Source organism: Streptomyces sp. CA-251247 (assembly GCF_050952975.1).
Taxonomy (GTDB): domain Bacteria; phylum Actinomycetota; class Actinomycetes; order Streptomycetales; family Streptomycetaceae; genus Streptomyces; species Streptomyces achmelvichensis.
The window spans coordinates 113372-171042 of record NZ_CP191861.1 but is presented as its reverse complement, the minus strand read 5'-3'; the positions used below and the strand labels follow the sequence as shown (position 1 = coordinate 171042).

The window sequence follows — 57671 nt, the reverse complement described above, 5'->3', positions numbered from 1 at the left end:
CGCGGTATGCGGGGGAGTCGTACCAGGAACGGGCTTCGGCGAGGCTGGGGAACTCGATCAGCACCATGCTGCCGGGCCACGTACCCTCGACGACGTCGACCGGCGGACCGTGGATGACGAAGCGGCCGGCGAAGGGGTCGAGGGTTGTCTGGATGCGCTCCAGGTACTCGATGATGTCGGGGTGATTCCGGCGGCTGCGAAGATGAGCGAAGCCGTAAGCAGGCATCACGGCGCTCCGTTCGTTCCGGGGACATGAGCGATGACCCGGAACGTAGCTGAGGGTGGTTGGCCAGGGCGATTACCTCTGGGGTAATCGCCGGGCGCCACATGGGGGACACGCACCAGTGGCGCCGCCCGCCCCGCCGTTCTGCCTCTCCCTGGATGTGTGCCGGAGTCCGGCTCTCGTGAACGAAGCCACTTCTCGGCTTCGCCGGCACAACGGCCGCCTCGTCTGTCAGGCGCCGGACGAGCCGGCTAGCGCGCCACGCGGTAGTGGAGGTAGACGAATTTCGAGCTGAAGGTGCGGGTCTCGACAAGTTCGAGATCCACCCGGCGTTCGCCTTGGGGGAAGAACGGAATGCCGCCGCCGACCAGTACGGGGTGGACCATGGCCTGGTACTCGTCGATCAGACCCGCCGCGGCAGCCTCGGCGGCGAGAGTCGCGCCGCCGATCGCGATGTCGCCCTCACCCGGCTCTGCTCGCAACCGCTCGATCTCCTCCGCCAGACTGCCGGAGGCCAGGCGGGCATGGCCCTGAACCGCCGACAGCGTGCGGGAGAACACCACCTTGGGGAGCGGATTCCAGAGCGCGGTCCACTCACGATCCGCGTCGTCGAGCGATGGATCCTGGTCGGCGGTCTCCCAGTACAGCATCGTCTCGTACAGCCGTCGTCCCAGCAGGTGGACGTCGATGTGTCGAATCTCGTCGATCCAGAAGCGAAATACTTCTTCGTTGGGAGCTGTCCAGTTGAAGCTGCCGTCCGGCCCGACGATGTAGCCGTCGAGTGAGACGTTCATCGAGTAGGTCACCTTGCGCATCGGAATTCCTCCTCGGGAACGGGTTCGACAGTATGACCGCCGGACGCCGCAGGAGTCATCGCGGCTCGCGGGCCCCCCTGAGCCGAGGCAGCCGGACCTTCGGTGAGCGTCGATGTGCGAGGGGATGCGCTGCGCGCTTCGGCGAGTAGGGGCAGAGGCTGGGTTGCCGGGGCTTCGTGGCCTGACCAGGTGGTGGGCTTCCTGAGTCGTTGCCGATCGACGTGCACGATGAAGGCGGGGGCGACGCCTACGCCGGCGTGTGCGCGGGTGCCGTCTCCTCCGAACGCGATCAGCGTGAGCAGGACCTGTCCCGGGCGTGGTTCGTGGATGCGCCGGGCAGCGCGGTGAGCGGCTCACGGAATTGCCGTATCCGCCCCGGTAGTTGGGCGCCGGCAACACGGAACCGGCCGGGCAGGCTCCACCTGACCCGGCCGGTTCCGTATGGTCAGCTGTGCGCGTGGCCGGCGGCGACGAGGCGGCGTTGCTCGAGGACGGCCGCTACCGCATAGCCGCCGCCACCGGCGACGGCCAGCACCCAGAAGAGGCCGGGAGTGCCGAGGAAGAGCGCGACGGTGGAGACCAGGGCGAGCCAGGTGCCGAGGCTGTAGTGCAGCACGTTCCGGCGCGCGGCGCCTTCCCCGAGGTAGAGCAGGCCCACGACGAGGCCGGCGCCTGTGGGCCAGAGCGTGGTCTGCAGTTCGGGCATGTCCAGGGAGGTGGTGAGGCCGGTGATGGCAAGGAAGAGGGCGGCGAAGCCACTCACCCAGGACAGGCCGAGGAGCCTGGAGGAGCGGAGGCCGGACGCATCGGCCCCGCGCTGGGCACGGACAGCGGCGATGGTGGCGTGGACGGTGCCGGCGGTGAGGCCGATGCCGAGGAGGACCGTCGGCAGCCATCCCGGCATGTCGACCAGTGGGTCGGCGCCCTGGGAAAGGGCCGAGGTGCCGTGCCCGAAGACGTACGCGAATCCGAAGCTGACGTAGGCGGCGCGGTTGTCGACCTCGCCGGTGTGGGCGCTGACGTCGGTCGTGGTGGTGGCGATCGGCGCGGTGGGAGCGGCGACGGTCATGGCTGGTACCTCCGGTGGGTGCGCTCAGCATCGACTTGGGCATCAAGACTGAGGAGAGTTCGGGGTGCCGCTCGCTCGCGCCTGCGGTAGCAGGACGCGAGGGTGGTGGGGGAGGGTGACGCGAACCGGGACTGCTCAGAGGCTGCGTGAAGGGCGGACCTCAAACGGCGCCGAGGCGGGCCAGGGTGACGACGACCCTCTGGGCGATGTCGGCGGGCCAACGGAAGGTGGCGGCGACGGCGCGTTGGTGGGCAAGCCCGTGCAGCCCCAGCCACAACGCGAGTGCGTCGGCGGCAGGGTCGCTGCTCGTGCACTGGCCCGCGGCGGCGCAGGCGGTCAGGGCGGCTGTGAGGATCCGCATCACCTCCCCTCCTGCATTGACCGGGTCATCAGGGGTGACCTCGCCGTCCACGGCAGCGATCGGCCTGCCGAGTCCGGCGAACATGAGGCGATACCGCCCGGGATGGCGGTGGGCGAAGTCCAGATAGGTCCGGCAGACGGTGTGCAGCCGCTGCCTGGCGTCGCCGCCGGCCTCGTCGGCGGTACGGAGCCGGTGGGACAGTCCGGCGACGGCCTGTCCCGCGACGGCGAGCACCAAGGCCTGCCGGTCGGGGAAGTGTGGGTAGATCGAGGTGGTGGCGATCCCTGCCCGCCGGGCCACGGCACGCAAGGTCACCGCCCTGCCGTCGCCGCCGGAGTCGAGCAACTCGGCCGCGGCGGTCAGGATCTCCCCGCGCAGTAGGTGACCCTCGCCGCGGCGGTTCCCGTGGGTGCGAGGATGATCCGCTGTTGCGGTCAATGCCCGGCCACGTCCGGGATGATGACGATCTTGCCGGCGACGGTGCGCGATTCGGCGAGCGCCAGCGCCGAACCGGCATCGGCCAGCGGGAACTCCGCCGCGATCTGCGGGGTGAGCACGCCCCTGGCGAGCAGCTGGAGCACCTGGGTGAGGTCCTCGCTCAGCCGGGCCCGGAAGGCGTCCAGGCGACGCTTTCCCGCCCAGAAGTTGTAGAAGTGCGCGTTCTTGCCGTTGGGCAGGTGGTTCCACATGGCCAGCCGCGCGAAGGACTTCAGCACGGGCAACCGAGAGTTGCCGCTCTCGTCCTTCGTGGCCGCGGTGCCGTAGGAGACCAGCGTCCCGCCGCGGCGCAGCAGCCGCCACGACTCCTCCAGGCCGGCGCCGCCGACGTGGTCGAACACCGCGTCGACACCGTCCGGCGCGATCTCGCGGATGCGCTGGTACATGTCCGGGTCGCGATAGTCGACCGGGATCGCGCCGAGCTCGTGCACGGTCTCGTGGTGACGCGCGGACGCCGTGCCGATCACCCGGATGCCGGCATGCCGGGCCAGTTGCACGAGCGTGGAACCGACGCCGCCGTTGGCGCCCAGCACCACGATCGTCGCGCCGGAGCGCACCTTGGCGGTGCGGTGCAGCATCTGCCAGGCCGTGATGCCGTTGACGAGCATGGTCTCCGCTGCGGCGGCGCCGACCTCGTCCGGCACGGGCACCAGATCCGCGGCGTCGACCAGCAGAGAACTGGCCCAGCCTCCCACCTTGGTCACCGCGGCGAAGCGGCGTCCGATCATCGCGGCATCCACCTCCGGGCCGACGGCGGTCACGGTGCCGACCACGTCGTAACCGGGCACGAAGGGGAAGGGCGGCTGGTCGTAGTACTTGCCGCGGCGCATCTGCTGCTCGGCGAAGGAGACGCCGGTCGCATCCATCCGCAGAACGGCTTTCCCCGCAGCCGGGGCCGGGAGCTCGCGGGTGCGGACCTCCAGCCCGCTCGGCTCGACCTTCCCGGGCAGGAGGACCTCGGTGACGGTGGTGGTGAGGGCGCTGTTGCTCATGGTGGACTCCACATCTCGCCGTGTTTGCTTACAGCCGTAAGACTACGCATGAGAGGTTACGCAGGGCAAGAGGCAACAGCTGTAAGGTTTGTTCTGTAAGATGACGGGATGGAAGAAGACAGCACGGCGACGACCGCTCCGACGCCCGCCCGCACGCGCAACCGGCGGGGGGAGGGTGCCCGTCTGCGGGAGGACATCGTGGCCGCAGCCGTCGAACTGCTCGAGGAGACCGGCGACGAAAGCGCCATCACGCTGCGCTCCGTCGCCCGTCGGGTCGGGATCGCCGCCCCGTCGATCTACCGCCACTTCCCGGACCAGCCGGCCATCATGCTGGCCGTTGCGCAGCAGGCTTTCGCCGAGTTGGAAGCCCAACTGCGCGCCGCGCTGGACGCCGCCGACGACGATCCGCGGCAGCGGCTGTTCGCCGTCTGCAACGCCTACCTGACCTTCGCGGAGGACCATCCGGGGCGCTACCGCACCATGTTCGGTGGACTGTGGATGCCCGATCTGAGCGAGGGCACCCTGACCGACACCGACATCTCCTCCCTCGGCGATGCCAACCTGGCGCTGCTCCGCGGTGCCCTCGGTGACTGCGTTGCCGCGGGCCGCGCCACGAGCACCGACCTGGTCGCCGACTCCGTGGCGTTGTGGCTGGGCCTGCACGGGCTCGCCCACCAGCGGTCGGTGACTGTCGCCTTCCCGTGGCCGCCCGACATCGCCGAACGCATCATCACGACGCTCGCGCACCTGCACGGCGAGTGAGGCGTACGACCGTCCCGCTCGCCGGCTCGCCGGAGGCGACGGGCTCACGATGCCGATACATCACGAGCCCACCGGGCGCTGCGAGTTCCCGATGGGCGGGCAGTGGATGTGGGCAGGGCCCTGGCGCTCACACCTGGTCACCGCGGGTGGGCACCGGGATCGTGGTGAAGCGGTGGCGGACGCCCAGAGGGCGCCGCGGACCTTTCGCGGTCCACGACGCTCACCGGGCACCCGTACGACGGCGGCCCACCAGGGCGCTTCCTGCGAGTACCAGGCCGATGGCGAGGACCTTGGCGGCCTGGTAGTAGCCGGTTGCCAGGTTCTCCGGGGTGCCGGGCAGCCGGAGGAAGACCCACGCTGCCGAGAGAATCCCGAAGGCGATCAATCCGACGGCCCCCCACGTTCCGAGGTCCGCCCACCAGGGCCCCGGGCCGTAACTCCGCTCGTCGGTCTGCTCGGCGTCCGTGTCGGTCAACGGTCTCTTCTCCCGTGCGTGTAGTGATGATCGAGAGAGAAGACGCAGGCTCGGTAGGGGAGGTTCACCGGCCGGATCGTTGATCAGGTCGATGTTCGGGTCCCGGGCCACTTTGCAGAGCGACGCCTGCCGAACGGGTCGGCGTGGAAGGGCATGGCCCCGAGCTGGGGTGTCAGTTCTGGCAGGTGCAGCCTGTCGCGGCCTGTGCCTCGGTGACGGTCAGGGCTGAATCGGCGGAGCTCTCGGCCGGGGTGCAGCAGGCGTTGACGCCGCAGCATGCGTCGGCCGACTCCGCGGTCTTCGAGGAGGCCTCGGTGGTCAGCGGCTTGGTGGCACGGACGATGGCGGAGTGCATGCCATCCGCGACGGAATGGGTCGCGGTGATCTCGACGTCGGCGAACCCGGCGGCTTCCAGGCCCGCGCGGTATTCGGCGAAGGTGAGCGCGCCGGCGATGCAGCCGACGTAGTCTCCGCGCTCGGCCCGCTGGTCCGGGGTGAGGTCGTCGTCGGCGACGACGTCGGTGACGCCGATCCGGCCGCCGGGCTTCAGGGCACGGAAGGTCTCGGCGAACACTGCCGGCTTGTCGGTGGACAGATTGATCACGCAGTTGGAGATCACCACGTCGATGGTGTTCGCGGGCAGCGGGATGGCCTCGATGGTGCCCTTGAGGAACTCCACGTTCGTCGCACCGGCCTTCTTCGCGTTGGCCAGGGCGAGTTCGAGCATCTCGTCGGTCATGTCCAGGCCGTAGGCCTTGCCGGTGGGGCCGACGCGGCGGGCGGAGAGCAGGACATCGATGCCTCCGCCGGAGCCGAGGTCGAGGACGCGCTCACCGGTTCGGAGTTCCGCGACGGCGAGGGGATTGCCGCAGCCGAGGGAGGCGGCGACGGCCTCGACGGGCAGGGCGTCGCGCTCGTCGGCGGCGTAGAGGGTGGAACCGAAGTTCTCGTCGACCTCGACCGGCTCGGGCCCGCAGCATGCGGTACCGCCTTCGGTGACCTGAACGGCCGCCGCGGCGTAGCGCTGCCGGACGGTCTCACGCAGGTCGGTGGACTGTTCACTCATGACGCACTCCTGGATGACGAGGCATGGCGGTGCCCTGGAACGGCTTGTATTGACGTTCGTTGATGCAAGCTTGCGCCTTGAATCGAAAGACGTCAACATAGAGGCATGTCGAATCAAGAGCTTGAGGTGATCGGCCAGGACGCTGGTTGCTGCGAGTCTCTGGCGGCCGCGCCGCTGGACGAGGAGCGCGCCGGTGAGCTGGCGAAGGTGTTCAAGGCGCTGGGCGACCCGGTGAGGCTGCGGCTGCTGTCGATGATCGCCTCACGCGGGGAGAACGGCGAGGTGTGTGTCTGTGAGCTGACGCCGGCCTTCGAGCTGTCCCAGCCGACGATCTCGCACCACCTCAAGCTGCTGAGGCAGGCCGGTCTCATCGACTGCGAGCGCCGCGGTACATGGGTGTACTACTGGGTGCTGCCCGGCGTCCTGGATCAGCTCGCCTCGTTCCTGGTGACGCCGCAGAGCGCCGGAGTCACCGCGTGAGCGTCGCACTCGGTCGCCGCGTGGCCGCGGAGGCCCTGGGGACCGGCCTGCTGGTAGCGGTCGTCGTCGGGTCGGGCATCCAGGCCGCGGAACTGTCGCACGACGTCGGCGTGCAGCTGCTCGCCAACTCGCTCGCCACCGTCTTCGGCCTGGCCGTGCTGATCATCCTGCTCGGGCCGGTCTCGGGCGCGCACTTCAACCCCGCTGTCACCCTCGCCGCCTGGCTCGCCGGCCGCCGCGACCGCACCGGCCCGCCTCTGCGGGAAGTCGCCGCGTACATTCCCGCTCAGGTGGCCGGGGCGATCGGCGGCGCGGTCCTGGCCAACGCCATGTTCGCCGAGCCGCTCGTGAAGATCTCCACCCACGACCGGTCGGCCGGGCACCTGTGGCTGGGTGAAGTCGTCGCCACCGCCTGGCTGATCCTGCTCATCTTCGGCCTGGAGCGCATCGGGCGCGCCGCCCTGGCCCCAGCCGCCGTGGCCACCTCCATCGGGGCCGCCTACTGGTTCACCTCGTCCACCTCCTTCGCGAACCCTGCGGTGACGGTCGGCCGCGCTTTCACCGACACCTTCGCCGGGATCGCCCCTGCCTCCCTCGCCCCGTTCATCGCGGCCCAGCTGCTCGGCGCCGCGCTCGGGCTGGGTGCCGTGGCGGTGGCGTACGGACGTCCTGCCCGCACGGCGAACGTCGCGGTCCCGCACGGCCAACCCGAACTCGCCTCCTCCTGACCACCCCTTCCGCCTGCAAGGACACCTGACATGAGCCCTGCCGCTCCGCGCCCCTCGGTGCTGTTCGTCTGCGTCCACAACGCAGGCCGCTCCCAAATGGCCGCCGCCTTCCTCACCCACCTCGCCGACGATCAGGTCGAGGTGCGCTCGGCCGGATCGGCGCCCGCCGACTCCGTGAACCCGGCCGCCGTGGCAGCCATGGCCGAGGCCGGCATCGACATCACCGCCGAGACCCCGAAGATCCTCACCACCGAGGCGGTCCAGGCATCGGACGTGGTGATCACCATGGGCTGCGGGGACACCTGCCCGGTCTTCCCCGGCAAGCGGTACCTCGACTGGCAGCTCGACGACCCGGCCGGCCAGGGCGTCGATGCGGTCCGCCCGATCCGGGACGAGATCGAACAGCGCGTGCGCGGCCTGCTCGCCGAACTCGGAATCCCGGCCACGGCGTAACCACCGCCCCGGCTACCTGAGGCCCTTCCGGTAGAGCAGCGAAGTACAGCCACCCTCGCGACCGAGGTCGGCTCCTCATGGCTGCCGGGCAACCACCCCACAAGCCGAAGTGACCTCAGCGACCGCTACGCCGGTAGTTCGCATCGAGAGTCCGTGCCCGATCTGTGCCCTGGCTTCGTGCATGTATGGGACCAGCGTTTGTCTGGACAGAACGTGGTGAGCGAACGGTAGTGCGCCTGCTCGACCAGGCGTACGCCCGGACAACCGAGCCCGGACAAGAAGCCCTGTACGAAGGGGATTCGGCCATTCCCAGACGTCGCCATGCACCCGTCGACACCCTTCGGGCGGGCGGAGTACGTCGTGGGGCCGGCCCTGCGTGTGTTCGTCGGCGCGCCGACGGCCGCTCTCCTGCCGGGAGATGAGTCGTGCAGGGCGTCCCGTCGTGGCGATGCGAGTAGTGATGACTCAAGACGCGGGCGCCGCCGCGGTGATGTTGTTGTCCACGGGCCCGCGGCCAGGTGCCGGGACTTTTCCCAGGCGGCCGGAGGCGGCCGATGCGGACCGGGAACAGCTCGGCCGACGGGGGACGACACCAAGCGCGAGCGCTGGTGGGGTGAGAGGAGCTGCGGTGCAGACAGGGAAGACGAATCTCGGGCCGGAAGGGTGCGCCGAGGTCGACCACGCTCTGTCCTTCGCGCAGGACCGCATGTGGTTCCTGGACCGGCTGGAGGGCGGGCGAAGCACCGCGTACGTGGCGACCCCCATGTGGCACGTGCACGGCCCGCTCGACCGGGAACGCCTGGAGTTCGCCCTGTCCCGCCTCGTGGCCCGTCACCAGTCGCTGCGGATGAGGTTCGTCGAGCGCGACGGCACCCCTCGCGTCCTCGTCGCCGACCGTCTCGACGCCCGGATCGACTGGCGTGACGCCGCCACCGCTGCCGAGGTGGAAACGGAAGCCGCGGCCGAGGCCGGCGAACCGTTCGACCTGACCACAGGTCCGCTGTTCCGCGTCGTGGTGTGGCGGCTGAGCGACACCGAGCACGTGCTGCTGGCGGCCATGCATCACATCGTCTCCGACGGCTGGTCGATTTCCCTCTTCGTCCGCGACCTCGGCGCGCTCTACGACGGAGACACCCTGCCCGAGCTGAGCCTCCCCTACACGGAGTTCGCCGATTGGCAGCGGCGTGAGCTCGGTGGGGATGGTGTTGCGGGGGAGTTGGGGTATTGGCGGGAGCGGTTGTCGGGGTTGCCGGTGTTGGAGTTGCCGGTTGATCGTGCGCGTCCGGTGCAGCCGTCGTGGGTGGGTGGGACGAAGGAGTTCTCTCTTGATCCGGAGTTGGTTGCAGGGTTGGAGCGGTTGGGGCGGGAGCACAATGCGACGTTGTACATGACGTTGCTGGCTGCGTTTCAGGTGTTGGTGGGTCAGTGGAGCGGGCAGTGTGATTTCGGGGTGGGGACGCCGGTTGCCGGTCGTGGTCGTCCTGAGGTCGAGGGTGTGATCGGGCTGTTCGTGAACACCCTGGTCATGCGTGCCGATCTGGCCGGAGACCCCACCTTCGTCGAACTGCTCGCCCGAGTCCGTGACCACACACTCGACGCACTCGACCACCAGGACGTGCCCTACGAGCAGGTCGTCCGGGAACTGCGACCGGAGCGCTCCGACACCGACTCGCTGATCGACACCTGGTTCGCGATGCAGAACGTCCCGGACGACCAGGGCATCGGAACGCTCCGATTCACCGACTACGAGACCGACCGCCCCCGGGCCCTGTTCGCGGTGTCGCTGTTCGCTCAGCCGCGCGACGACGAGATGGCGATGACTCTCGTCTATCGGACTGATGTGTTCGATGAGGTGTCGATCGGTCGGTTGGTGGAGCGGTGTCGGGTGTTGTTGGCGCGGGTGGTGGGTTCGCCGGGTGTTCGGGTGAGTGGTTTGGGTTTGCCGGCGGGTGAGTTGGGTGTGTTGCGTCGTTGGGGTGCGGGTGAGGTGTCGTCGGGTCTGTCGGGGGATCCGGTGGTGTTGTTCGAGGAGCGGGTGGGGTGTGTTCCTGAGGGGGTGGCGGTTGTTGCGGGTGATGTGGTGGTGTCGTATGCGGAGTTGAATGCGCGGGCGAACCGGGTGGCTTGGTGGTTGCTGGGTCGGGGTGTGCGGGCTGAGGTGCCGGTGGGGGTGCGGCTGCGGCGGGGTGTGGACATGCTCGTTGCGGTGTTGGGTGTGTTGAAGGCCGGTGGTGTGTATGTGCCGTTGGATCCGGCGTGGCCTGCGGAGCGGGTGGAGTTCGTCCGTTCGGATGTGGGTGCTGGTGTGGTGTTGGAGGGTCCGTTGCCGGACGGGGGTCGGGATGATGATCCTGGGGTTGCGGTGGTGGATGGTCAGTTGGCGTATGTGATTTATACGTCGGGTTCGACGGGGCGGCCGAAGGGTGTGGGGGTGTCTCGTGGGTCGATGGCGGGGCATGTGTCGCGGATGCGGCGTCGGTTCGGTCTGGGTGCGTCGGATCGGGTTCTGCAGTTTGCGGCGTTGGCGTTCGATGCGTCGGTGGAGCAGATTTTCCCGGCGTTGACGTGCGGGGCCGCGCTGGTGCTCCCGGAGCACGGTCTTGTCGCTCCCTCCCAGCTCCTCACCGACCTCGACCAGTACCGCGTCACCGTCGCCAATCTGCCTCCGGCGTACTTCGGAGAGCTGGTCGACCGGCTGGCCGAACGGGAGGGGAACGCACTGGGCGCGCTCCGGCTGATGATCCTCGGCGGTGACGTACTGCGCCCGGCCGAGGCGCGGACGTGGTCGGACCGCTACCCCGATGTTCCTCTGCTGAACGTCTACGGTCCGACGGAGGCGACGGTTTCGTCGACGGTGTTCGATGTTCCGGCGGGGGTGGGGTGCGGGAGCGGTGTGCCGATCGGGCGTGCGGTGGGGGATCGCTGTCTGTATGTGCTGGACGAGCGGTTGTCCGAGGTGCCGGTGGGTGCGGTCGGTGAGTTGTTCATCGGTGGCGGTCAGTTGGCGCGTGGGTATGTGGGTCGCGCGGGGTTGACGGCGGACCGGTTCGTGCCGGATCCGTTCGGTGGTGAGGCGGGGGGCCGGCTGTACCGGACGGGGGATCTGGTGCGGTGGCGTGAGGGGTTCCTGGACTTCTGCGGTCGTACGGACGGCCAGGTGAAGGTGCGTGGTTTCCGGGTCGAGGTGGGTGAGGTGGAGTCCCGGTTGCGGGAGCATCCGCTGGTCCGTGACGCGGTTGTGGTGGTGTGGCAGGACCGTCTGGTCGCTTATGTGGCCGGGCAGCAGGGCGTGGTGACGGATCAGGTGCGGGAGTGGCTGGGGGAGCGACTGCCGGAGTACATGGTGCCGGCGGTGCTGATCCTGCTGGACGAGCTGCCGCGCACGGTGGGCGGCAAGGTCGACCGTGACCGGCTTCCCGACCCCGACGGGCACCGTCCGACGCTGTCCGGGGAGTACGTCGGCCCGCGCAACCCGACCGAACAGGCCATTGCCGACGTCTGGAAGGAAGTCCTCCAGGTCGACCGGATCGGCATCCACGACAACTTCTTCGACCTCGGCGGCCACTCCCTCCTCGTGACGCTCGCCGTGGCACGCCTGGGCAAGGCGCTGGAACGGCCCGTCGACATGCGCGACTTCTTCGAGCACCCGACGATCGCCGAGTTCGTCGCCGCCCTGCCGCCGGCGCCGTCCAGGCCGGTGCCGCGGATCGGCAAGGTGGTCCGCAGCGGGGACTTCCCGCTCTCCTTCGCCCAGGAAGGTCTCTGGTTCCTCAACCGGCTCGACCCCGATGCCCCGGACTACATGGCCGCCCTGGCCTGGCGGGTCGACGGAGGCCTCGACCGGGAACGCCTCGACCGAGCGCTACGACAGCTCGTCGACCGGCACGAGTCACTGCGCACCACCTTCCCGTTGGTCGACGCGCAGCCCGTGCAGCGCGTGACCACCGGGATGGAGGCCGCAGCAGCCTGGTACGACCTGCGCGCTGTGTCCGATCCGCTCGATGCGGCGATCAGGCACGCCGGCGAGGAACTGCACCGGCCGTTCGACCTGGCCACCGGCTCGCTGTTCCGGGCCATGGTCTGGCAGCTCGACGCCACCGATCACCTACTGGTACTGGCGATGCATCACATCGTCTCCGACGGCTGGTCGATGGGCGTGCTCGTCCGCGAGCTGGGTGATCTGTACGCCGGCGAAAGCCTGCCCGATCTGCCGGTGCAGTACGCCGACTACGCCGATTGGCAGCGGCGTGAGCTCGGTGGGGATGGTGTTGCGGGGGAGTTGGGGTATTGGCGGGAGCGGTTGTCGGGGTTGCCGGTGTTGGAGTTGCCGGTTGATCGTGCGCGTCCGGTGCAGCCGTCGTGGGTGGGTGGGACGAAGGAGTTCTCTCTTGATCCGGAGTTGGTTGCAGGGTTGGAGCGGTTGGGGCGGGAGCACAATGCGACGTTGTACATGACGTTGCTGGCTGCGTTTCAGGTGTTGGTGGGTCAGTGGAGCGGGCAGTGTGATTTCGGGGTGGGGACGCCGGTTGCCGGTCGTGGTCGTCCTGAGGTCGAGGGTGTGATCGGGCTGTTCGTGAACACCCTGGTCATGCGTGCCGATCTGGCCGGAGACCCCACCTTCACCGAGCTGCTCGCCCGGGTCCGTGACCACATGCTCGACGCACTCGACCACCAGGACGTGCCCTTCGAAAGGGTGGTGGAGGAACTCCGGCCGGACCGCGACCCCAGCCGCTCGCCGCTGTTCCAGACCATGTTCGACCTCGAGGTCCGCTCCATCGCGGCGCCGCGACTGGGCGCCGCGACGTTGCACCCCGCAGACATTCCCTTCGACGTCACCAAGTACGACCTGATGTTCACCTTCACCACCGACCCGGGTGCCGCCGGCGGCTTCGTGCAGTACCGGACTGATGTGTTCGATGAGGTGTCGATCGGTCGGTTGGTGGAGCGGTGTCGGGTGTTGTTGGCGCGGGTGGTGGGTTCGCCGGGTGTTCGGGTGAGTGGTTTGGGTTTGCCGGCGGGTGAGTTGGGTGTGTTGCGTCGTTGGGGTGCGGGTGAGGTGTCGTCGGGTCTGTCGGGGGATCCGGTGGTGTTGTTCGAGGAGCGGGTGGGGTGTGTTCCTGAGGGGGTGGCGGTTGTTGCGGGTGATGTGGTGGTGTCGTATGCGGAGTTGAATGCGCGGGCGAACCGGGTTGCTTGGTGGTTGCTGGGTCGGGGTGTGCGGGCTGAGGTGCCGGTGGGGGTGCGGCTGCGGCGGGGTGTGGACATGCTCGTTGCGGTGTTGGGTGTGTTGAAGGCCGGTGGTGTGTATGTGCCGTTGGATCCGGCGTGGCCTGCGGAGCGGGTGGAGTTCGTCCGTTCGGATGTGGGTGCTGGTGTGGTGTTGGAGGGTCCGTTGCCGGACGGGGGCCGGGATGATGATCCTGGGGTTGCGGTGGTGGATGGTCAGTTGGCGTATGTGATCTATACGTCGGGTTCGACGGGGCGGCCGAAGGGTGTGGGGGTGTCCCGGGGGTCGATGGCGGGGCATGTGTCGCGGATGCGGCGTCGGTTCGGTCTTGGTGCGGCGGATCGGGTTCTGCAGTTTGCGGCGTTGGCGTTCGATGCGTCGGTGGAGCAGATTTTCCCGGCGTTGACGTGCGGGGCCGCGCTGGTGCTCCCGGAGCACGGCCTCGTCGCTCCCTCCCAGCTCCTCACCGACCTCGACCAGTACCGCGTCACGGTGATGGAGGTGGTTCCCGGGTATCTCACCGAACTGATCGCCGAACTCTCCGCGGCCGGCACCACCCACCCCGCCTGGAGCCCCGACCGGCTGCGGCTGCTCGTCCTCGGCGGTGACACCGTCCGGCCGGCCGACCTCGCCTGGTGGACCTCGCACTTCCCCGACATGGCCGTGGTCAATACCTACGGTCCGACGGAGGCGACGATTTCGTCGACGGTGTTCGATGTGCCGGCGGGGGTGGGGTGCGGGGGCAGTGTGCCGATCGGGCGTGCGGTGGGGGATCGCTGTCTGTATGTGCTGGACGAGCGGTTGTCCGAGGTGCCGGTGGGTGCTGTGGGTGAGTTGTTCATCGGTGGCGGTCAGTTGGCGCGTGGGTATGTGGGTCGCGCGGGGTTGACGGCGGACCGGTTCGTGCCGGATCCGTTCGGTGGTGAGGCGGGGGCCGGCTGTACCGGACGGGGGATCTGGTGCGGTGGCGTGAGGGGTTCCTGGACTTCTGCGGCCGTACCGATGGCCAGGTGAAGGTGCGTGGTTTCCGGGTCGAGGTGGGTGAGGTGGAGTCCCGGTTGCGGGAGCATCCGCTGGTCCGTGACGCGGTTGTGGTGGTGTGGCAGGACCGTCTGGTCGCTTATGTGGCCGGGCAGCGGGGCGTGGTGACGGATCAGGTGCGGGAGTGGCTGGGGGAGCGACTGCCGGAGTACATGGTGCCGGCGGTGCTGATCCTGCTGGACGAGCTGCCGCGGACGGTGGGCGGCAAGGTCGACCGTGACCGGCTTCCCGACCCCGACGGGCACCGCCCGGCCCTGTCCGGGGAGTATGTCGGCCCGCGCAACCCGACCGAACAGGCCATCGCCGACGTCTGGAAGGAAGTCCTCCAGGTCGACCGGATCGGCATCCACGACAACTTCTTCGACCTCGGCGGCCACTCCCTCCTCGCCACCCGGGTCGTCATCCGACTACGAGCGGCATTCGGCTGCGACATCGGCGTGCGGACCCTCTTCGAGCGGCCGACCGTGACCCGGCTCGCCGCCGCGGTCGAGGAACAGCTGATGCGGGAGATCGCAGGGATGACCGGCGAGGACGTCGAGCAGGCACTGAAGGAGCAGCAGGCATGAGCACGATGCACGGGCTGGTCGAGGCCCAGGTCAGACGTACCCCTGACGGAATTGCCCTGGAGTTCGACGGCGAGGAACTGACCTATCGGGAGCTGGAGCGGCGGGCCAACCGGCTCGCCCACGCGCTGCGCCGGCACGGCGCCGGACCGGAGACCGTCGTCGCCGTCGGCGCCCAGCGCTCCCTTGACCTGGTCGTCTCCCTGCTGGGCATCCTCAAGAGCGGCGCCGCGTATCTGCCGCTGGACCTCGAACTGCCCACCGAGCGCCTGGCCTACATGGTCGGGCAGGCCGGCGCGGTCGCGCTCGTCCGCGGCCCCGGCATGGACTGCGATCTCGGCCGGCCCGGACTGCCCGAGGTGACCCTGGCCGGCACTGCCGGCGAGTCCGACGAGCCCTGTGGCGTCGTCGTCGACGGGCGCAACGCCGCCTACGTCATGTACACCTCCGGGTCCACCGGCCGGCCCAAGGGAGTGGTGGCCGAGCACCGGGGTGTCTGCAACCGCCTGGTCTGGGGCCAGCACGAGTACGGCATGACGTCCGACGAGCGCGTGCTCCAGAAGACCCCGTACGCCTTCGACGTCTCGGTGTGGGAGCTGTTCTGGCCGCTCACCGTCGGCGCCCGTCTGGTCATCGCCAAACCCGGCGGACACCGCGACAGTGGCTACCTCGTCGAGCTGATCCAGCGGCGCGAGATCACCACCGTCCACTTCATCCCCACCATGCTCGCCCTGTTCATCGGCGAGCGAGGTGTGGAGGGATGCCGCAGCGTCCATCGCATCATGACCAGCGGCGAGGCGCTCCCCACCGACCTGCAGAACCGGGTGCTGCGCGTCCTGTCCCACGTCGAACTGCACAACCTCTACGGCCCGACCGAGGCGTCCATCGAAGTGAGTGCCTGGCAGTGCAGGCCCGACTGGCCCGGCGCCAACGTGCCGATCGGCGCGGCAGTGGCCAACACGCAGCTCTACATCCTCGACGACGACCTGCGCCCGGCGCCGGGAGACGGACCCGGGGAGCTGTACCTCGCGGGAGTGCAGCTCGCCCGCGGCTACTCCGGGCAGCCGGGGCTCACCGCGGAACGCTTCCTGCCCGACCCTTACGGTCAGCCCGGCGCACGGATGTATCGCAGCGGCGACCTGGCCGGCTGGCACCGCCCTGGCGTGGTCGACTACCTCGGCCGGGTCGACGAGCAGCTGAAGCTCGCCGGCAACCGGGTCGAGCTCGGCGAGATCCAGGCCGTGCTCAACGAACTGCCCGGCGTGCGTGCCGGTGTGGTGGTGGCCGCCGGCTCGGCCGCCGAACAACGGCTCGTCGCCTACGTCGTCGGAGCCGATCTCGACATCGCCGTACTGCGCGAGCAGTTGGCCGGTCTGCTGCCCGCCTACATGGTGCCGTCCACCTTCGTGGAGCTGGCCGAGCTGCCGCTGACCTCCAGCGGAAAGCTGGACCGCAAGGCCCTGCCGGCCCCGGACCGCCCCGACCTGGCCACCCCGTACCGGGCTCCCGAGACCCCCGTCCAGGAGAAGCTGGCAGCCGTGTGGGCATCGGTCTTCGGTGTCGCGAGGATCGGTGTCGACGACGCGTTCCTCGCACTCGGCGGCCACTCCTTGCTCGCCGTGCGGCTCATCTCCCGGCTGCGCGAGGAGGCGGGTGTCGACATCTCGATGCGCGCCCTGTTCGCCGGACTCACCATCGCCGAACTCGCCGACACGGTCACCGTGGAACCCGACGGCAACGCCGCCCCGGCACCCGCCCTCACCCGGGGAGGCGACGACGAGCCCGTCGTCCCTTCTTTCGGGCAGGAACGGCTCCTGTTCCTCGAGCAGATGAACCCGGACAGCTCCACCTACGCCATCCCCGTCGCCTGGCGGATGGACGGCCGGCTCGACGAAGGCGTCCTGCGCCGCGCCCTGGAACGACTGGCCGCACGGCACGACGCCCTGCGCACCCGCTTCCCGGGCGTCGACCGCGCACCCGTCGTCGCGCCCGAACCCCTGGTGGACCTGCGCCGCGTCGACGCCGGCGAATGGAACGACGACCTCGCCTTCGCCGAGATCCGCCGCCCGTTCGACCTGGCTGCCGGGCCCGTCTGGCGGGCCGTCCTGATCAGGCTCCCCGGGCACGACGTGCTGCTGCTGGTGCTGCACCACATCGTCGCCGACGGCTGGTCCCTGGGCGTCATCGCCCGCGAGCTGGGCGACCTGTACGCAGGCGTCACCCCGCCGGCGCCGCCCGTGCGGTACGCCGACTTCGCCCGTTGGCAGCGCGCCGCCCTCACCCCGGACCGGCTGGCCGGCGAACTGGAGTGGTGGCGCACCACCCTGGCCGGGGGTCCCGCCCTGGAGCTCCCCACCGACCGGCCACGGCCGATGGTGCTCGGCACCGAAGGCGCCACCCACCGGTTCGAGCTGCCGCAGGAGGCTCTGCGCACGCTGACCCGGCGTGCGCGGACCGACGCCGCCACCTTGCACACCGTGCTGCTGACGGCGTTTCAGGTCCTGCTCGGCCGGTGGAGCGGGCAGACCGACTTCGTCGTGGGCACGCCGGTCGCCGGCCGCTCGACATCCGAGGTGGAGAACGTCGTCGGCTTCTTCGTCAACACCCTTGCGGTGCGGGCCGATCTCAGCGGCGACCCCACCTTCGCCGAGCTGCTCGGCCGGGTCAGGGAGGCCACCCTCGGGGGATACGAGCACCAAGACGTGCCGTTCGAACGGGTGGTGGAGGAACTGCGCCCGGAGCGGGACCTCAGCCGCACGCCCGTGTTCCAGACCATGTTCGCGCTGCGGGACACCTCCGCCACGGCCCTGCGAGTGCCCGGGATGCCGGCCGAGGAGATCCCGCTCGGCTGGCGGACCGCGAAATTCGACCTCACCCTCTTCGTCGATCAGGCCGCCGACGGCTCCTGCACGGGCCTGATCGAGTACGCCACCTGCCTGTTCGACCCGGCGACGGTGGAGCGGATCGCCGACGGGTACCGCCGGCTGCTGCTCACCCTCGCCGAGGACGCCGAGGGCCGGCTGGACGACTGGGACGTCCTGGACGCCGACGCCCGCGTCCGCCTCGTCGAGCTGGGCACCGCTCCCACGCCGGCGATCCCTGCGCGCGCCCTGCACCAGCTCGTCGCCGACCAGGCGGCCGACCGGGGTGACGAGCCGGCCGTGGTGGACGGCGCATCCGTCTGGACCTATGCCCAACTGGACCGGCGGGCCAATCGGCTGGCCCGGCACCTGCTCGGTCTCGGCGTGGGTCCGGAGACCGTGGTGGCGGTCAGCCTGCCCCGCTGCGCGGACCTCGTCCTCGCCCAGCTCGCGGTGCTGAAGGCCGGCGGCGCCTATGTGCCGCTCGACGCGGACCAGCCCGCCGAGCGCAGCCGGCACATGCTCGACGACACCGCCGCCACGCTGCTCATCACCTCCGCCGGCCACCTGTCGGCGGACGGCCTGGGCCTGAGGGTCGTCGATCTTGCCGCGGACGCCGTCGAGATCGGCCGGCTGCCGGACACCGCACCCGAGGTGAGCGTCTCCCCGGACAGCCTCGGCTACGTCGTCTACACCTCCGGTTCCACCGGGCGGCCCAAGGGCATCGGCATCACCCACCGCGGGCTGGTCCGTACCGTCCACGAGGGCGGCTACCTCACCCTCGGGCCGGACGACCGCGTGGCGTTCGCAGCCAGTCCCGTCTTCGACGCTGCCACCTTCGAGGTGTGGGCCACCCTGGTTGCCGGAGCGACCCTGGTGGTCACCCCGCCGGATGTCGCGCTGTCGCCCGCAGCCCTTGCGGCGCACCTCACCCGGCACCGGGTCACCACCCTGTTCCTCACCACCGCGCTGTTCAACCAGGTCGTCCAGGAGCGGCCCGGCGCTCTCGGCGGACTGCGGCACGTGCTCTTCGGCGGCGAGGCCGCCGACCCGCACACCGTGGACGCCCTGCTCGCCCACGGCGGGCCCGGCCGACTGCTGCACATGTACGGCCCGGCCGAGTCGACCACCTTCGGCACCTGGCACGAGGTCACGGCACCGGCCGCCGCCGCGTCCGTGCCGATCGGCCGCCCCATGAACAACACCACCGCGTACGTGGTCGACGAGCGGCTGCGTCCGGTCCCCGTCGGTGTCGTCGGAGAACTGCTCCTCGGCGGCTCCGGACTGGCCCGCGGGTACCTCGGCGCGGCACACCGCACCGCCGACCGGTTCCTGCCCGACCCGTTCGGCCCGCCCGGCGGCCGGGTCTACCGCACCGGCGACCTGGTGCGGTGGACGGCACAAGGCCGCCTGGAATTCGTCGGCCGCGCCGACGGGCAGGTCAAGGTACGCGGCTTCCGGGTCGAGCCGGGCGAGATCGAGACCGCGATACGGCGGCACCCGGCCGTGCGGGACACCGTCGTGGTGGCCCGTCCCGACCGCAGCGGCGCCCTCAGCCTCTGCGCGTACGTCGTGGCCGATCCCGCCGAACTGGGTGATCTGCGCGGGTTCATCGGCGAGAGCCTGCCGGCGTTCCTGGTACCGGCCGCCGTGGTCGTGCTCGACGAACTGCCGCTGACCCGCAACGGCAAGGTGGACCGGGCCGCGCTGCCGGAACCGGCGTACGCCCCGACCACCGGACGGCGGGAGCCGGCCTGTGAGCTGGAACGGCAACTCGCCGAGGCATGGACGGAGGTCCTCGGTACAGCCGAGCCCGGCATGGACGACGACTTCTTCGCCCTCGGGGGGCACTCGCTGCTGGCCATCAAGTTGGTCGGCGCGGTCGCCGAGCGTACTGGCCGGGAGATGACCTTCCGCGACCTGTTCACCGCCCGCACCATCGCGGGCCTGGCCCGCCTCCTCGCCGACGCCGAACAGGTCGGCGCCCCCATTGTCCGGGGCGCCGGCACCACGGGACTGCCGGTCTCCTTCGGGCAGGAGCGGCTGGTGTTCCTGGACTGCCTCGAGGGTGCCGGCCCGGCGTACACGATTCCGGTCGCCTGGCGCCTGAGCGGACCGCTGGACCGCGACCGGCTGTCCGCCGCGTTCGACGCCCTGGTCGCGCGGCACGAGGTGCTGCGCACCCGGTTCACGCTGGTGGACGGCGTGGCGTTGCAGGACATCGTCCCCGACTGGGAGGGAGTCACCTGGCGCGAGGCGGGTACGGTCACCGACGCCGTCAGGGCGGTCAGGGACGAAGCGCGCGAGCCGTTCGATCTCACCACCGGGCCGCTGTTCCGGGCCGTGGTGTGGCACGCCGGCGACAACGAGCACGTGCTGCTGATGGCCATGCACCACGCCGTGTCCGACGGCTGGTCCATGGGTCTGCTGATCCGCGAGCTGGAGGCCTGCTACGACGGCGTCGAGCCGTCCCGTCCGCCGGTGCGCTACGCCGACTTCGCGGTGTGGCAACGCGGCCGGCTCACCGGGGAACGGCTGGCGGGGGAGCTGACGCACTGGCGGCAGCGGCTGGCCGGCCTGCCGACGCTCGAGCTGCCCACCGACCGTCCCCGCCCCACCCGCCGCAACGGGTCCGGAGGCTCGGTGGAGTTCACGGTCGACGCGGAACTGGTCGCCGGACTGGAACGGCTGAGCCGGGAGCACGGCGCGACACTGTTCATGACCCTGCTCGCCGCCTATCAGGTGCTGCTCGGCCGGTGGAGCGGGCAGAGCGACTTCGGCGTCGGCACCCCCGTCGCCGGCCGCGGCAGGCCCGAGGTCCGCGATGTCGTCGGGTTCTTCCTCAACACCGTGGTGCTGCGGGCCGACGTGAGCGGTGATCCCTCGTTCACCGAGTTGCTCGGCCGGGTCCGCGGCGACGCTCTCAGCGCCTATGAGCACCAGGAGATGCCGTTCGGTCGTCTGGTGGAGGAGCTGCGCCCGGAGCGGGACCTCAGCCGCTCCCCGCTGTTCCAGGCCATGTTCAGCTTCAACGACTGGAGCCTGGACACTCTGCGGCTGGGCCCGGCCGCGGGTACGGCGGTCCCCGTCGACCGGGGGGCGGCCAAGCTCGACCTCACCCTGGAACTGGTGCAACGCCCCGACGGGCTGGCCGGCGCGATCGACTACACCACCGACATCTTCGACACCGCCACGATCCGGCGGATGGCCGAGGCGTTCAGTCTGCTGCTGCGCGCCGTTGTGGCCGATCCCGCGGCACGCACCGGTGACCTGCCGCTGGCCCCGCCGGCCGCGGCGCCCGGGGTCGTGACACCGCGTCCCGCCGTGCCCCGGCCGCTGCTGGAACGGATCGCCGACCAGGTCCGGGACACCCCCGACGCGACGGCTGTGATCTGCGGCGATGGTGAGGTCACCTACGCCGAGTTGGACCGGCGGGCCAACCAGCTCGCCCACCACCTCATCGGCCGGGGCGTGGGTCCGGAGACCCGGGTCGGACTGCGCCTGCCCCGCGGGATCGACACCGTGGTGGGCGTGCTCGGCATCTGGAAGGCCGGCGGAGCGTTCGTCGGACTCGACCCCGACCTGCCCGCACGCCGCCTCGCGCGGATCGGCGCCGATGCCGGAGCCCGGCTGGTCGTCGACGAGGACATGATCACCGATCCGGCGCTCGGCCGGTGTCCGACCACTGCGCCGGCGCTGTCCTGCGACCCGGGCACCCTCGCGTATGTCGTCTACACCTCCGGTTCGACCGGACAACCGAAGGGTGTCCTGGTCGAGTTCGCCGGCCTCACCGGCCACCTCGACACCGTTCTCGACCACTACGAGCTGGGCCAGGACGATGTCGTGCTCCAGCGTGCATCGGCGTCCTTCGACGCGTTTCTGCGGGACTGCATCGGCCCGCTGACCGTCGGCGCGACCGTGCTGATGGCCGGGCAGCCCGACCTGTCCACCCTCGCCACCGACCTGACCGGCCGGCCCGCGCCGACGGCCGTCCTCAGCATGGTGCCGTCCCTGCTGCACCAGCTTCTCGACGGCGGCGACCTCACCGCCGCGAGCCTGCCGGAGCTGCGGCTGCTGGTGCTCAGCGGCGAGCCCTGCACCCCGGCACTGCTGGCCCGCCTGCATGCGGCGCTGCCGGGGCTGCGCAGGGTGGTCAACCAGTACGGCCCGACCGAGTGCACCCTCACCACCACATGGGAAGACCTGGATCCGGCGGTGCGGGAGGAGACGGTGTCCATCGGGCGGCCCATGCCGACCACCACCGTGCACGTGCTCGACGAGGCACTGCGACCCGTGCCGGTCGGGGTGTTCGGGGAACTGCACATCGGCGGCGCCGGAGTGACCCGCGGCTACCGCAACCAGGCCGGCACGACCGCGCGGTCCTTCGTACCCGACCCGTCCGGCCCGCCCGGAGCCCGGATGTACCGGACCGGCGACGCCGCCCGCCGACTGGCCGACGGGACACTGGAGTTCCGCGGCCGACTGGACCGCCAGGTGAAGGTCCGAGGCGTGCGGATCGAACCGGGCGAAGTGGAAGCGTGTCTCGCCACGCATCCCGCCGTGGGTTCGGCGGCCGTGGTCGCGCGCCCCGACGGCCCGAACGGCTGGAAACTCAGCGGCTATGCGCAGCGTTCCCCCGGGGCCGCCGTATCGGTGGCCGAGCTGCGGACGCACCTGGAGTCCCGTCTGCCGTACGCGATGATCCCCACGGAACTGCTGGTCCTGGACTGCCTGCCGCTGCTCGCCAACGGCAAGGTCGACCGGCACGCGCTGCCGGAGATCACCGCCACCGCCCCGGAGAGCGACTCCGGGCATGTCGCACCGCGCACCGCCGTCGAGAAGATCATCGCCGAGGTGTGGGCGGAGCTGCTCGACCGGCCCGACGTCGGCGTCGAGGACGACTTCTTTGCCCTGGGCGGCCACTCGCTGACCGCGCTGAGAGTCATCTCCCGTCTGCGGTCCCGGCTCGACACCGCGGTCACCCTCCGCGCCTTCTTCGAGGCCCGGACCATCACCAGACTTGCCCAGAAACTGAAGGAGACGCCGTGAACGGCCTCACACCCATGCAGCTGGAGCTGCTCCACCAGCGGCTGGCGGGGCGCGCGGAGAACCGCACGGCTCCGGACGGGATCACCCGCTCCACCGGCACCAGCGACCTTCCGGTGTCGTTCGGGCAGGAGCGCCTGGTCTTCCTCGACCGGCTGGAAGGGCCCGGCCCGGCGTACACGATTCCGGTGGCCTGGCGTCTGACCGGGCCGCTGGACCGCGGCCGGCTCTCCGCCGCGTTCGACGCCCTGGTGGAGCGGCACGAGACCCTGCGTACCCGCTTCACCGTCGTCGACGGCGTGGTGAGCCGGCACGTCGACCCGGCGTGGGACGGCGTGGACTGGCGCGAAGCCGGCACCGTCGAGGACATCACCCTGGCGGCGGACGCAGTGGCCCGCGAGCCGTTCGACCTGGCGGCCGGCCCGGTGTTCCGGGTGACGGTGTGGCGCCTTGGCGCCACCGACCATGTGGTCCTCCTGACGATGCATCACATCGTCGCCGACGGCTGGTCGATGGGCGTGCTGGTGCGCGACCTGGAAGCCCTCTACGGCGGCGGAACCCTGCCGGAACTGCCGGTCGGATACGCCGACTTCGCCGCCTGGCAGCGCCGCGAGCTCGCCGGGGACCGGGCGGCCGGGGAGCTGGGCTACTGGCGGAACCGGCTGGCGGGGCTGCCGCCGCTGGAGCTTCCCAGCGACCGCGTCCGCCCCGGCAGGCGCGACACCGCCGGCGCCATCTGCGAGTTCGCGCTGGAGCCCGAGACGGTCTTCGGCCTGGAGCGCCTCGGCCGCGAGCACAACGCGACGCTGTACATGACGCTCCTGGCCGCATTCGAGGTGCTGCTGGGCCGGTGGAGCGGGCAGACCGACTTCGGTGTCGGCACCCCGGTGGCCGGACGGAGCCGGCCCGAGGTCGAGAACCTGATCGGCTTCTTCGTCAACACCGTGGTCATGCGGGCCGACCTGGCCGAGAACCCGACCTTCGCCGATCTGCTCGCCCGGGTCCGCGACGACGCCCTCGGCGCGTACGAGCATCAGGACGTCCCGTTCGAGCGGATCGTCGACGAGGTCAGCCCCGACCGGGACCTCCACCGCACCCCGCTGTTCCAGGCCATGTTCAGTCTGGACGACGACGCCGATGACCGGCCGGTCCGCCTCGGCGAGGTCACCGGCATCCGGTTCGAACTCGACGTGGACGCTGTCAAATTCGACCTGATCCTGCAGACCGCCCGGCGCCCCGAGGGTCTCGCCGCCGCGTTCTTCCACCGCTCCGATCTGTGGCGCCCGGAGACCGTGCGCCGCTGGGCGGACCAGTACACGCGCCTCCTGCAGTTGGTCCTCGCCCACCCGGACACGCCCCTGTCCGACCTGGAACTGCTGCCGGACCCCGAGCGCCGTCAACTCGCCGCATGGGCCGCCCCGCTGCGCTCGTACGACTGCGAAGACCTGCTCCACGAGCGGTTCGAGCGGCACGCCGCCGTCCGGCCGGACGCCGTCGCGGTGGTCGCCGGGGAGGAGCGGCTCGACTACGCCGGCCTGAACCGGCGGGCCAACCAGCTCGCCCACCGGCTGCGCGCCGCCGGAGTCGGCCCCGAGTCGGTGGTCGGGCTCTGCGTCAACCGGGACCTCGACCTGGCCGTCGGCATCCTCGGCATCCTCAAGGCCGGAGGCGCGTATCTGCCGCTGGACCCGGAACACCCGCGGGACAGGCTGGAGTACATGGTCGCCGACGCCGGCCCCCGGCTCGCCGTCGTCTCCCCGGGCCTTGCCGAACAGGTGCCCGTGAACGTCGGTCAACTGCGGTTGGACGACCCGGCGTTGGCCAGAGAACCGGTGGAGGACCCGCCATCGGCCGGCAGCGCCGACTCGCTCGCGTACATCATCTACACCTCCGGATCCACCGGCCGCCCCAAGGGCGTCTGCATCCCGCACCGGCAGGTGGTCCGGCTCCTCGACTCCTGCGAGGACGCCCTTGATCTGCCGGAGGCCGGGGTGTGGAGTCTGTTCCACTCGTACGCCTTCGACTTCTCCGTCTGGGAGCTGTGGGGAGCCCTGACCCGAGGCGGCAGCGTCGTCCTGGTCGACAAGGCCACGGCCCGCGACCCGGAGAGGTTCGCCGCGCTGCTCGGGGCCGAGAGGGTGTCGGTGCTCAGCCAGACTCCCGGAGCGTTCCGCAACCTGCGCGCGGCCCTCGGCGAACGGCGGCCCGCCGACCTGGGTGTGCGGACCGTGGTGCTCGGCGGGGAGAAGCTCGACCTGCCCGAACTCGACGGATGGCTCGACGGACCCGGTGCCGGTGTGCGGCTGGTCAACATGTACGGCATCACCGAAACCACGGTGCACGTCACCCACCACACGGTGACCGCCGCCGACCTCACCGGCGAGGCCGTCTCGCCGATCGGCCGGGCGCTGGGTGACCTGACGATCCACGTCCTGGACCGTCACATGCGGCCCGTCCCGGCCGGTGTCATCGGCGAGATGTACGTCGGCGGCGCCGGGACGGCCCGCGGCTACCTCGGCCGGCCCGGGCTGACGGCCGACCGGCTGGTTCCCGATCCGTTCGGCGACCGGCCGGGTGCCCGGCTCTACCGCACCGGAGACCGGGCCCGTCATCTGCCCGACGGTCGTCTGGAGTACCGGGGCCGCGCCGACGACCAGGTGAAGATCCGCGGACACCGGATCGAGCTGGGCGAAGTGGAGGCGGCGCTGCTGCGCCACCCCGCTGTCGACCAGGCCGCCGTGGTGGCCCACGGTTCCCGCACCGGCGAGTACCGGCTCCACGCGTACCTGGTCGTCGAGGGTGCGCCGGCCCGCGACGACCTGCGGCAGTGGCTGCTCGGCCAACTGCCCGAGCCGATGGTGCCGGCCTCGTTCACCGTGCTGCCGGCGCTGCCGCTGACCGCCAACGGCAAGGTCGACCGCAAGGGGCTGCCGGCTGTCGACGGCGCCACCCTGACCTCCGCCGGACGCCACGTCCCGCCGGCGACCCCCACCGAGCGCGCGCTGGCGGAGGTGTGGTGCGACGCGCTCGGCATCCAGAGACCCGGCGTCACCGACCGGTTCTTCGACCTCGGCGGTGACTCCATCCTGGCCCTGCGCGTGGTGGGGCTGGCCGAGCGGCGCGGGCTGACCGTGGCGCTGCGCGACGTCTTCGCCCACCAGGCGCTCGGTGAGCTGGCCCGGGCCGTGGACCAGGCCGCCGACCAGCGGGGCACCCCTGGGCACGCCGTGCCCGTGGAGCGGTTCGCCATGGTGGCGCCGGGTGACCGGGACCGGCTGCCCGGAGGGCTGGAGGACGCCTACCCGCTGACCCGGATGCAGCAGGGCATGCTCTACGAGCTGCTGGCCGACGCCGGCAAGGGCGCGTACCACAACGTGACCAGCTTCCGGGTCCAGGAACCGGCCGGGTTCGACGCCGAGGTGATGCAGCGTGCTGCCGACGCGGTGGTCCGCCGGTACGAGATCCTGCGCACCGGTTTCGACTGGAGCAGCTACGACGAGCCGCTGCAACTGGTGCACCCGGACGCCGACCTCCCGGTCGGTGTGGACGACCTGAGAGGGCTGGACGACGCCACCCAGGCCGACCGGGTCCGGGGATATCTGAACGCGGAGGCGGGGCGCTGGTTCGAGCTGTCCGTCCCCCCGCTGATCCGGCTGCATGTGCACGTGCTCAACGACGCCGAGTACCGGCTCACCATCACCGACTGCCACGCCGTCCTGGACGGCTGGAGCCTCACCTCCCTCATCGCCGAGCTGATCGACCGGCACCGGCGGGAGCGCACCGGTGCGGCCGCAGCGCCGGCCGGTGCCCCGGTGCCCCGCTTCGCCGAGTACGTGGTACTCGAACGGGAAGCCGTGGCCGACCCTGCGGCGCACGCCTTCTGGGACGCCATGGTGGAGTCGTTCCCGCCGGTACGGCTCCCGCGCTCGGCCGGCGGAGACCAGGCGGACAAGTCCACCTGTGAGGCGCTGAGAAGCTACGGCCACCTGCACGCGGGCATCGACGCTCTCGCCGCCCGGGCCGGGGTACCCCGCAAGACGGTGCTGTTCACCGCCTATTACCACCTGATGGGGCAGCTTGCCGACGGCGACTCCTACTCGACCGGGTTCGCCACCAACGGGCGTCCGGAGCGGGCCGGGTCGGAGGGGATGCGCGGCGTCTTCCTCAACGTGGTGCCGTTCGGCGTGCGTTCCCCCGCCACCAGCTGGGTGGATCTGCTGCGGGACGTCTTCGCCGCGGAACAGGAGGTCATCCCGCACCGCCGCTTCCCGCTGGCCGAGATGCAGCGCGGCCAGTGGGCCGGTGAGGTGCTCGTCGACACCGCCTTCAACTACGTGCATTTCCACGGCCTGGACAGCGAGCACAAGCAGGAGATCGAGGAGATAGCCCGCACCAACTTCGGACTCATGGTGACCACCGGTCCCGGGGGCGTTTCGTTCGAGTCCGACGCCGGCCGCATGTCGCAGGGCGAGGTCGAACGGCTCGCCGACGCGTACTGCGCGCTGCTCACCGCGATGGTCGATGACCCGGAGGGCGTTCCCGGCATCCCGGTCGAGGCGATGGCTCCCCGTTCGGGGGAGAGCGCCGACCGGGACCGTGACGAGCGCAGCGTGGTGGCCGTCTTCGAGGCCCAGGTGGCCGCCCACCCGGACGGGGTGGCCGTTGCCACCGCTGACGGCGAGTTGACCTACGCCCAGCTCAACGCACAGGTCAACCGCGTCGCCCACCATCTGCGCAGACACGGTGCCGGACCTGAGGCGGTCGTCGGGCTGTGCGCGGAGCGTTCCATCGAGCTCGTCGTGGGCTTGCTCGGCATCCTCAAGGCCGGGGCGGCCTACCTGCCCATGGACCCGCGCGACCCGGGCCGCCGCCTGGACCGGCTCATCCGCGACACCGGCGCGGACCTGGTGCTCGCCCAGCCCGCATGGCGCCACGTCGTGCCCGAGCGGGCCGGCACCGTCATCACCCTCGCCGGCGGGAGCTTCGACGGCGAGCCGACGACCGACCCGGACCGCGGCCCGGACACCGACAACCTGGCCTGTGTGCTCTACACCTCGGGCTCCACCGGTCTGCCCAAGGGGATAGCCCTGCCGCAACGGGCCATCGTCGACACCCTGGTGGATCAGCGGGACATCGCCCTCGACACCGCCGATACGGTCCTGCACCTGAGCAGCTTCAACTGGGATGCGGCCATCTTCGAGATCTTCGGGCCACTGCTGACCGGCGGAACCTGTGCCGTCTACCCGGCGGAACCCATCACGCCGGCCGGTATCGTCGCCGCGATCCGCCGGCACGGCGTCACCACGGCATTCCTCACCACCACACTGTTCAACCTCGTGGTCGAGGAGGGACTGGAGGAGCTGGGAGGACTGCGGCAGATCTTCTTCGGGGGCGAGGCGGCGTCGCCGACACACGTTCGCGAGCTGCGGACCCGCTGGTCGGACATGCGCATCGCCAACGGCTACGGCCCGGTGGAATGCACCTTTGTCGCCACCACCCACCCGGTGCGCACCGTCCCTGCGGACGCGGTCAGCGTCCCGATCGGCCGGCCGCTGGACCGCACCACCGTCCTGGTACTCGACGACGAGCTCCACCCCGTCCCGGCCGGCGTCGCCGGGGAGCTCTGCATCGGCGGTGACTCGCTCGCCCGCGGCTACGCCGGGCAGGCCGGGCTGACCGCGGACCGCTTCGTTCCCGACCCCCGCGGCGGCGGACGGCGGCTCTACCGCACCGGCGACCGAGGACGTTGGCGGGCGGACGGCACCCTGGAGTTCGGCGGACGCCTCGACGGCCAGGTGAAGATCCGGGGCCGCCGGATCGAGCTCGGGGAGATCGAGGCGGTGCTGTCGTCGCGGCCCGACGTGGCGGTCGCGGCTGCGGTCGCCCACACCGACGAGCCGGGTGACGCGCGGCTCGTGGCCTACCTGGTTCCGGCGGCCGGCGTCGCCGCACCCACCGCCGACGAGCTGCGCCGCTGGCTGCGCGACCGTCTCCCGGCCTACCTGGTGCCGACGGTGTTCGTGCCGATGGCCGAACTGCCGGTGACGGCCAACGGCAAGCTCGACCGGGCGGCCCTGCCGGCACCGACCGGGCCCGCTGTCACGGACCGCCCGTACGTGGGGCCGCGTACCGACACCGAAGAGAGGCTGGCCAAGCTCTGGGCCGAGACGCTGCGACAGAACCGGGTCGGCGTGCACGACGACTTCTTCGAACTCGGCGGCAGCTCGCTCGCCGTCGTCAGGGTCGCCGCCCGCGCCTGCGACCTCGGGCTGCCGGTGGGCGTCGCCGACCTCCTGGAGCACCCCACCGTGGCGTCGCTCGCCGCCGCGATCGCCACCCGGGAACCAGCCGGCGAAGGAGCCGCGCTGCGCCGGGAAGGCGATGTGCTCGTCGTGCTGCGCGAGGGCACGCAACGTCCGCTGTTCTGCGTGCACCCGAGCGGCGGCAGCGTCGCCTGGTACCTCCCGCTGGCCAAGGCACTCCCGCCCGGGCGGCCCGTGATCGGGCTGCAGGCCCGGGGCATCGACGGCGGCGTCGACGCCCAGTCGATGCAGGGCCTGGCCGAGGACTACGTGCGGCGTATGCGGGCCCATCAGCCGGAGGGGCCGTACGCGCTGTTCGGCTGGTCCATGGGCGGCAACATCGCCCAGGAGATGGCGATTCAGCTCACCGCGCAGGGCGAGCAGGTGGACACCCTGCTGCTGCTGGAGCCGGCCGTGCCGGACGAGGCCGGGATGTTCGCCGTCACCGAGGCGCTCGAGCTGCTCGACCGGGCCGTCGCCATGCGCGAGGCGATCCGTGAACTCTCCCCGGGCACCCCGGCCCGGCTCAGCCAGGAGCGGGAGCTGGTGACCACGCTGCTGGCCGCCGGCGTCAACAGTGCGGAGGCCGATCTGGGCGCCGACTGGCCGGTGGCGATGTGGACGGCACTGCTGCGCGCCGCCTCCACCTACCGCCCCGATCCGTACTACGGGCCGGTGCACCTGCTGGTCACCGCCGAGGCGGCGGACGCCGGGCCCGGACGCCCGTCCGTGGTCGCGGGCGAGAGCTATCCGGCCTACGAGCGGCGGTGCCGCGAGCTGTTCCCGGAGGGCCTCACCCTCCACCACCTGCCCGGCACCCACCGGAGCATGGTCGCCGATCCCGAGGTCGCGGCTGTCGCCGCCCTCGCCGCCGAGTTGATGGAGCGCAGGGCATGACCACCACCGGTCAGGTCACCGACCGTTACCTGCTGGACGACGAGATCGTCGCCGATCCGTTCCCCTACTTCGCGCACCTGCGCACCACCGCACCCGTGCACTGGAGCCCGGTCCACCGGGCCTGGCTGGTGACCGGATACGACGAGGCGACCGCCTGCTTCAGCGACCCCGCGGTATCCGCCGACCGGATATCCCCGATGCTGGCCCAGACACCGCTGCACCTGCTCAGCCCGGAGGCGTCCCGCGCCTTTGGGATCATGGCCGGCTGGATGGTCTTCGTCGACCCGCCCGAGCACCGCCGGCTGCGCAGCGTCTTCCGCGGCGCGTTCGGCCCCCGGCAGATCCGCCGCAACCGGCCGATGGTGCAGGAGGCGGTGGCCCGGCTGACGGCCCGGGCCCGTGAGGGCCGCGACGTCACCGATCTGGTGGCCGACTTCGCCCGGCCTCTGCCGGCGACCGTGGCGGCGGCCTGGATGGGGGTACCGGCGGAGGACACCGAGCGGTTCCAGCGCTGGGCGATCCAGGTCGGTGACCTGGCCCTCGGCTCGGTGCAGTCCGCGGAGGAGCACGAGAGTTCCCAACAGGCGCTGCTGGATCTCTTCGACTATCTGCGGCGGCTGGTCCGTCGGCGGCGGGACGACCCGCAGGCCGACCTGATCAGCGCGGCGCTGGAGAGTGGTCTGGTCGGTGACTCCGTCAGTGAGGACGAGTTCGTCGCGATGCTCACCCATGTCGCGTTCGCCGGCGGGGAGACCACCAGCAACCTGATCGCCGTCGGGGTGTGGAACCTGCTGCGCCGGCCCGACCAGCTCGATCTGCTGCGCGCCGAGCCCGAGTTGGCGGCCGGTGCCGTGGAGGAGCTGCTGCGTTTCGACGGGCCGTCGAAGATGTCCGTCCGGCAGGTGAAGACCGATCTCTCGCTGGGCGAGCGGCTGTTGCGGGCGGGAGACCGGCTCTACCTGGTCACCGCGGCGGCCAACCGGGACCCGTCCCGGTTTCACCGCCCCGACGAACTGGACCTGCGCCGGCACCCGAATCCGCACCTCGGATTCGGGCAAGGAGCGCACTTCTGCCTGGGAGCGCCGCTGGCCCGGCTGGTGGCCGGGGCAGCGCTCACCGATCTCCTGGCCGCCGCGCCGGACCTGGCGCTCGCCGGCGCCCGGGCGAACTGGCAGTCGTCGCTCCTCAACCGGAGCCTCCAATCGCTGCCGGTGCGGCTCACGTAGCGGCTTCGGCCACCCCCCATCCAGGACCGGCCCCGCGGCCGGGATCCTCCATCCGTCACCGGACATCAGCCGGGACGACCACCCCAGAAGCACGAACGAGGAGAACCGACATGTCTGTCGACGAGGACAACCGCAGCTACCGGGTCGTGGTGAACCACGAGGAGCGGTACTCGGTCTGGTTCGCCGGGCGTGAGCTGCCGGCCGGCTGGACGGCCACCGGATTCGAGGGGTCCAAGAGCGAGTGCCTGACCCACATCGACGAGGTGTGGACGGACATGCGGCCGCTCAGCCTGCGCCTGCGGATGGCCGCCTCCGAGCAGTGACACAACGGCGTCCGGGCGGGTGGCCGGCGCTCGGCCGGGCCACTCGCCCGCGATCCACCGGCCGGTGGTGCCGGCCGCCCGGCATCCCTGTGCCGAAGCAACCATGAGAAGAACAGCACACAGAGTGAGGCAGCGGGTAATGAGGGTTTTTTCTCACGGGCGTCTGGAGCGACTCGCCCGCGATCGAGGCATGCCCGAGGAGTACCTGCACGATCTGCGGGTGGTCTCGTCGGTGTTGCCGTTCAAGGTCAACGAGTACGTCGTGGACGAGCTCATCGACTGGTCCGCCGCTCCGGACGACCCGATCTTCCGGCTCACCTTCCCGCATCGGGACATGCTGCCGCCGGACATCTTCGACAGCATGTCGGCGCTGCACCTGGGCGCCGCTTCCCCCGACGTGATCCGCAAGGCCGCCCGGGAGGTCCATGGCCGGCTCAACCCCAACCCGGGCGCCCAACTGGACACGAACGTACCGACACACCGCGGAGAGCCGCTGGGGGGCGTCCAGCACAAGTACGCGGAGACGGTCCTGGTCTTCCCCTCCCAGGGGCAGACCTGCCACTCCTATTGCGGCTACTGCTTCCGCTGGCCCCAGTTCGTGGGCAACGCCGACATCCGGCAGGCCGCGTCGGATGTCGACCGGGTCGTCTCGTACCTGGCCGCCACCCCGTCGGTCACCGATGTCCTCTTCACCGGCGGTGACCCCATGATCATGCGTTCCACCGTGCTGGAACGGTGGATCGAGCCGCTGCTCGCCCCGGCCCTGGAGCGGATTCGTACGATCCGCTTCGGCACGAAGGCCCTCTCCTACTGGCCGGCCCGCTTCACCACGGACCGTGACGCCGACGATGTGCTGCGGCTGTTCGACCGTGCGGTGGCCCGCGGCCGGCACGTGGCCGTGATGGCCCACTTCTCCCACCCGCGCGAGCTGGAGAGCCCGGTGGTGCGGGAAGCGATCCGCCGCATACAGGCCACCGGTGCCGTGATCCGGGCCCAGGCACCACTCATCGCCCATGTCAACGACCGGCCCGAGGACTGGGCCACGCTCTGGCAGAAGCTGGTCGAACTCGGGGTCGTGCCCTACTACATGTTCGTCGAACGCGACACGGGCGCCCGCAGCTACTTCGGTCTGCCACTGGCCCGGGCGGTGCAGATCTACACGGACGCCATCCGGAGCGTGTCCGGTCTGGCCCGGACCGCCCGGGGACCCGTGATGTCGGCCGGCCCCGGCAAGGTGCTCATCGACGGCGTCTCGGACATCGGCGGCACCGAGGTGTTCACCCTGCGGATGCTGCAGGCCCGCGATGCCCGCCTGGTGGGCCGGCAGTTCCTGGCCCACCACGACCCGGCCGCCGAATGGCTGGACGACCTGCGGCCCGCGCTCGGCTCGTGGTGGCCGCAATGAGGCGCGCCGCCGTCCCTTCCCGGTGGCGCCGCACCCGGCCGGAGCCCCAACCCCCGCACGACCTGGAGGACATGATGGGGCCGACCGGTACGAACGCCGCCCGCACGGAGAGCGGGCGACCACCGAGCCTGTGGCGCAACCGTGACTTCAATCTGCTCTGGGCCGGCCAGTGCCTCTCAGACCTGGGCAGCGCCATGGCCAATCTGGCCCTGCCCCTGCTCGTACTCCAGTTGACCGGATCCCCGGCACAAGCGGGTCTCGTCGGCACAACCGGCCTGCTGGTCACCCTGGTCTGCCGGCTTCCCGCCGGGGTCCTCGCCGACCGCCTCGACCGGCGCCGGCTGATGATCGTCTGCGACGTGCTGCGCATCGCCGCGTACACGGTCCTCGGATGCGCGGTCGTGGCGGGCACCGCGAGTCTCGTGATGGTTCTGGTCGTCGTGATCGCCGGAGCCGCGGCCAACGCCCTGTTCAGCACCGCCGAGCATGCCGCGATACGCAATCTGGTCCCTTCCGACCAGCTCTCCACCGCGGTCGCTCGCAACGAGGCGCGGTCCTACGGCACTTCGCTGGCCGGCCCGCCGATCGGAGGGCTGCTGTTCGGACTGGGCAGGTCGCTGCCGTTCCTCGGTAACGCGCTCAGTCATCTGCTGTCGCTGGCGGCCGTCCTGGTCATCCGCCGGCCCCTGCAGCAGCCTCGCAAGGAGCCGCCCACGTCGGGTGGCGCGGCGGGGCTCGAGGGCCTGCGGTTCGTGCTGGGCAACCCGTTCCTGCGCGCCCTGCTGATGATCGCGGCCCCGCTCAACATGGCCTTCACCGGCATGATCTTCGCGATCGTCGTCTCCTTGCAGCGCTCCGGCACCTCCGCGTTCCTGGTGGGCCTGGCCAGTATGATCTTCGGCCTGGGCGGGTTCCTGGGCGCCTTCGCCGCCCCGGTCATCCAGAAGTGGCTGCGTCTGCCGCGACTCATCCTGGTGCTGGCATGGGCCACCGCCGGACTGATAGCGGTCAGCGCCCTGTTCTCCACCAGCGTGCTGGCGGCGGTGCCGCTGGCCGCGGCGGTCTTCCTCGGACCCACCTGCAACGCCGCCCTCTTCGGATACCAGGCGGCCATCACCCCGGACCATCTCCAGGGCCGAGTGGTCAGTGTGATCTTCCTGGCCGCCACCTCGGCGGCAGCCCTCGCACCCGGGCTGGCGGGCCTGCTCCTGGCGCACTTCAGCAGCGGGGCGGCGATGCTCGTCTTCTCCCTGCTGGTGGCCGTCGCCGCAGTCACCGCCACCTTCAGCAGCGGCATCAGGTCGATGTCCACCGCGCCGTGAGGCGCGGTCCCGCATCGACACCCGGTCTTCGGCGAATCCCGCGCCCCTCTGTCCTGCGTACCGCGGAGCCCCGCCGTGCGAAGCGCGCCTGTACCGCCCCTGGTCGGCCCGACCACGGCGGGCCGCCCTCCTCCCTTCCGAATGGAGCCCCATGAACACCGTCACGCCCGACCGCGCCGCCGAAGGCGGCACCACCGGCCGGACCGCGACACCGCGCCACTACCTGATGTGCGCTCCGACCCACTTCACGGTCAGCTACGCGATCAACCCGTGGATGGAACCCTCCAAGCCGGTCGACACCGCGCTCGCGGTTGTCCAGTGGGAACGGCTGCGCGCTCTCTACGAGCGGCTGGGCCACCGCGTGGATCTCATCGAGCCCGTCGCCGGCCTGCCCGACATGGTCTACGCGGCCAACGGCGCCACCGTCGTCGACGGCAAGGTACTCGGCGCGCGGTTCCGCAACGCCGAGCGAGCGGCCGAAGGTCCGGCGTACCTGGACTGGTTCCGGGCCGCCGGCTACACCGCGGTCCACGACCCCGAGCAGGTGAACGAGGGGGAGGGCGACTTCCTCCTCACCGACAGCTTCATCCTCGCCGGACAGGGCTTCCGCACCAGTCCGGAAGCCCATGCCGAGGCCCAGAAGTTCTTCGGCAGACCGGTGATCGGTCTGGAACTCGTCGACCCGGCCTACTACCACCTGGACACGGCTCTGTCCGTGCTCGCCGGCGACGAGGTCATGTACTACCCGGAGGCGTTCTCGGCAGACAGCAGGGCCGTGCTGGAGCGCCTCTTCCCCTACGCGCTGCTGGCCACGGCCGAGGACGCCTCGGTCCTGGGCCTCAACGCGGTCAGTGACGGGCGGCATGTGGTCCTGCCGCAGGCCGCGACCCAACTGGCCGAGCAGCTGTCGGCCCGCGGGTTCGAGCCCCTGGGCGTGGATCTGTCCGAACTGCTCAAGGGCGGCGGCAGCGTCAAGTGCTGCACGCTGACGCTGCGGGAGTGACCCGGGCAGCCGGCCGAGTTCGGTCCGCCTCCGCGGCGGCCCGGGCTCCGCGGCGGCCTCCCGCCGCACGGTCCCGGGCCGGGTGAATCGTCGTCACTCTCAGGAGCGGTGAGGGGAATCCATGGACGACCCGGAGCCACCGGGAGAGACATCGACCTCGGCCAGGGCTGCCAGCGCGACGCGCAGTTGGGTACGCGAATCGATACCGAGCTTCGCGTACGCGTGCAGCAGATGGTTGTCGACCGTCCGGATCGAGACCATCAGCCGGCTCGCGATCTCCTGACTGGCGAGGCCCTCCGCCGCCAGCGCGGCGATCTCGGACTCCCGGCGCGTCAACGGGCGGACCGCGCCGACGCCCAGCGCCGGGGTCCGTGCGCCGCCGCACCGAGCGAGCGACTGCCCGGCCAGGATCGCCGCCGCGGCGGCCGAGCGGGTGTCTCCCTCCCGTTCAGCGGCTCGCGACGCCTCGCGCGCGGTCTCGGCGGCCAGCAGATCCGCGCCGGCCAGCCGGCAGAGATCCGCCGCGTCGCGCAACGACCGCGCCGAACCCGCCGCGTGGGCCGCGGCGGCCGCAGCCCGCGCTCGCGCCAACGGGCTGTCGCTGATCCGGGCCAGTTCGCTCAGACGCTCGTGCACCCCGGCTGCTCCGCCCAGCCGGGCGACATCGCTGAGCAGCCAGCCTTCGTAGGCGTGCATGCCCACTTCACCGGCCTGCCGCGCCGCGTCCGTCAGCAGCCTCCTGGCGCGTGTGAGGTCTCCGTCCGCCGCCGCGGCCCAGGCAGCGGCCAGCTCCATGGAGAATTTCGCCGACTGCTGCAGGTCCGCCGGTGCCCGGCCGATGGTCTCGAACATCGCCCGCGCGTCCGCGGCCGACCCCGCCTGGGCGTGCACCACGGCCATTCCGGCACAACTGATCACCAGCGGTCGGGGGTAGTTGTTCGCCCTGGCGAGCGAAATGGCCTCGCCGTACCAGTCGCGAGCCCTTTCCAGCCGCCCGGCCATCAGCTCGCACCGCCCCAGGTGCGCAGCGATCCAGGCCTGGAGATACACCGCCTGGGCTCCCACCGCGCCGGTGTAGGCCTCTTCGCCCACAGCCCGTGCCTCGTCCGGGCGGCCCGCCTCGGTGAGGGCGACCACACGGTAGATGGCGGGGCCGCTGCAGTGTGCGGACGGGTCGGATCGTCCGCCCTCGCCCGCGGCGTCCGTCATCTCCTCGTGGACCCGCCTGCTCAGCTCCACCGCTTCGCGGGTCCGTCCCAGATACGCAAGGGCGAGGGACTTCTGCAACTGGCCCCACATGCGCAGCCGTGGGACCTGCACCTGTTCGGCGTCCTCGAGCAGCGGCAGTACCCGGCGTATGTCGCCGCAGTACATGAGGTAGCCGGCCTCATTGATCCGCAGGACCCGGCGAGCGCCCGGGCCGAGTCCGGCACCGGCGGACGTGTTCACCTCGAGGGTGCGCTGTGCGTCGCCGAAGCCCCAGAAGAGATTCTGGGTGCGTTCCATGACCGCGGTCAGCAACTCCGTGTCCCCGACGGCCTTTTCCTGTGCCCTGGCCAGACAGTGCTCCGCTCGCTCCCAGTCACCGGTGTGGTGGTAGGCCTCCCCGCGCATGAGCCATACGCCGAAGGGAGCCGACGCGCCGTCGGACACCGAGACCTGGGACGGGCCCGAGAGAAGCTCGAGCACGGTGGGGAAGTCGCGTACGTGGCGAGCCATGGCAGCGGCGGACATCAGCAACTCGGGGTCGACGGGGAGACCGGCGGCCAACTGCCAGGAAGCCAGCCTCAACGCGTCCTCGCGGCGGCGTACTCCGTGGGATCGCAGGGTCGCCACCTGCGCGGTGTAGATGGCCCGGCGCCGCTCCGGTGGGATGCGCTGACGCAGCACATCGCCGTACAACGGATGGACCAGCGTGCAGTACGTGCGCCTGCCTGTGGCATGGATCTGGATCAGCCCATGCCTCTCCAGCCATTCGACGTCGCCGGGATCGGTGGCCACCGAGCGCAATGATGCCAGGGGGACCGGCTCGCAGAGCGCCACCAGTTCCATGATGTCCTCACGAGGACCGGACAGCCCTTCGAGGCGTCGGCGGATGATCGACGACAGTCGCTTCGTCCCGCCGGGCCGGCCATTGAGATGCCACAAGCCGTCCCCCAGTGTCAGGGTGCCGTCGCCGACAGCTCCGCTGACCAGCTCGTAGAGAAAGAGTGCGTTTCCGCGGGACGAACTCACCAGGGTCTCGAGAGCGGCGTGTTCGATCGGGTGCCTGAGGCAGCGGCGCAGGAGGTTCCGGACCTGTGCGCGGGTGAAGGGGTGCACGGCGATACGGCGGGTGGAGTCGCTGCGGTCGATCGATTCGACCGCGTCGGACGGCGGTGCGCCGTCGCGGACCGTGGCGATCAGGAAGACTGCCCGGGCCCACAGCAGATGGCCGAGCAGGACGGCCGATGCGCTGTCCAGCAGATGCAGGTCGTCGACGAGCAGCACGGCCCGCCGGCCGGCTCCCTGAGAGCCGTCGTTGTGCCCCGGGTGCAGGCCGAAGGTCCGGGCCGCGGCGTGGAACGCGGTGACGGCGTCGTCCGAGACGGCGTCGGAAGGCAGCAGGTGTGCCAGCGCCCCGAGCGGCAAGGTGGCCGCCGAGGCGGTGGCGACGGCCCGCTCGACCCGGTGGCCGTTCCGCGCGGCGAGACTCAGGCACTCCTCGGCGATGCGGCTCTTGCCCACGCCTGCCTCGCCGTGAATGAGCACCGCAGTGGTGGCAGGACTCTCCAGACAGGTGGCGAAGGCGTCGAGTTCGGTCTGCCTGGCGGTGAAGGGCCACCGTTCGCGCACGGGCGATGCCGGTTCCGAGGTGCGGCCGGACGGGAAATCCGGCCGCCCGACGGGAAGGGCAGAGAACCGGTTGGACTTCACGCACTACTCCCTATCGTCCGGACACACGATCCGGAGAAGCTGACGATGCGGCCGGGAGACCACTGCCAGCATGGACGTTTGATCGCCCATCGCGCATGAGTCGTGCCTACTCATACCCTCGTCCGGTGGGCGGCCGACGACGTTCGACAGGCTGCCTCCTGCGGTCCCGCGGACCGTCCATGCGCTTCTCGTGGGGCACGGGTTCGGGGCACAGTGCCTGACCGAGCACCCGGCGATCGCGAACGCCGACCTTCGCGTAGACGCGGTGCAGGTGATTTCCCACCGTGCGCACCGACAGGGCGAGTTGGTCCGCGATCTGCGCGTTGCCCAGGCCCCCCGCCGCCAGCAGCGCGATCTCCATCTCCCGATCGGTCAGATTGTCCCGGACACCCTGCGGTGCAAGCCCAGGCGTACGGGCCCCGCACAGCGGCGCGAGCCGCTCGGCCCGTGCTCGGCAGGAGGCTGCCGTTCGTCGTGATCCGTTGCGGCTGTGGGCCCCGGCCGCTGCCGTCCATGTCTCGGCCGCCATCAGCCGCGCGCCCATGACGTCCGCCTCCTCGGCACACCGCTCCAGCTCGGCGCCGGCGTGCGCGGCCAGCGCACCGGCCGTACGGGCACGGAGCGCGATCAGGGGGTTTTGACAGCGGATCGCGAGTTCGGTCAGCTGCGGGTGGACGCCGTGGGCGTCACCCAAGCGGGCGACGTCGTACAGGAGATGGGACGCGAGGGCCACCAGCCCGGTCCGAAGGGCTGTCCGCGCACCGTCGCTCAGCAGTGCGCGCGCATCGCCGTAGCGTCCCAGGGCAGCGGCCCGCCATCCTTCGACGAGCCGGCATTCGGGACGTCGGTCGTGGTCGGGGAGCATCCGGTCGGCCTCGGCCCAGGCGTCGTCCGAAGCGGCCCGGTCACCGGTCACCGCGCAGACGAGAGCCCGCCCTGCCTGCCCCCACCAGAGACCGGACAGGAAGCCCTGGTCCCGTGAGGTGGAGACGACCGAGGCGAACCAGTACCGCGCGCGGGCCATGTCACCCTGGAGGTAGGCGATCCAGGCGAGGTCCGTGGCGGCACGGATCTGGGCCGTCCCCGCGCGCGTGTCCACCGCATGGTCGTACGCCTGGTGGGCCAGGTCCTCCGCCTCGTCGAGCCGCCCGGCCTCCGCGAGCGTCCGGGCCCGGGCGCTGCGCAGCATGGCGGGGTGTGCCACGCTGGCCGCGCGGGCGCACTCGGGCCGTTCGGCGTGCTGATCGGCGGCGGCCAGGGCGTCGTCCGGGTGCCCGGACTCGGACAGGCAGTAGACGCTCGGAACGGCGGCCATCATCGCGGCCCGCCGACTCCCGTCCGCCGCCGCCTCCTTCAGGAGCGCGCGGGCCCGGCCGACGTCACCGACAAGGGTCCACAGGGCTGCTTCGTTGGCCTTGAGGACGGCGGCGCTGTCGCCGTGGGGCGTACCACTGAGTTCCCGCTGGTTGATGGCGAATGCCTCGCCGATCCGCAGGAGGCCCTGGGCCAGATTCTGGGTGCGCAGCACGACGCCGAGCAGTCGCTCGTCGGGTGTGGTGGCCAGCTCCAGCGCGCGCGCCAACGCGTCCTCCGCCTGGTCGGGGCAGCCGCACGCGTGCTGGAACTCCCCGAGCAGCAGGTACGACTGTGCGTCGGGACGGACGTCGACCAGGGCAGTGACGAGGCGCAGCGCGGCGCGGAAGTCGTGTGCGTCACGGGCGAGTTCGACGGCTTGCAGGAGGTCTTCCGGCTGGACGCCGACCGCGGCGTCCAGCCGCCAGAGCGTCGACCGCAGCAGCTCCGCACCGGTCGGACCGTTGCCGCTGGGGACAGCGGCGAGCTCGGCTCGCGCCAGCAGCATCCTGCGTTTCCGGTGCAACGTGGCGGTGGTTCGCAGTACTTCGCCGTGGAGCGGATCGGTCAGGTCGGCCAGCGCCTGCGGACCTTCTCCCTGAATGCGCAGCAGTCCGGCTTCCCGCAGCGTTTCGAGCACGTCCGGCGGGAAGAGCGCCGGCCGATCCGGCCCGCACAGGGAGAGATGCTCCAGCACGGCGTGGCTCGGTGGTGCGAGTGCCGCCAGACGGAACCGTACGAGTTCCACGAGGCGCGGCGGCGGAGCGAGCGGGGTGGTGATCCGCCACAGGCCTGTCTCGCGTACCAACTGCCCTCCGTTCAGGGCTCCGCTGACAAGTTCCCTGAGGTAGAGGGGCCTTCCCCCGCTGACACGGTGGAGCTGTCGTGCAGTGCGCCGCTCCACCGGACCGTCGAGGACGCGTTCGAGCAGGGTCTGCACAACGGTCCAGGAGAGCGGTTCGAGAGGTACGAGGTTCAGGTTCCCGGCGAGGTGGGCGCTCGCGGACTCCTGTCGGCACTCCGGTGTGGCCGTGGCGATGAGCAGGAACTCACCTGCTGTCAGGAGCGGTTGGAGAAGTCCGACCGACTCGTCGTCCAGCAGGTGAATGTCGTCCAGGAGGAGCACCGGCCGGCGCCGTACATGGCCTTGGGCCGTCCGGGGCCGGTCGGTGCGGAGTGTGAGGCGGCCGTGCAGGCCGGGAGAGAGCAACGGAGCCAGTGCACCGAGCGCCACGGAGCGTGAGGCGTGGGTCGCTGCGGCCCGGATGACCGGGTGTCCGCGTTTCCGGGCCGATTCCCACACCTCGTGCCCGAGTCGGGTGGCCCCGGCACCGGCCGGGCCGCGGATGATGACGCCGCGACTGCCTGGAGCGGTCAGGAGGTCTGTGGCGTCCGCCAGTTCGACCGTCCTGCCGATCAGCGGCCACGGCAGTACGAGGGGGGATGTGGTCATGTGCATTCTCCAGGGAGCGGCATGGGTGCGCGACGGGTGAGGTGCGTGTCGCGTGCCGTCCGGCGTGCGTGAGGGGTGGCGAGAGGAAGTGCGCAGAGCGGCGCTGGGTGCTGAGAACCAGGATTTCTCAGCGTTCGACCCGGGCACGTGGCGCGGAGACCGCTGCGGCGGTCGGTGGCGGGAGTGGGCCGGGTCCGGAAGCCGGATAAGGGGCTAGATCCAGCCGATCGCGTACCGGAATGCGATCGACTGGAGAGCGGGCGCACGCCAGGGGCGGGTCGCCGCGAGGTGTCCCCGTGTGTCCGCTGCCAGGTGGAGGCTCGAGCGCAAGGACATGATCAGCTCCTCTGCACCATGGTGGCTCAGTGGTCCAGCCACTGGATGGTCGAATCCAGTCATTCACACATGTGCGTGAACCGTCAAGATTGCGGACACGAGGGCATGGTGCTGCAGAGCTTGTTGATCGTTTGACCATCAGGTGCGGTCTCTTCGCAACCGGCGCCTGCCGCAAGCGAGTTGGATGAGCAGGTGCGGAACTCTCCCTGAGTGCCACCATGGTGAAGGTGTTTGCGGTGGGCGAGCCGGACGGAGTGGCCTCTTGATCGCAAGCAGCCGGTGCCGCCGCCTCGGCAGGGCCGGGACCCATGGCGCTGGACGTCTCCACAGGTCGTGCTGAGAAGATCAGTGGCGTACGGTCCGAGCCACCGGGACATCGTGGCCGGCCGGTGGAACGAAGGAATGAGGACAGAGGTGTCAGTGGAACCGATCTCCCGGGAATCTGCGGTCGACCAGCTCGAGCGACGTCTGCAGGAGGACATACTCGGAGGCCGGTACGCCGTGGGCACCCTCCTTCCTCCGGAACGTGAACTGGCCGCCCGGTACGGCGTGAACCGGAACACGCTCAAGCATGCGTTCGTGCGACTCGTCCAGGTCGGTCTCGTGGAGACCCGCCACGGTGTGGGCACGCGTGTCCGGGACTTTCACCGGCTGGGCAGTGCGGATCTGCTTCCGGCCCTCGTCGTCGCGTATCCGGCATGGCTGGCCGAGGTCTTCGAGGTCCGGCAGAGCGTGGGCGCGCTGATCGCGGTCCGGGCGGCGACGGAGTCCTCCGCGGAGGATCACGCGAACCTGCGGCGGCAGGTGCAGGCGGTCGGTGCGGCGCAGTCCGTGGACGACACACAGCTCGCCGACGCCGAGTTCCACCGCCTGCTGGCCGTGGCCTCCCGCAACCGGGTCTACACCCTGCTGACGAACACGCTGCTGAACGCGTACCTGCCGTTGCGCGCTGCTCTCTCGAAGCCCTTCCAGGACGCGAAGGTGGCTGCGGCACGGCTGGAGCCTCTCGCGGAGGCCGTGTGTACGCGCGACACCCAGGCCGCCCGCGAAGCGTCCGAGGCCTATATGGCGGAGACCGAACGCTTGATGACTGCCGGCCTGACGTAGCCGTCGTGAACGAGGAGGGTGCGGAGCAAGCCTCCCAAGAGCATCCCGCGGCCGAGGAACAGTCGCCGTGCGATACTCGCCCGCATGGATTTTCGGCTGGGCCGGCGTCACGCTGTCGTGCCGGTCATGAGTGCCGGCGTGCTCCTGGCGGGCATGAACGGCTCGACGGCCGCTCCCGTTCCGGCAGTTGCGCCCGTGACGCTCACCATCGGTGCCCCCGCGACGTACGTCATGTACTCCGCGGACGAGGGTGCGAAGGCGCTCAACAACAGTTTCACCGTGCCAGTGGGCGTCACCGGGAAGGGAGGTGCGGAAGCCAGGAACATCAAGCTCACCATTGACGTGTCGGCGCTGTCGGGTACGGCACGGCTCGGCAAGTCCAACTGCCAGCGGCACAACCAGGTGTTCACCTGTGACTACGGCTCCCCGAACGACGGCGAGAGCATGACGCCGTTCACCATCAGTGGTGTCGACGGAGTGAAGCCGGGCGACGGCGGCACCATCAGGTACACCGCCTCCGCCGACAATGCGTCCGCCGTCACCGCTACGACCCGGATGCAGGTCGGCGGTCCGCTGCTGGACCTGCGCGAGCACCCGCCGGTCCACGGAGTGCGTCCCGGCGGAACGGTGCGCATCACCCCGGCCTTCGCCAACCACAGCCGGTACGCCGCGGACAAAGGCGTGTCGATGAAGATCCACTCGTCCCACCGGGGCCTCACCTTTGCCCGGGAGCACGACAACTGCTTTTACAACTCCGGTGCGCCCGACGCTCGTTCGGACTCCGCCTGGTGCGTCTTCCCCGAACCGGTCGCACCGGGAACGGCCTACGCGCTCAGCACGCCCCTCGCCGCCACGGCCGGCACCAGCGTCCTGGCCGACGCGCTGGTGTACGAGGTGTCGTCCCAGCCGGCGAGGGATGCCGACCACACCGTGCGTGGCAAGGGCGCCCCCCTCACGCTGACGCGCGTCGCCGACGAAGGATTCGGCGTGCAGCGCTCCCCGAACCGTGTTGTCGAGGTGCGCACCACCCAGCAGGCCGACTACCGACCGGTCACGGGGACAGTTACCGGAAGGGTCGGCGACACCGTCCGGGTCGCCCTCGGCGTACACAACCAGGGCCCGGGCGATCCCGGCGATGAGCCCGGCCGTTTCGAGGTGATCCCGCCCGAGGGCACGACAGTCACGTCCGTTCCCTACGTGAGTGACGACAACGGACCCGACTGGGTCTGCGACAGGCCCAAGAATCCGTCCAGGGCGTTCATCTGCGATCTCGGCACGGACTCCTTCGGATGGCTCGCGCCGGGACGGGAAACCACCATCGAATTCCACATCCGGATCGACAAGAGGGTGGCCGGTGCCCGTGGCCGGATCCGGGCCGTGGGTGCCTTCGACCGCACGCACACGAACGACACGGCGGCCATCCTGGTAGACGCGAAACCGGCACCTCCGCGGTCGCCCCTGATCTGGGTCGCGGCGGCGGGCACGGTGGTCGTCGCGGGGGCCGCATGGCTCCTGATCCGCCGACGAATCCGGCGCTCATAGGCCGTGTTCGGCCAGTCGCCGCTGACCGGGTGATGCCGGGCCGGCTCCCCCTTGATCAGAGCGGTCCCAGTCCTTCAGCCGCCCCCAAAGGGCAGCATTGGCGGCAGCGCGTGGCTTCCCAGGTGTCGGCCGCGGAGAGACCGGCGGGGGACAGTCCGTCCGCGCCGTCTACCAGCGCAAGGACCGGCGAGGGGAAGCCCGGCTGGTGTCCGGGGGCGGATGCCGGGCCGCGCGTTGATCCAAAAGTTGTCTGAACCACTCGGCTCGATGTCTCTGTGCCGTCTTCCACGGTTCACCGCAAACCGATGGGATGCGCATGGCTGGTTCAACAGGGGAGGCGTCAGTGAATCTTGTCGTGAACGGTGACGCGGAGAGCGGGCCCGGAGGGTCCGCGGAGCCCGTTCAGGGGGTGACGGGGTGGGTCGTGCGTGAAGGGGCGCCCGCGCTCATCGCCTACGACCTCGGGGGCGGGTACCCGATGCCGTCCGACCCCGGGCCTGCCGGCCGGGGAAGCCGCTTCTTCTCCGGCGGGAACAGCCCGCGTACCGCCCTCGTCCAAGACATCGCCCTGCCCAGCCGGGGCGCCACGGGGCGGGCGGCCGTCGACGCCGGCCGGGTCCGCTACACCCTCGCCGGATGGCTCGGCGGATACGCGGCGCAGGAGGACGGCGCACGGCTGTCCGTGGAGTTCCGGGACGCCAAGGGCACCCCCGTCGCCCTGTCCGTCCTCGGTCCCGTGACCGTCGCCGAGCGCGGGTCCCGTACCGCACTCCTGAAGCGCACCGCGTCCGCGACGGTGCCGCCCGGCGCACGCACCGCACGTGTGCTGCTCGTCTTCACCCGCAACGGCGGCGGCACGTCCAACGACGGCTACGCCGACGCCGTATCGCTCACCTTGACCGCCACGGCGCAGGCTCACGGGGGACAGAAATGACCACGCTCAACCGACGGGATCTGCTCAAGGCCGCCGGCGCCGCCGGCGCCTTCAATCTCGCCTGGCCGCTGAGTGCCGGCCTCTCGCCGGCCCAGGCCCGTGAGGCCGCCGAAGTGCTCGGCGCCGACTACGATCCCCCGCCGTTCACCCTCGGCGTCGCGTCCGGCGACCCACAGCCCAGCAGCGTCGTGCTGTGGACCCGGCTCGCGCCGGAACCCCTCGCCGCCGAGCAGCGGTTGCCCGAGATCGTCGAGGTCGACTGGGTCATGGCCACCGACCCGCAGCTCCGGCGTGTCGTCGCCCGCGGCACGGCCCCCGCTTCCGAGACGCTCGGCCACAGCGTCCACGTCCCGGTCTCCGGGCTCCGAGCGGGCACCCGTTACTGGTATGCCTTCAAGGCCCTCGGCAAGACGAGCCGGGTGGGCAGGACCAGGACCGCGCCCGTCGGCCCCATCTCCTCCGTGCGCTTCGCGGCCGCCAACTGCCAGGCGTTCCACGACGGTTTCTACGCCGCTCATCGCGCAATCGCCCGCGAGAACGTCGACTTCGTCGTCCACCTGGGCGACTACATCTACGAGCACGGCCAGGAAGGTGGCGTCCCCGCCGAACACGTCCGCGACCACGAAGGCCCGGAGATCTTCACCATCGCCGACTACCGCCGCCGCCACGCCCTCTACAAGGGGGACCGCTCCCTGCGCGAGGCCCATGCTGCCCATCCTTGGTTCCTCACCTGGGACGACCACGAGGTCGCCAATGACTACGCCGGCACCGGCGGCGACGCCCCGTTCATGCAGCGCCGTGCGGCCGCGTACCAGGCCTGGTACGAGAACATGCCGCACCGTGACGCGGGCAATTCCGCCCTGCCCGACCCCGAGATCCACCGGGTCCGCCGCTGGGGCAATCTGCTGGAGCTGACGGTCCTCGACCTGCGCTCGTACCGCTCGGAAAGGAACCTCGCGGACGGCACGATCCTGGGCGCGGGCCAGAAGGCGTGGCTGAAGCGGGGGGTCGACCGGGCGCCCGACACCTGGCACGTCTGGGCCAACTCGATCATGCTGAGCCAGTTGCGCGGCCGTCCGGGCGGCTCGTACATGTTCACCGACCAATGGGACGGCTACCTCGCCGAGCGCAAGGAGGTCCTGAACCACGTTCACAGCAGTGGCATGGAGGACTTCGTCGTCATCACCGGCGACTGGCACTCGGCATTCGTCGATGACGTCCGGCCCGACTTCGACGATACGTCCTCGCCGGTGATCGGTACGGAGTTCACCGCCCACTCCGTGACCTCGGGTGCGTACTCCCCGGACTGGAACGCGGCCAACGGCCCACTCATGGGCGCGGCGAATCCCCATCTGAAGTACTTCGAGGGCAACCGCTACGGCTACGACGTCTACGAGGTCACCCCGAAGCGCTTCAGCTCCCATATGCGGGTTGTCGCCGACCGTCGCGACCCGGCCTCGCCGGTCACGACGCTGACCACGTTCCATGTGGACCGCGGGAAGGTCGGTTCGTACGAGGACCTGGCCACGAAGAACTCGCCCGCCCAGTGGCGCAGGGACTCCTGACGCAGGGCGCACCGGTGGGCGGTTCCGGTGCGCATCGGGCCCTGGCGGACTTGCACGCCGTGCATACGGACCAGCCCCCTCTCTGGCAGCAAGGGAGGGGGCACCCCCGCCACCTGACAGGGGGGCGTCGATCAGCGATCGTCCTGGATCCCGACCCGGGGGCCAGTACGAAGTGATGCGATGCGCTGCGCCGACGTCCGGTGGCCATCCGGTCGGGACGGTGCCTCATGCCAGCGCATTCACTGCGGCTGCGAAGACGCGTGGCAGACGTTCGGCCGTGGGCACGATGTGCGGTGCGAGCGCGGGTTGTTGTCGGGCCCGCACCAAGAGTTCCGTCAGCAGGCGGTGGCGGCGGGTCGCGGTTTTCCAGTCGGTCTCGTAGCGCCATGGTGTGCCTCGGCGCACGTTGTGGACCAGGGCTTCGGCGCCGGCGAAGGCGAGGGAAATGCCTTCGCCGGTGAGCGCGTCGACGTATCCGGCGGCGTCGCCCACGAGCAGGACCCGGCCCCGGAATCGGGCGCGGGCCGTTTGGCGGAGCGGCCCTGCGCCTCGCACCCCGGTCGCGGCCGCTTCAGCAGGGAGGCGGGCGGCGAGCTCGGGGAAGTGCGCCAGTTGGGTGTCGAAGGGGGCGCGATGGGCGGTCAGCAGGGCGACGCCCACGAGTTCGGGGCCGAGCGGGGTGACGTACGCCTCCGCATGCAGCCCCCAGTGCACCTCGACATACGCGGACCAGGGCGGCACAGCATAGTGACGGCGGAGCCCGTACCGTGGTGTGCCGGAGGGTTGCACTCCCAGGCCGACGGAGCGGCGCACCGGTGAGTGCAGTCCGTCGGCGCCCACCAGCCACTTGGCGCGCAGACCCGTGCCGGGGACGGAAACACCTGTGGAGTCCTGTTGTACGTCCTCCACTCGCACGGGCAGTACCGGCACACCCTCCTTGAGAACGGCCCGGTGCAGGGCGCTGTGCAGGCTGGTGCGGCGCACACCGAGGCCGGGGCCTTGGCGGAACGATGCCTGAACCTGACGTGGGCCCTGGACATAGCGGATGCCGGTGATCGTGTGGCCGGCGACCTGCAGACCGAGGGCGGTGAGGGCGTGGACGGCGCCGGGCATGAGTCCCTCACCGCACGCTTTGTCGACCGGCGCCTGACGTGGCTCTGCGACGACGGTGTCGAGACCGGCGCGCGCGGCGTAGAGGGCGGTCGCCAGTCCTGCCGGCCCGCCTCCCGCGATCAGCAGGTCGTGGCCGCCGTTCACGCGGGCAACGCCTGTGCGAGGGCCGTGTTCTCGCAGCGGAGACGCACCGTGAGCAGCATGGCGTTGGCCAGAGTGAACACTGTCGCGGTCAGCCAAGCGGAGTGAACCAGGGGCAGGGCGGCGATCTCCACCACGACGGCGACGTAGTTGGGGTGACGGAGGAAGCGGTAGGGTCCGGCGCTGATCAGCCGCGCTCCGGGAACGACGATGACGCGTGTGTTCCAGTACGGCCCGAGTGTGGTGATGCACCACCAGCGCAGTGCCTGGGCCAGCATGGCCAGCGTCAGCATGGCCCATCCCAGTGCGGGCAGGAACGGGCGGTGGGCGACCATGGGTTCGAGGAGACAGCACACGAGCAGGCCCGTGTGCAGCGCGACCATGACCGGGTAGTGACCGCGGCCGTACTCCACACCGGCGCGAGCCAGGGTCCATTCCCCGTTGCGCCGGGCGACGAAGAGTTCGGCGACACGTTCGACGGCGACGGCCAGGACGAGAAGCGTGAACCAGTTCATCTGGCCGCTCACCAGCGCAGCAGGACGAGTTCGGAGCAGAACCCGGGCCCCATCGCCATCAGCAGGCCCCAGGCACCGGGCTCTGGCCGACGGAACTGCCAGGTGTTCTGCAGGATGTGCAGCACGGAGACGGACGACATGTTCCCTGCTGTCGCGAGTGAGTGCCACGCGCTGTCCAGGGCGTCGTCGGGCAGGCCGAGGGTGTCGGTCACCGCGGCGAGCACCTTGGGACCTCCCGGATGGCACACCCAGGTCTCGATGTCGTCGATGGTGAGGTCGTGTTCACCCAGGAACGCGCGCAGGTGCAGGCCGAAGTGGTCCCGCACGATGCCAGGGACACCGGCGTCGATCACGACGCGGAACCCGCTGGCGCCGATGTCCCATCCCAGGAGCTGTTCCGTGTCCGGATACAGGCGGCTGCACGTCGCGACCACTGAGGGTCCGGCTCTGCCCGGCTCGCTGGCGGCGCCGTTGGCGCAATTGCTTCCGCGTGCAATGAGCGCTGCCGCGCCGTCGCCGAACAAGGCGCCGGCGATGAGGTTGGCGGGGGAGTGGTCACGCTGCTGGAGCGTCAGCGAGCACAGCTCGACGGTGAGGAGTACGGCGGTGTCGTCGGGATGGCCGCGCAGGTAGTCGTGCACCCGGGACAGCCCGGCTGCCCCCGCAACGCACCCCAGCCCGAACACCGGCAGCCGCTTGATGTCGGGCCGCAGCCCCACACGTCCGGCGAGACGGGCATCGAGTGACGGGGCGCCGATGCCGGTGATGGAGGCGCATACCAGCAGGTCGACGTCGGCCGGCTCGAGTCCTGCATCCTGTAGTGCGCCGGTGAGGGCTTCCTCCCCCAGTTCGAGGCCCGCGGCCATCCAGGCGTCGTTGCACTGACCGAAATCGCGGAGGTCGGAGTATCGCTCGATCGGCAGGGTGAGGTGGCGCGTGCGGACGCCGGCGGACGCGTGCAGGCGACGCAGCACAGCGCGGTCGGCCCCCGGGGGCAGGCACAGGTCACCGATCGGTTCGGTGAGGTCGTCCTGCGCGTAGCGGTGCGGCGGCAGTGCGGTGCGCACGGCGGCGATCTTGGTGGCCTTGGGGGGCGTGGTCGGCCGGGGCGGCGCGGTACGGGCGGAGAAGGCATCAGCACCGGTGATGACGGGGACACGCATGTCGGTAATGCCTTCCTCGGGGTACATGACTTATACCTGCACTCGTGTCTCTACACCCGTCCGAGGCCCTTGCCTCCACGACACACCGCATCCCGGCGCTGCTGCGCTCCTGCCACCTGGAGCCGGCGCTGGCCGTGACCGTCTTCGTGACCGCGCTGGCGCTGGCCTCCGGGCGCGGGTTGGTCGGTTCGGCGGCGGTGGCAGCAGCGGTACTGGCTGGTCAGCTCTCGGTCGGCTGGTGCAATGACGCGGTCGACGCACGACGCGACACACTCTGCAGTCGCCGTGACAAGCCGATGGCCTCCGGTGAACTGCCGAGCCGCGTGGTGGCCGTTGCGGCCGGCACGGCGCTGGGGCTGTGCGTGCCGCTGTCCCTGCTGAGCGGCGCGGCCGCGGGCTCGGCGCATCTGGTCGGCACCGCCGCAGGCTGGGCGTACAACCTGCGGCTGAAGAACACCGTGCTCTCCCCGCTGCCTTACGCCGTGGGCTTCGGCTCACTGCCCGCCTTCGTCACCCTTGGTCTGCCGTCGTCTTCCTGGCCGGCCTGGTGGGCTTTGGTGGCCGGCGCACTTCTCGGCGTGGGCGCGCACCTGGTGAACGTCCTCCCGGACATCGAGGACGATCTCGCGACCGGCGTGCGCGGACTGCCGCAGAGGATGGGGCGGGCAGCCTGCCGGTGGCTGAGCCCGCTTGTGATGCTGGCGGCTGTCAGCGTGCTCGTGGCAGGGCCGCCCGGGCCGCCGGCGGCTGTGGACTGGATGCTGGCGACGGCTGCCGTGGTCATCGCCGTGTCCGGCACGGCCGCGCCGTCGGGAACGCGGAGCCGGTGGCCGTTCCGGGCGGCGATCGTGGTCGCCGGCATCGCTGTGGCACAGCTCCTGCTGCGAGGGGCGGACATGGTCTGAACAGAACCGCACCGCAGCCTGAGCGCACGACATTCCGCCCGTCGGTCGACCTGGGCCTCTCGTCTCGCCGGCGGCAAGGGGCTGCGGAAGGCCAGTGGTGGTCGCCGACCGGCAGAGCGGACAGCCCGTGCGGACGCTCGCCGGAGCGAAGGCGGTCAAGGGCCAGGCGGTACGTAGGACCATTGACCCCAGGGCGCAGCGGGCCGGTATTGGTACTGCTGGCGAAAACGGCACCGCAGCACAATCGTGTTGACCGCCCCCGGCAGGCAGTGCTTGAGTCGGCGCGTGGAGAGCATTTCTGCCAACCGGCAGTTCTGGAACCGGATCAGCAGCGCCTACCAGCAGGAGCACGACCCGCAGATCGGCGCAACGCCCCGGCTGTGGGGCACGTACGCCATCCCCGACGCGCACCTGCACGCCCTGGGCGACGTCACCGGCAAGCGCGTCCTCGAACTCGGCTGCGGCGCCGGCCAGTGGTCCAGGGCGCTCGCCGCTGAGGGCGCCACCGTGGTCGGGCTCGACCTGTCCGAAGCCCAGCTCGCCGCGGCGGCTCGCGCGATGGGAGCGGCCCGCTACCCGCTGGTGCAAGGCGCCGCCGAACACCTCCCGTTCGCCGCCGACAGCTTCGACCTGGTGTTCTGTGACTACGGCGGGCTCAGCTGGGCGCCCCCGCACCTGGCCGTCCCGCAGGCCGCACGCATCCTGCGCCGCGGGGGGCGCCTGGTGTTCAACGTCGCCAGCCCATGGTTCGAAGCCTGCTACGACGAAGCCGCCAGCCGCGTCACCACGACGCTGCACCAGGACTACTTCGGGCTGGACACCATCGCCGAAGACCAGGACGCGGTCAGCTATCAGCTCACCTACGGCGACTGGATCAAGGTCCTGCGCGGCGCAGGTCTCGTCATCGACGACCTCATCGAGCCGCGGCCCGAACCCGGAACAGCCAACGGCTACAACCAAACCGACCCGCCTGACTGGGCACACCGCTGGCCGGCAGAAATGCTCTGGGTAACCCACAAGCCGTAAGCACCGCCGGACCGAGACGTGAAGGTATCCCCTCCCCGGTTGGCCCTGGAAGATCCTGTCCCACGTGCCATCCGCCGACCAGCGTTGGTGCCGCTCATACACGGTCTTCCACGGACCGAAACGCGCAGGCAGATCCCGCCAGATCCCGCCAGGGCACACCCGTGTGTTGTCGGTACAGGATCCCGTTGATGATGCTGCGATGACTGGCCCACCGGCCGCCGCGCAGCCCTGATTTCGGCAGGTGCGGCTTCAGCCGGACCCACTCCTCATTCGTGAGATCTCCCGTCCCGCGACCGTGCCAACGAAACGCCCCCCCCACAGTCACAAGATCCGCCGGACAGGCCCTCGTGCGAAGCTGTCGGTAAGGGCGCACTCGGCGCGGCGTTACGCCGTCGGCTGGAAGATGCCGATGACGGGTGCGGAGGTCGAGGTCCGGGTGGCATCGATGAACCATTCCCGCCCCAGGATCACTCCGAAGACGGGGGACGGTAGCCGAATGAGCGCCTTCATGACCGGGGCCAGTCGACCGGTACCCGATACCTGGGATCGGTGTGCGGCGAGTGCTCGTTGCTTTTGGCGGGCGAAGCGGCGTGCGTCGACCTTGTGCGTGATGGTCGAGCGCGCGCTGTAGGCGGTGCGGGGAGCCACAGCGTCGTGGCGCAGGGGGATCCTCAATCGATCCACCAGCTTGAGCGCTCGGGCGATGAGGTCGCGCGGAAGGGTGGCCTCAAGTACCTGATGCACCCCGGCGAGGGCGGCAGCGCGTCTGCCGACCTCGTGGACCCTGACGTGGTCCCGGTGGCCGTAACCACCGTTGGCGTCGTAGCTGAGGAGCACATCAGCGGTCTCCTCCTTGAGGATGGCGGCCAGTCGCTCTGCGGCTTCCTCGGGGTCGGCCCGTACGAAACGCGCCCGGTCCGGCGGATCGGGATAGAGCACCTTGCCGTTGCCGCTGTCGGCATATCCGAGGTGAACAACGCGGGCAGCTCCCAGGACGGCCGCACTCGCGCGCAGTTCACCCATGCGCGGCGACTCTCCTTCTGCCGCGGGTCCCATCAGACCGTCGGTGGCGACGACGATCACCACGCGATGCCCCTCGGCGGCAACGCGCGCAAGCGTGCCGCCCGTCATGAGCACCTCGTCGTCGGGGTGCGCATGGAAAGCGAGAACGGTTGCCATAGAGCCTCATCCTGCACCAGACGGGACCTGTCCCGCTGAACCACGGCAGCCGGTCCGCTGCCACCACTGCGCTCAGGACTTGATCCATCCCAAGAGGCGCCCGCTCCGGAGGGCGACTCCGCGCACGTGAACCCGTCTGGTCTGGATATCTGTCTCCCAGGTGAGAACGGTTTCGGAACTTCCCCACGCCCGGACGGCCAGAGCGTTGATGCGGGCTTCAACGACACGCAAGTGACGACCTATCCGCTGGATGGCCAGATTGATGCCACGCAGCCACACGACGGCAAGGAGGAGCAGGAGAACGGCGACGTACATGCTCGGACCATCGAAGGTGAACTTGTTCGCCACCACCAGCACCGCGGAGACGACACCAGCGAATCCGATCATCTGCATGCGTGCTGCGACGCGTTGGGTGACCTCTTCACGCAGGGCCCGGTACTCCTCGAGCAGGACCATGATCTCCTGCTCGCACCGATGCCGGGAGAGTTGCGCAGCGGTGTCCGAGGGATCCGTCCGGCCTGCCGATTCCATCTGTCCCCCCAAAAGGTTCAAGCCGGCCCCGCGGAAGCGGACAACCGCACCGCTCAGGGAGAGTCGCTACGGGCATCCGTCAGGACCAGGATGCTTGCAGGCGGGCCTCAGCCGGCAGGGCGTGCGGGGGGCGCATAGGGGCCCGATCGAAGGCGTGTTGCGCAGCACGGTGAGGAGGCCGTCCTCCTCGGTGGCCAGGACCCGGACTCGAACTGGGCCGGCCAGGAGGACTGGAAGGAATGGTGTGCACCACTCGGGGACTGAGTGCCCACCGTCCCAGCAGTCGACTCGGTTGCTGGGACAGCGGGCTGCCCTCTTGCGGGCGCAATGGTCTCTCACATGGCGCAGGGCTGCAGTGCAGGCAGGGGGTTCGTCTCGTTGTAGATGTCCTTGTCGCTCATCCACCCCCACTCGCCGTTGTCGGCCTGGGTGTAGATCCAGCGGTAGGGATGGGGGGCGCCGGCTCCCGAACCGTTGTTATAGATCGGGTGGTTGCAGTCGCTTCGCCCGTTGAACCAGCTGGTTGTGGTGTTCATTCGGCCGACCAGCCGCTTGGTGGTGCCGTCGACGCCTTCCCAGCGGTAGACCCCGGCACCCCCCACGTTGTTGCACCACCATTTCGTTCCGCTCTTCCAGCAGCCGGGAGCGGCCTGGGCGGTGGTGGCGGGGATGACGGCGATGCCCGCCCCGAGGGCGAGGACCGCCAGGACGGATTTGATCTTGGAAACTCTCATGCCCGGAGCTTGGCAGCTCGGCGTCCTGAAGGGACCCTGAGGCGACTCAGGGTGCCCGGGCCACGGTGGTGCGACGAGGCCGGTACCCGGTGGCGCAACTGCCCTGCCCTGCGCCCCCACAGGTGCGGGCCGGACGCTCACGCGGGTTTTGAGTACGCCAGTGCTCCGTCGTGTCAACCTGACGGTGCCAAGGGTGGCCAGAGGCCCAGTCGGCACTAGGGTGCCGCGTGGAACGGGCGGGCGAGCGGCTTCGGAAAGGCAGACATTCAATGCACGTCAGTGGGGGATCCCCAGCCGCGCAAGCTCCCATGGCGGTTGCAACTCAAGCCGGCAGGCAGCTTGGCATCCTGCCTCGGCTGGTGACGGTGAATGGCGTGCTGTGGCTGCTTCTGCTGCCCACCGCCGCTGTGCTGGTGGGTGACGGAATCTCCACGTCGTCCTCCGATGAACAGGTGGGCCTGTTCATCGGCCTTGTCGTTTTCCTCGGAGGCGCTGCCCTGGTCAATGCTCTGTTGTCGCTGGTGATGGGCAGAGCGCTTGCCCGGGTCGAAGGACCGAAGGCGGCACGCGGGTTCGCGGCGGGTGGGCTGCTGCAGTTCACCGCGGCGGTGAGTGGCACTGTCACGTTCGGCCGGTGGGACGCCTGGACCGAGGAATCCATGTGGTGGACGGTCAGTGGGCTGGGTGTCGTGTGGCTGGCCTACGGATACGGCCACCTCCAGCAAGCACGCGCTGCCCGTCGCATTGCCCCACGAGCGTGGATGGTCCACGCCTGGGCCGCCTTCGGTGGGCTCTTCTGGCTGCCAGTGCTCGGCTTCGAGCTCGACCTCGACGACTACGGGCCCGCCGGTATCGTGCTGGGGATCGTGCAGGCTGTATGTGGACTGGCATTCCCGATGGTCGTGGGGATCGTCTGGCTGCGCTACGCGGCCGGCCTGCGCCGACTCGTGAGAAACGGTCCCACCCCCATCCAGTAGCTCCGGCCGACAAGCCAGGGCCGGCCCAGGGCGTCACGGAATGCCCCAGGCAGCTTGAACGTGCTGTGCCCACCGTGTTCGAGGAGTGATGGCATCACGGCTCAGGGAGGTGCCAAACCCTTGCGGGGTTTCGAATCGCGCTGTGATCTCATTTCCCCTCCGCGGCCTGACCGCACGGTCGTGCGTTAGAGTTCCCATCGCAGGTGGGGGAGTGCCTGCCGTGAGAATGCGCGGGAGGGGCTCATGCGTTCTGTACTCGTGCAACCGCCTTCAAGACACGGTGAAAGTAGCGTTCTTGAATTGGCGCCTGGACAGTCCTTGCGCTTCGGGCGAGGTGTCGACGGAGGGAACCGAAGCGGCACTGAGAAGCCCGCGCTGGACGTCTTCTTGGACCACGATTCGGTACCGCGGCTCGCCGGACAGATCACCGCAGCCGACACCTTCTGGACGCTCACCAATTTCAGCCGCGAGTCCACGTATGTCGTCGAGAACCCGGAAGGCGGCGGCGAGTTCATCAAGGTGCCGCCGCTGCGACATGCCGCGCCCGTACCCTTCGAGATATCGCGCGTCGTGCTGCCCACGGCACCAGAACTCCTCTCCTTCCATGTATACGCGCCGATGCACAACTTCGTTGAGGAATGCAGTCTTGAATCGTTGAGCGGTGAAATGACGCTGTCGTCCTACCCGTTGGACACCTCCGCCAAATACTTTCTGGTCCTCGTGGCTCTGTGTGAGCCGCGACTACGCGATGAATGCCATGTCGAAGTGCCCGGAGTGGAAGCCGTGGTAGAGCGACTGCGGACACTGCCTGCGTGTCGCACCATCAACACCGGCGCGGTGAACTTCCATATCGACTACCTCGCGCGGAACAAGCTCCGGATCAAGCCGACGCGCCGGGACAACCGGCCGGACCGCTTCAATGCCAAACGGGACATGCTGGTCTCGGTCGCCCTCCGGTTCAACCTCGTCCGAGAGGAACACCTGGCGTTGCTGCCCAGCCGTGTTCCGCGCTCGTCCGCGAGTTGACGGTCGTGGCCGGCGGACAGTGGCCCACGGTGGTCGAGCCAGGGTATCGAGTGGGGGACTGGGTCATTGAGGAGGGGATCGCCGCCGGCAGCTGGGGCAGCGTCTACGCCGCCCGCTACTCACCACGCCGCCCGATCCGTGAAGGGGCCGATGACGAGGCGTTCAGGCCGCAGTCGGCCGCTCTGAAGTTCCTCCCCACGGGAACGCTGACCACTCGTCACCTCCAACACCTGGAGGACATGGTCAGCAGAGAGTTGCGAGTCCACGAGTCCCTCACGCACCCGCGGCTGATCCGCACATTCCAGTCGCTGGTCATCGATGACCCGGCACGCCCACGCCTCGACGGGGCTGTCGTGGTTGTCATGGAACGTGCGGCCGACTCTCTGGCGAATCTGCTCCACCGATGCGGAACGGCACCACTGACGAACGGCGCAGGCCTGCTCGAGCAGATCTGCGAAGGCTTGACGCACATGCACGGCGCCGGCTGGGTGCACGGGGATCTCAAACCCCAGAACGTGCTGGTCATGGAGGATGGCTCCGCGAGGCTCGCCGACTTCGGTCTCGCAGCAGAACTCGACGGTACTCACGCCTATCTGCCACCGGCAGGCTCCCCGGACTATGTCCCACCCGAGCGTTGGACCGAGGAGTTGGGCGAGCACGGTACCGCCGTTCGCACGACAGCGGACATCTGGGCCTTCGGTGTCACCGCCCACCAAGTGCTGTCCGGCCGGATGCCGTTCCCCGGCGCGACAGGGGCCGCCCGCGCAGCGGCGGCGGCCGCCTATGCGTCGGGGGCCGGTGAACTGAGGCTCGCCCACAGCCTCTCCGAGGGCTGGCGCGCTCTCATCGAGGACTGCCTCCAGCCGGACCACGAACGACGTGCCCGGCATGACGCCGCCTCATTGCTCGCACGCGTTGCTGTTCTGAAGACGGGTGCGGACGAGGATGAGAACCTTGGTGTACGTCCACAGCGCAGAGCTCAGAGGTCTGCCCCCAGACGCCTGCTGCTCGGGATCGCTGGGCTGATCACAGCCGGCCTCGTCGCGGCGGCCGCAGTCCTCGCCGCCGATTCAGGCCAGGATCGCAGCGACACGTCACCGCCGATACCCACGGAATACCGGCCCGACCTACTGCGCACCGGAACAGGCATACCGCCGATGTACCGGAAGCTGATCGTGCAGGCCGGCACCGCGTGCGATGCCGAAGGTGTCAGCCCGGCACTGATCGCCGCCATGCTCAAGGTCGAGAGCAACTTTGATCCAGCCCTGCGTGATCCGGCCAAGGACGAATTCGGCATCGCCCGCTGGACGCCTCGCGTGCTTCAGTTCCACGCCCCCAACAGCCCACCGGACGCAGCATTCTCACCCGCCGTGGCCATTCCCGCAGTCGGGAGGATGCTGTGCTGGCTCTCCCCACGCCTGCAAGGCGACTTCAAAGACGACCGCGCGTTGGTGCTGGCGGCTGCCTACCGCACTTCTGCCACGACGGTGAACAACGCCGATGGCATCCCGGCACTTCAGCGCACCTACGTGGAGAAGGTGAAGCTGTATATGGGGCGCTACACGCCCGCGAAGCCGTCGTAGCGATCCGTCGGCGGCGCTGTCTGCCGTCAGCCCTTCAAGAACCTCGAGCGACCCAGCCATGGCAGTGGAGCGTGTGCCGGCCAGGCCGCCGCCGACCTGGGCGGCCCGAGTCTGGATCCCGGGGTTGAGGGGCGCGAGTCCCGGCTTCTTACGCGTGGGGTCCTTCGCCGGACAAGATCGTGTGGGCTCGCGTCAAAGGAGTGGGTCCTCGGTAACGCGGGCCAGCAGCGCGCGGGCTTCTCGAATGCGGGGGTGTTGGGGATGGAGGAACTGTTCGCAGGCACTCAGCGCGTGACGGGCTGTGGCTTCCGCCTCGGCGCGTCGGCCCAGACCGTGCAGGGTTGTGGCCGTGACCATGTCCTGAATTCCACTGAGACGGCGGTGGCCGCCGCCCGGCACACGACCCTGTAGGCGCCCGAAGCTTCAACATGAGC

The 57671-nt window shown here is 70.3% G+C and carries 38 protein-coding genes and 1 pseudogene (1 of these 39 cut by a window edge); 22 read left to right on the top strand and 17 right to left on the bottom strand.

Annotation, left to right across the window (positions count from 1 at the left end):
* The 5 genes from ACQPWZ_RS00755 to ACQPWZ_RS00735 form a co-directional block, all read right to left on the bottom strand.
* Positions 1-226, bottom strand: the 5' portion of a protein-coding gene (locus tag ACQPWZ_RS00755; RefSeq protein ID WP_433570256.1) for a DUF1330 domain-containing protein. It extends 137 nt beyond the left edge of the window; 226 of the gene's 363 nt are visible here — the first part of the coding sequence; it begins with the start codon at positions 224-226; the stop codon falls past the left edge of the window.
* A 248-nt stretch (positions 227-474) separates the two neighbouring features.
* Positions 475-1038 (bottom strand): dihydrofolate reductase family protein, encoded by a 564-nt coding sequence (locus ACQPWZ_RS00750; RefSeq protein ID WP_340471129.1) that lies wholly within the window; start codon positions 1036-1038, stop codon positions 475-477.
* Positions 1039-1483: 445 nt separating this feature from the next.
* The gene (locus ACQPWZ_RS00745; protein WP_433570255.1) at positions 1484-2107 is read right to left on the bottom strand and encodes an ABC transporter permease; all 624 of its coding nucleotides are present in this window, start codon (positions 2105-2107) and stop codon (positions 1484-1486) included.
* A gap of 160 nt (positions 2108-2267) precedes the next feature.
* Positions 2268-2906, bottom strand: a complete 639-nt coding sequence (locus ACQPWZ_RS00740) for a TetR/AcrR family transcriptional regulator (RefSeq protein ID WP_433570254.1) — start codon at positions 2904-2906, stop codon at positions 2268-2270.
* Entirely contained in the window at positions 2903-3958 is a 1056-nt protein-coding gene (locus ACQPWZ_RS00735; RefSeq protein WP_433570253.1) for a medium chain dehydrogenase/reductase family protein, read from the bottom strand. Before ACQPWZ_RS00735 ends, ACQPWZ_RS00740 begins: the two co-directional genes overlap by 4 nt.
* A 108-nt stretch (positions 3959-4066) precedes the next feature.
* Between ACQPWZ_RS00735 and ACQPWZ_RS00730 the strand changes: the two genes are divergently transcribed.
* Positions 4067-4720: a TetR/AcrR family transcriptional regulator gene (locus tag ACQPWZ_RS00730; RefSeq protein ID WP_340471125.1), complete on the top strand. Its 654-nt coding sequence runs from the start codon at positions 4067-4069 to the stop codon at positions 4718-4720.
* A gap of 220 nt (positions 4721-4940) precedes the next feature.
* Here the strand turns inward: ACQPWZ_RS00730 and ACQPWZ_RS00725 are convergent, their stop codons facing one another.
* A complete protein-coding gene (locus ACQPWZ_RS00725; RefSeq protein WP_340471124.1) occupies positions 4941-5195 on the bottom strand; it encodes a hypothetical protein in 255 nt (84 codons plus the stop codon).
* A gap of 172 nt (positions 5196-5367) precedes the next feature.
* Entirely contained in the window at positions 5368-6261 is an 894-nt protein-coding gene (arsM, locus tag ACQPWZ_RS00720; RefSeq protein ID WP_433570252.1) for an arsenite methyltransferase, read from the bottom strand.
* A 105-nt stretch (positions 6262-6366) separates the two neighbouring features.
* Here arsM and ACQPWZ_RS00715 point away from each other — a divergent pair, with 105 nt between their 5' ends.
* The 12 genes from ACQPWZ_RS00715 (at position 6367) to ddaH (ending at position 35138) form a co-directional block, all read left to right on the top strand.
* Entirely contained in the window at positions 6367-6741 is a 375-nt protein-coding gene (locus tag ACQPWZ_RS00715; protein ID WP_340471122.1) for an ArsR/SmtB family transcription factor, read from the top strand.
* Positions 6654-7469, top strand: coding sequence for an aquaporin (locus ACQPWZ_RS00710; protein ID WP_433570251.1), 816 nt, complete (start codon positions 6654-6656; stop codon positions 7467-7469). Before ACQPWZ_RS00715 ends, ACQPWZ_RS00710 begins: the two co-directional genes overlap by 88 nt.
* 30 nt (positions 7470-7499) lie before the next feature.
* Positions 7500-7922 carry an arsenate reductase ArsC gene (locus tag ACQPWZ_RS00705; RefSeq protein WP_340471120.1) on the top strand — a complete coding sequence of 141 codons (423 nt, stop codon included), beginning with the start codon at positions 7500-7502 and terminating at the stop codon, positions 7920-7922.
* 628 nt (positions 7923-8550) lie between these two features.
* Positions 8551-14163, top strand: coding sequence for an amino acid adenylation domain-containing protein (locus ACQPWZ_RS00700; protein WP_433570250.1), 5613 nt, complete (start codon positions 8551-8553; stop codon positions 14161-14163).
* Positions 14160-14756: a phosphopantetheine-binding protein gene (locus tag ACQPWZ_RS00695; RefSeq protein WP_433570249.1), complete on the top strand. Its 597-nt coding sequence runs from the start codon at positions 14160-14162 to the stop codon at positions 14754-14756. The genes ACQPWZ_RS00700 and ACQPWZ_RS00695 overlap by 4 nt, the downstream gene beginning before the upstream one ends.
* Positions 14753-22663, top strand: coding sequence for an amino acid adenylation domain-containing protein (locus ACQPWZ_RS00690; protein WP_433570248.1), 7911 nt, complete (start codon positions 14753-14755; stop codon positions 22661-22663). Before ACQPWZ_RS00695 ends, ACQPWZ_RS00690 begins: the two co-directional genes overlap by 4 nt.
* Entirely contained in the window at positions 22660-29859 is a 7200-nt protein-coding gene (locus ACQPWZ_RS00685; RefSeq protein ID WP_433570247.1) for an amino acid adenylation domain-containing protein, read from the top strand. Before ACQPWZ_RS00690 ends, ACQPWZ_RS00685 begins: the two co-directional genes overlap by 4 nt.
* A complete protein-coding gene (locus tag ACQPWZ_RS00680) occupies positions 29856-31085 on the top strand; it encodes a cytochrome P450 (RefSeq protein ID WP_405567045.1) in 1230 nt (409 codons plus the stop codon). The genes ACQPWZ_RS00685 and ACQPWZ_RS00680 overlap by 4 nt, the downstream gene beginning before the upstream one ends.
* A 110-nt stretch (positions 31086-31195) precedes the next feature.
* Positions 31196-31408, top strand: coding sequence for an MbtH family protein (locus ACQPWZ_RS00675; protein WP_433570246.1), 213 nt, complete (start codon positions 31196-31198; stop codon positions 31406-31408).
* Between the two features lie 190 nt (positions 31409-31598).
* On the top strand, positions 31599-32813 hold the full coding sequence (locus tag ACQPWZ_RS00670) for a KamA family radical SAM protein (protein WP_340471114.1): 1215 nt from the start codon (positions 31599-31601) through the stop codon (positions 32811-32813).
* Complete coding sequence (locus ACQPWZ_RS00665) at positions 32810-34135, top strand: MFS transporter (RefSeq protein ID WP_356706236.1); 1326 nt, start codon at positions 32810-32812, stop codon at positions 34133-34135. Before ACQPWZ_RS00670 ends, ACQPWZ_RS00665 begins: the two co-directional genes overlap by 4 nt.
* Positions 34136-34286: 151 nt before the next feature.
* Positions 34287-35138 (top strand): dimethylargininase, encoded by an 852-nt coding sequence (ddaH, locus tag ACQPWZ_RS00660; RefSeq protein ID WP_433570245.1) that lies wholly within the window; start codon positions 34287-34289, stop codon positions 35136-35138.
* A 99-nt stretch (positions 35139-35237) separates the two neighbouring features.
* Here ddaH and ACQPWZ_RS00655 read toward each other — a convergent pair whose 3' ends face one another.
* The 3 genes from ACQPWZ_RS00655 to ACQPWZ_RS00645 all read right to left on the bottom strand — a co-directional run bounded on the left by ACQPWZ_RS00655 (position 35238) and on the right by ACQPWZ_RS00645 (position 41196).
* A complete protein-coding gene (locus ACQPWZ_RS00655; protein ID WP_433570244.1) occupies positions 35238-38054 on the bottom strand; it encodes a LuxR C-terminal-related transcriptional regulator in 2817 nt (938 codons plus the stop codon).
* 106 nt (positions 38055-38160) lie between these two features.
* Positions 38161-40860: a LuxR C-terminal-related transcriptional regulator gene (locus ACQPWZ_RS00650; RefSeq protein WP_433570243.1), complete on the bottom strand. Its 2700-nt coding sequence runs from the start codon at positions 40858-40860 to the stop codon at positions 38161-38163.
* 213 nt (positions 40861-41073) lie between these two features.
* Complete coding sequence (locus ACQPWZ_RS00645; RefSeq protein ID WP_340471109.1) at positions 41074-41196, bottom strand: hypothetical protein; 123 nt, start codon at positions 41194-41196, stop codon at positions 41074-41076.
* A 414-nt stretch (positions 41197-41610) separates the two neighbouring features.
* Between ACQPWZ_RS00645 and ACQPWZ_RS00640 the strand changes: the two genes are divergently transcribed.
* The 4 genes from ACQPWZ_RS00640 (at position 41611) to ACQPWZ_RS00625 (ending at position 46344) form a co-directional block, all read left to right on the top strand.
* Positions 41611-42303, top strand: a complete 693-nt coding sequence (locus ACQPWZ_RS00640) for a FadR/GntR family transcriptional regulator (protein ID WP_383234299.1) — start codon at positions 41611-41613, stop codon at positions 42301-42303.
* 126 nt (positions 42304-42429) lie between these two features.
* On the top strand, positions 42430-43845 hold the full coding sequence (locus tag ACQPWZ_RS00635; RefSeq protein WP_433570242.1) for a hypothetical protein: 1416 nt from the start codon (positions 42430-42432) through the stop codon (positions 43843-43845).
* A 343-nt stretch (positions 43846-44188) separates the two neighbouring features.
* Positions 44189-44779 (top strand): phosphoesterase, encoded by a 591-nt coding sequence (locus tag ACQPWZ_RS00630; RefSeq protein ID WP_433570241.1) that lies wholly within the window; start codon positions 44189-44191, stop codon positions 44777-44779.
* A complete protein-coding gene (locus ACQPWZ_RS00625) occupies positions 44776-46344 on the top strand; it encodes an alkaline phosphatase D family protein (protein ID WP_433570240.1) in 1569 nt (522 codons plus the stop codon). Before ACQPWZ_RS00630 ends, ACQPWZ_RS00625 begins: the two co-directional genes overlap by 4 nt.
* 225 nt (positions 46345-46569) lie before the next feature.
* Here the strand turns inward: ACQPWZ_RS00625 and ACQPWZ_RS00620 are convergent, their stop codons facing one another.
* From ACQPWZ_RS00620 to ACQPWZ_RS00610, 3 genes are read right to left on the bottom strand one after another with little or no spacing between them, the layout of a single operon-like run.
* Positions 46570-47601 (bottom strand): NAD(P)/FAD-dependent oxidoreductase, encoded by a 1032-nt coding sequence (locus ACQPWZ_RS00620; protein WP_433570239.1) that lies wholly within the window; start codon positions 47599-47601, stop codon positions 46570-46572.
* Positions 47598-48113, bottom strand: coding sequence for an isoprenylcysteine carboxyl methyltransferase family protein (locus ACQPWZ_RS00615; RefSeq protein ID WP_433573747.1), 516 nt, complete (start codon positions 48111-48113; stop codon positions 47598-47600). The genes ACQPWZ_RS00620 and ACQPWZ_RS00615 overlap by 4 nt, the downstream gene beginning before the upstream one ends.
* Before the next feature lie 8 nt (positions 48114-48121).
* The gene (locus ACQPWZ_RS00610) at positions 48122-49276 is read right to left on the bottom strand and encodes a type III polyketide synthase (protein WP_433570238.1); all 1155 of its coding nucleotides are present in this window, start codon (positions 49274-49276) and stop codon (positions 48122-48124) included.
* A 44-nt stretch (positions 49277-49320) separates the two neighbouring features.
* Between ACQPWZ_RS00610 and ACQPWZ_RS00605 the strand changes: the two genes are divergently transcribed.
* Together ACQPWZ_RS00605 and ACQPWZ_RS00600 are read left to right on the top strand one after the other, a co-directional pair.
* Positions 49321-50181, top strand: coding sequence for a UbiA family prenyltransferase (locus ACQPWZ_RS00605; RefSeq protein WP_433570237.1), 861 nt, complete (start codon positions 49321-49323; stop codon positions 50179-50181).
* A 285-nt stretch (positions 50182-50466) separates the two neighbouring features.
* Positions 50467-51207 (top strand): class I SAM-dependent methyltransferase, encoded by a 741-nt coding sequence (locus tag ACQPWZ_RS00600; RefSeq protein WP_433570236.1) that lies wholly within the window; start codon positions 50467-50469, stop codon positions 51205-51207.
* A gap of 45 nt (positions 51208-51252) precedes the next feature.
* Here ACQPWZ_RS00600 and ACQPWZ_RS00595 read toward each other — a convergent pair.
* From ACQPWZ_RS00595 to ACQPWZ_RS00580, 4 genes and pseudogenes are all read right to left on the bottom strand, one after another.
* Positions 51253-51526, bottom strand: a pseudogene (locus tag ACQPWZ_RS00595) (transposase); the annotation flags it as partial.
* 65 nt (positions 51527-51591) lie between these two features.
* The gene (locus tag ACQPWZ_RS00590; protein WP_433570235.1) at positions 51592-52386 is read right to left on the bottom strand and encodes a PIG-L deacetylase family protein; all 795 of its coding nucleotides are present in this window, start codon (positions 52384-52386) and stop codon (positions 51592-51594) included.
* Positions 52387-52458: 72 nt separating this feature from the next.
* Positions 52459-52842, bottom strand: coding sequence for a hypothetical protein (locus tag ACQPWZ_RS00585; protein WP_433570234.1), 384 nt, complete (start codon positions 52840-52842; stop codon positions 52459-52461).
* 410 nt (positions 52843-53252) lie between these two features.
* Positions 53253-53651 carry a hypothetical protein gene (locus ACQPWZ_RS00580; RefSeq protein WP_433570233.1) on the bottom strand — a complete coding sequence of 133 codons (399 nt, stop codon included), beginning with the start codon at positions 53649-53651 and terminating at the stop codon, positions 53253-53255.
* A 374-nt stretch (positions 53652-54025) separates the two neighbouring features.
* On the opposite strand from ACQPWZ_RS00580, the gene ACQPWZ_RS00575 reads away from it, so the two are divergent.
* The 3 genes from ACQPWZ_RS00575 (at position 54026) to ACQPWZ_RS00565 (ending at position 57237) form a co-directional block, all read left to right on the top strand.
* The gene (locus ACQPWZ_RS00575) at positions 54026-54628 is read left to right on the top strand and encodes a hypothetical protein (protein WP_433570232.1); all 603 of its coding nucleotides are present in this window, start codon (positions 54026-54028) and stop codon (positions 54626-54628) included.
* A 243-nt stretch (positions 54629-54871) separates the two neighbouring features.
* A complete protein-coding gene (locus ACQPWZ_RS00570; RefSeq protein ID WP_433570231.1) occupies positions 54872-55654 on the top strand; it encodes a serine/threonine protein kinase in 783 nt (260 codons plus the stop codon).
* A 50-nt stretch (positions 55655-55704) separates the two neighbouring features.
* Positions 55705-57237, top strand: a complete 1533-nt coding sequence (locus ACQPWZ_RS00565; protein ID WP_433570230.1) for a protein kinase domain-containing protein — start codon at positions 55705-55707, stop codon at positions 57235-57237.
* Positions 57238-57671: the final 434 nt, after the last annotated feature.

Bases quoted from the DNA above. Each gene is read 5' to 3' on its own strand.
- ACQPWZ_RS00585 (WP_433570234.1), bottom strand. From the start codon at position 52,842: ATGGTCCTGCTCGAGGAGTACCGGGCCCTGCGTGAAGAGGTCACCCAA.
- ACQPWZ_RS00735 (WP_433570253.1), bottom strand. From the start codon at position 3,958: ATGAGCAACAGCGCCCTCACCACCACCGTCACCGAGGTCCTCCTGCCC.
- arsM (WP_433570252.1), bottom strand. From the start codon at position 6,261: ATGAGTGAACAGTCCACCGACCTGCGTGAGACCGTCCGGCAGCGCTAC.
- ACQPWZ_RS00670 (WP_340471114.1), top strand. From the start codon at position 31,599: ATGCCCGAGGAGTACCTGCACGATCTGCGGGTGGTCTCGTCGGTGTTG.
- ACQPWZ_RS00730 (WP_340471125.1), top strand. From the start codon at position 4,067: ATGGAAGAAGACAGCACGGCGACGACCGCTCCGACGCCCGCCCGCACG.
- ACQPWZ_RS00625 (WP_433570240.1), top strand. From the start codon at position 44,776: ATGACCACGCTCAACCGACGGGATCTGCTCAAGGCCGCCGGCGCCGCC.
- ACQPWZ_RS00590 (WP_433570235.1), bottom strand. From the start codon at position 52,386: ATGGCAACCGTTCTCGCTTTCCATGCGCACCCCGACGACGAGGTGCTC.
- ACQPWZ_RS00745 (WP_433570255.1), bottom strand. From the start codon at position 2,107: ATGACCGTCGCCGCTCCCACCGCGCCGATCGCCACCACCACGACCGAC.
- ACQPWZ_RS00650 (WP_433570243.1), bottom strand. From the start codon at position 40,860: ATGACCACATCCCCCCTCGTACTGCCGTGGCCGCTGATCGGCAGGACG.
- ACQPWZ_RS00580 (WP_433570233.1), bottom strand. From the start codon at position 53,651: ATGAGAGTTTCCAAGATCAAATCCGTCCTGGCGGTCCTCGCCCTCGGG.
- ACQPWZ_RS00710 (WP_433570251.1), top strand. From the start codon at position 6,654: ATGGGTGTACTACTGGGTGCTGCCCGGCGTCCTGGATCAGCTCGCCTC.
- ACQPWZ_RS00645 (WP_340471109.1), bottom strand. From the start codon at position 41,196: ATGTCCTTGCGCTCGAGCCTCCACCTGGCAGCGGACACACGGGGACAC.
- ACQPWZ_RS00570 (WP_433570231.1), top strand. From the start codon at position 54,872: ATGCGTTCTGTACTCGTGCAACCGCCTTCAAGACACGGTGAAAGTAGC.
- ACQPWZ_RS00715 (WP_340471122.1), top strand. From the start codon at position 6,367: ATGTCGAATCAAGAGCTTGAGGTGATCGGCCAGGACGCTGGTTGCTGC.
- ACQPWZ_RS00705 (WP_340471120.1), top strand. From the start codon at position 7,500: ATGAGCCCTGCCGCTCCGCGCCCCTCGGTGCTGTTCGTCTGCGTCCAC.
- ACQPWZ_RS00675 (WP_433570246.1), top strand. From the start codon at position 31,196: ATGTCTGTCGACGAGGACAACCGCAGCTACCGGGTCGTGGTGAACCAC.
- ACQPWZ_RS00750 (WP_340471129.1), bottom strand. From the start codon at position 1,038: ATGCGCAAGGTGACCTACTCGATGAACGTCTCACTCGACGGCTACATC.
- ACQPWZ_RS00680 (WP_405567045.1), top strand. From the start codon at position 29,856: ATGACCACCACCGGTCAGGTCACCGACCGTTACCTGCTGGACGACGAG.
- ACQPWZ_RS00635 (WP_433570242.1), top strand. From the start codon at position 42,430: ATGAGTGCCGGCGTGCTCCTGGCGGGCATGAACGGCTCGACGGCCGCT.
- ACQPWZ_RS00610 (WP_433570238.1), bottom strand. From the start codon at position 49,276: ATGCGTGTCCCCGTCATCACCGGTGCTGATGCCTTCTCCGCCCGTACC.
- ACQPWZ_RS00665 (WP_356706236.1), top strand. From the start codon at position 32,810: ATGAGGCGCGCCGCCGTCCCTTCCCGGTGGCGCCGCACCCGGCCGGAG.
- ACQPWZ_RS00690 (WP_433570248.1), top strand. From the start codon at position 14,753: ATGAGCACGATGCACGGGCTGGTCGAGGCCCAGGTCAGACGTACCCCT.
- ddaH (WP_433570245.1), top strand. From the start codon at position 34,287: ATGAACACCGTCACGCCCGACCGCGCCGCCGAAGGCGGCACCACCGGC.
- ACQPWZ_RS00615 (WP_433573747.1), bottom strand. From the start codon at position 48,113: ATGAACTGGTTCACGCTTCTCGTCCTGGCCGTCGCCGTCGAACGTGTC.